At 58.4% G+C, this 57,671-nt stretch carries 37 protein-coding genes, 3 rRNA genes and 4 pseudogenes (2 of these 44 running past the window's edge); 20 read left to right on the top strand and 24 right to left on the bottom strand.

Annotated features, from left to right (window positions below):
* The 12 genes and pseudogenes from drmC to BBJ41_RS40385 form a co-directional block, all read right to left on the bottom strand.
* Positions 1-396, bottom strand: partial view of a DISARM system phospholipase D-like protein DrmC gene (drmC, locus tag BBJ41_RS12625; protein WP_069746671.1) — the 5' portion only. Its footprint begins 366 nt before the window's first position; only the first 396 of its 762 coding nucleotides appear in the window; its start codon is at positions 394-396; its stop codon lies beyond the left edge, outside the window.
* A gap of 1 nt (position 397) precedes the next feature.
* Positions 398-2,254 (bottom strand): DUF1998 domain-containing protein, encoded by a 1,857-nt coding sequence (drmB, locus tag BBJ41_RS12620; protein ID WP_069746670.1) that lies wholly within the window; start codon positions 2,252-2,254, stop codon positions 398-400.
* 2 nt (positions 2,255-2,256) lie between these two features.
* Positions 2,257-6,239: pseudogene (gene drmA / locus BBJ41_RS12615) on the bottom strand (DISARM system helicase DrmA).
* A 142-nt stretch (positions 6,240-6,381) separates the two neighbouring features.
* Entirely contained in the window at positions 6,382-7,374 is a 993-nt protein-coding gene (locus tag BBJ41_RS12610; protein WP_007182917.1) for an IS5-like element ISBmu23 family transposase, read from the bottom strand.
* A gap of 87 nt (positions 7,375-7,461) precedes the next feature.
* Positions 7,462-8,391 carry a restriction endonuclease gene (locus BBJ41_RS41870; RefSeq protein ID WP_250637465.1) on the bottom strand — a complete coding sequence of 310 codons (930 nt, stop codon included), beginning with the start codon at positions 8,389-8,391 and terminating at the stop codon, positions 7,462-7,464.
* Positions 8,392-8,431: 40 nt separating this feature from the next.
* Positions 8,432-8,536 (bottom strand): annotated as a pseudogene (locus BBJ41_RS41865) (hypothetical protein); the annotation flags it as partial.
* Positions 8,537-8,748: 212 nt separating this feature from the next.
* Entirely contained in the window at positions 8,749-13,080 is a 4,332-nt protein-coding gene (locus BBJ41_RS12600; RefSeq protein ID WP_069746669.1) for an Eco57I restriction-modification methylase domain-containing protein, read from the bottom strand.
* Positions 13,077-16,212, bottom strand: a pseudogene (drmD, locus tag BBJ41_RS12595) (DISARM system SNF2-like helicase DrmD). The gene BBJ41_RS12600 and the pseudogene drmD overlap by 4 nt, the downstream one beginning before the upstream one ends.
* Before the next feature lie 12 nt (positions 16,213-16,224).
* Positions 16,225-16,683, bottom strand: coding sequence for a very short patch repair endonuclease (locus BBJ41_RS38995; RefSeq protein ID WP_083281863.1), 459 nt, complete (start codon positions 16,681-16,683; stop codon positions 16,225-16,227).
* A gap of 17 nt (positions 16,684-16,700) precedes the next feature.
* Positions 16,701-17,746, bottom strand: a pseudogene (locus tag BBJ41_RS38990) (DNA cytosine methyltransferase).
* 65 nt (positions 17,747-17,811) lie between these two features.
* Positions 17,812-18,024, bottom strand: a complete 213-nt coding sequence (locus BBJ41_RS12585; RefSeq protein WP_069747681.1) for a helix-turn-helix domain-containing protein — start codon at positions 18,022-18,024, stop codon at positions 17,812-17,814.
* Positions 18,025-18,201: 177 nt separating this feature from the next.
* A complete protein-coding gene (locus tag BBJ41_RS40385) occupies positions 18,202-18,570 on the bottom strand; it encodes a hypothetical protein (RefSeq protein WP_156814782.1) in 369 nt (122 codons plus the stop codon).
* 227 nt (positions 18,571-18,797) lie between these two features.
* On the opposite strand from BBJ41_RS40385, the gene BBJ41_RS12580 reads away from it, so the two are divergent.
* From BBJ41_RS12580 to BBJ41_RS12550, 7 genes are all read left to right on the top strand, one after another.
* Positions 18,798-19,163, top strand: a complete 366-nt coding sequence (locus BBJ41_RS12580) for a helix-turn-helix domain-containing protein (protein WP_069746667.1) — start codon at positions 18,798-18,800, stop codon at positions 19,161-19,163.
* A gap of 278 nt (positions 19,164-19,441) precedes the next feature.
* Positions 19,442-20,071: a TnsA endonuclease N-terminal domain-containing protein gene (locus BBJ41_RS12575; protein ID WP_236872024.1), complete on the top strand. Its 630-nt coding sequence runs from the start codon at positions 19,442-19,444 to the stop codon at positions 20,069-20,071.
* Between the two features lie 13 nt (positions 20,072-20,084).
* The gene (locus BBJ41_RS40380) at positions 20,085-22,046 is read left to right on the top strand and encodes a DDE-type integrase/transposase/recombinase (protein WP_156814781.1); all 1,962 of its coding nucleotides are present in this window, start codon (positions 20,085-20,087) and stop codon (positions 22,044-22,046) included.
* Positions 22,036-22,980 (top strand): TniB family NTP-binding protein, encoded by a 945-nt coding sequence (locus BBJ41_RS38985; RefSeq protein WP_236872023.1) that lies wholly within the window; start codon positions 22,036-22,038, stop codon positions 22,978-22,980. The genes BBJ41_RS40380 and BBJ41_RS38985 overlap by 11 nt, the downstream gene beginning before the upstream one ends.
* Positions 22,977-24,485: a TniQ family protein gene (locus BBJ41_RS38980; RefSeq protein ID WP_083281859.1), complete on the top strand. Its 1,509-nt coding sequence runs from the start codon at positions 22,977-22,979 to the stop codon at positions 24,483-24,485. Before BBJ41_RS38985 ends, BBJ41_RS38980 begins: the two co-directional genes overlap by 4 nt.
* 326 nt (positions 24,486-24,811) lie before the next feature.
* Complete coding sequence (locus BBJ41_RS40375; protein ID WP_156814780.1) at positions 24,812-26,188, top strand: hypothetical protein; 1,377 nt, start codon at positions 24,812-24,814, stop codon at positions 26,186-26,188.
* Positions 26,189-26,316: 128 nt separating this feature from the next.
* A complete protein-coding gene (locus BBJ41_RS12550; protein WP_069747679.1) occupies positions 26,317-26,793 on the top strand; it encodes a 3'-5' exonuclease family protein in 477 nt (158 codons plus the stop codon).
* Positions 26,794-26,809: 16 nt separating this feature from the next.
* Here the strand turns inward: BBJ41_RS12550 and BBJ41_RS12545 are convergent, their stop codons facing one another.
* Positions 26,810-27,277, bottom strand: a complete 468-nt coding sequence (locus tag BBJ41_RS12545; RefSeq protein ID WP_069746663.1) for an HAD domain-containing protein — start codon at positions 27,275-27,277, stop codon at positions 26,810-26,812.
* A 312-nt stretch (positions 27,278-27,589) separates the two neighbouring features.
* Here BBJ41_RS12545 and BBJ41_RS12540 point away from each other — a divergent pair, with 312 nt between their 5' ends.
* The 4 genes from BBJ41_RS12540 to BBJ41_RS12525 all read left to right on the top strand — a co-directional run bounded on the left by BBJ41_RS12540 (position 27,590) and on the right by BBJ41_RS12525 (position 32,124).
* Complete coding sequence (locus tag BBJ41_RS12540) at positions 27,590-28,318, top strand: hypothetical protein (protein ID WP_069746662.1); 729 nt, start codon at positions 27,590-27,592, stop codon at positions 28,316-28,318.
* 80 nt (positions 28,319-28,398) lie between these two features.
* A complete protein-coding gene (locus BBJ41_RS40370; RefSeq protein ID WP_156814779.1) occupies positions 28,399-29,025 on the top strand; it encodes a hypothetical protein in 627 nt (208 codons plus the stop codon).
* A gap of 142 nt (positions 29,026-29,167) precedes the next feature.
* Positions 29,168-30,937 carry a hypothetical protein gene (locus BBJ41_RS12530; RefSeq protein ID WP_069746660.1) on the top strand — a complete coding sequence of 590 codons (1,770 nt, stop codon included), beginning with the start codon at positions 29,168-29,170 and terminating at the stop codon, positions 30,935-30,937.
* Positions 30,938-31,032: 95 nt separating this feature from the next.
* Positions 31,033-32,124 (top strand): IS5 family transposase, encoded by a 1,092-nt coding sequence (locus tag BBJ41_RS12525; protein WP_069746659.1) that lies wholly within the window; start codon positions 31,033-31,035, stop codon positions 32,122-32,124.
* A gap of 220 nt (positions 32,125-32,344) precedes the next feature.
* Here the strand turns inward: BBJ41_RS12525 and BBJ41_RS12520 are convergent, their stop codons facing one another.
* The 5 genes from BBJ41_RS12520 to BBJ41_RS12500 form a co-directional block, all read right to left on the bottom strand.
* Complete coding sequence (locus tag BBJ41_RS12520) at positions 32,345-33,247, bottom strand: plasmid partitioning protein RepB C-terminal domain-containing protein (protein ID WP_069747678.1); 903 nt, start codon at positions 33,245-33,247, stop codon at positions 32,345-32,347.
* A complete protein-coding gene (locus BBJ41_RS12515) occupies positions 33,244-34,146 on the bottom strand; it encodes a ParB/RepB/Spo0J family partition protein (RefSeq protein ID WP_025992349.1) in 903 nt (300 codons plus the stop codon). Before BBJ41_RS12515 ends, BBJ41_RS12520 begins: the two co-directional genes overlap by 4 nt.
* A complete protein-coding gene (locus BBJ41_RS12510) occupies positions 34,143-35,759 on the bottom strand; it encodes a recombinase family protein (RefSeq protein ID WP_069747677.1) in 1,617 nt (538 codons plus the stop codon). The genes BBJ41_RS12515 and BBJ41_RS12510 overlap by 4 nt, the downstream gene beginning before the upstream one ends.
* A gap of 922 nt (positions 35,760-36,681) precedes the next feature.
* The gene (locus BBJ41_RS12505; protein ID WP_236872022.1) at positions 36,682-37,911 is read right to left on the bottom strand and encodes a type I restriction enzyme subunit R domain-containing protein; all 1,230 of its coding nucleotides are present in this window, start codon (positions 37,909-37,911) and stop codon (positions 36,682-36,684) included.
* 41 nt (positions 37,912-37,952) lie between these two features.
* A complete protein-coding gene (locus tag BBJ41_RS12500) occupies positions 37,953-38,480 on the bottom strand; it encodes an HsdM family class I SAM-dependent methyltransferase (protein ID WP_236872021.1) in 528 nt (175 codons plus the stop codon).
* A gap of 33 nt (positions 38,481-38,513) precedes the next feature.
* Here BBJ41_RS12500 and BBJ41_RS42005 point away from each other — a divergent pair, with 33 nt between their 5' ends.
* Positions 38,514-38,768, top strand: a complete 255-nt coding sequence (locus BBJ41_RS42005) for a SymE family type I addiction module toxin (protein WP_083281858.1) — start codon at positions 38,514-38,516, stop codon at positions 38,766-38,768.
* Between the two features lie 247 nt (positions 38,769-39,015).
* Here the strand turns inward: BBJ41_RS42005 and rrf are convergent.
* The 4 genes from rrf to BBJ41_RS12480 form a co-directional block, all read right to left on the bottom strand.
* Positions 39,016-39,128: ribosomal RNA gene (rrf, locus tag BBJ41_RS12495) — 5S ribosomal RNA — on the bottom strand.
* Positions 39,129-39,250: 122 nt separating this feature from the next.
* Positions 39,251-43,345 (bottom strand): 23S ribosomal RNA (locus tag BBJ41_RS41385).
* A 398-nt stretch (positions 43,346-43,743) separates the two neighbouring features.
* Positions 43,744-45,275 (bottom strand): 16S ribosomal RNA (locus tag BBJ41_RS12485).
* The 16S, 23S and 5S rRNA genes sit together here, the layout of an rRNA operon.
* A gap of 611 nt (positions 45,276-45,886) precedes the next feature.
* Positions 45,887-46,663, bottom strand: a complete 777-nt coding sequence (locus tag BBJ41_RS12480) for an enoyl-CoA hydratase (RefSeq protein WP_069746658.1) — start codon at positions 46,661-46,663, stop codon at positions 45,887-45,889.
* Positions 46,664-46,792: 129 nt separating this feature from the next.
* Here BBJ41_RS12480 and paaN point away from each other — a divergent pair, with 129 nt between their 5' ends.
* The 5 genes from paaN (at position 46,793) to paaK (ending at position 52,417) form a co-directional block, all read left to right on the top strand.
* Positions 46,793-48,499, top strand: coding sequence for a phenylacetic acid degradation protein PaaN (gene paaN / locus BBJ41_RS12475; protein WP_069746657.1), 1,707 nt, complete (start codon positions 46,793-46,795; stop codon positions 48,497-48,499).
* Between the two features lie 87 nt (positions 48,500-48,586).
* Positions 48,587-49,789 carry a 3-oxoadipyl-CoA thiolase gene (pcaF, locus tag BBJ41_RS12470; protein WP_069746656.1) on the top strand — a complete coding sequence of 401 codons (1,203 nt, stop codon included), beginning with the start codon at positions 48,587-48,589 and terminating at the stop codon, positions 49,787-49,789.
* 45 nt (positions 49,790-49,834) lie between these two features.
* The gene (paaG, locus tag BBJ41_RS12465; RefSeq protein ID WP_069746655.1) at positions 49,835-50,626 is read left to right on the top strand and encodes a 2-(1,2-epoxy-1,2-dihydrophenyl)acetyl-CoA isomerase PaaG; all 792 of its coding nucleotides are present in this window, start codon (positions 49,835-49,837) and stop codon (positions 50,624-50,626) included.
* 1 nt (position 50,627) lies between these two features.
* The gene (gene paaI / locus BBJ41_RS12460; RefSeq protein WP_069746654.1) at positions 50,628-51,080 is read left to right on the top strand and encodes a hydroxyphenylacetyl-CoA thioesterase PaaI; all 453 of its coding nucleotides are present in this window, start codon (positions 50,628-50,630) and stop codon (positions 51,078-51,080) included.
* A gap of 38 nt (positions 51,081-51,118) precedes the next feature.
* Positions 51,119-52,417 carry a phenylacetate--CoA ligase PaaK gene (gene paaK / locus BBJ41_RS12455; protein ID WP_069746653.1) on the top strand — a complete coding sequence of 433 codons (1,299 nt, stop codon included), beginning with the start codon at positions 51,119-51,121 and terminating at the stop codon, positions 52,415-52,417.
* 235 nt (positions 52,418-52,652) lie between these two features.
* Here paaK and mltA read toward each other — a convergent pair whose 3' ends face one another.
* Entirely contained in the window at positions 52,653-53,888 is a 1,236-nt protein-coding gene (gene mltA / locus BBJ41_RS12450; RefSeq protein ID WP_069747676.1) for a murein transglycosylase A, read from the bottom strand.
* 78 nt (positions 53,889-53,966) lie between these two features.
* Positions 53,967-54,341: a Co2+/Mg2+ efflux protein ApaG gene (apaG, locus tag BBJ41_RS12445; protein WP_006477037.1), complete on the bottom strand. Its 375-nt coding sequence runs from the start codon at positions 54,339-54,341 to the stop codon at positions 53,967-53,969.
* 182 nt (positions 54,342-54,523) lie between these two features.
* On the opposite strand from apaG, the gene rpe reads away from it, so the two are divergent.
* The 3 genes from rpe to trpE all read left to right on the top strand — a co-directional run.
* Positions 54,524-55,210 (top strand): ribulose-phosphate 3-epimerase, encoded by a 687-nt coding sequence (gene rpe, locus BBJ41_RS12440; protein ID WP_011883156.1) that lies wholly within the window; start codon positions 54,524-54,526, stop codon positions 55,208-55,210.
* Between the two features lie 4 nt (positions 55,211-55,214).
* Positions 55,215-55,970, top strand: coding sequence for a phosphoglycolate phosphatase (locus tag BBJ41_RS12435; protein WP_069746652.1), 756 nt, complete (start codon positions 55,215-55,217; stop codon positions 55,968-55,970).
* 357 nt (positions 55,971-56,327) lie between these two features.
* Positions 56,328-57,671 carry the 5' portion of an anthranilate synthase component I gene (trpE, locus tag BBJ41_RS12430; RefSeq protein ID WP_069746651.1) on the top strand. It continues 150 nt past the right edge of the window, so the window shows 1,344 of its 1,494 coding nt (coding positions 1-1,344); the start codon lies at positions 56,328-56,330; its stop codon lies beyond the right edge, outside the window.

Genomic DNA, 57,671 nt, shown 5'->3' with positions numbered 1-57,671 from the left:
CGAGACGTCGTAGGCCACGAAACTGGTAACGAACAAGCTTTGCCTGGCCGCACCGATGACTTGCAGTAGCGCCTGCTCCGTTCGACGAGCGGAGACGAATGGCGTCGTCGGCCCCGTCCACACGAGTTCGATAGATTGTCGCTTCGACACGTTCTCGGACGCATGGCTGGCTGCCAACAGCATAGAGGCCAACTCACCGGAATCGATCGAGGTAGCCTGCCAAACCTCGACGAGTCGGTCGACGATAGTCTTGGCCGTGGCTGTGCCGACAACATCCGACAGGGAGACGTTCGCCTTCTCGCTCCCCATCTTCCGAATCCTGCCCGCCAGCGCGCGAACCTTCTCCGGCGACACGAGACAGACCACGGCGGTGACAGCTTCCAGCAACATCTCCATGTCACAGCCCCGCGAAGAACGCAGCATTCCCTCGATCGAGGGTCTGTACTAGCAACGATCTGTCGAGGTAACGATTACCTCGCTCACACGACGTCTCGGCGACCAGACTGCATGCATGACAAGCTGCCGCGTGCAGCGAGCGGTCTTTGTCCGGATCATGTTCGGAGCAAAGCGGATCGGACGAACAGACCTTCGATCGGCTCAGCGCCTGACGAAGCAATCGACCGAGGTTTTCTGGTTTGCCAAGATCGACAAGCCCACCCAACGTTCCATCGGAATCAGCTGCTGCCGTGTAGATGAGGATGCCTGCCTGAGGGTTCGCACTCGTCACATCGGCGTAAATGCGTTCGCGGATACTCGCCGCGTTGTAACCGCACTCCAACGCCAGTTCGCGGATGAGCAGGTGCGAGAGCGTGTGGAGCATGGCATACCGGATGCCGGGGTAGCCCTCGTCAGGGTCAAGGCGACGCGAATTGCGCCATCCGCGATGACCACCCGTAAGCATGCAATTTACTTGTTTGACGCCATCGAGCGCCTCCCACTCTTGGAGCACACCTTCGTCGAACTGGATAAAGATGCCCTCGCCGTGAACTTGATTCGCAGGAACCCAATCCGGCTTGCGACGCGCAAGGCTTGCCATTTGTGGGCGCTCGTTCGGATCACTCGCCTCTTCCGGCGCCTCGACACGAGTAAAGCCCAATAAGGCGTTGACCTCGCGAAGCCTTTCCAGCAAAAGCACTCTACGGACCTGCTTTTCGAAGCCGGGTGGTGTAGACACCTTCTTGCTCATGAAGTGTGGGTAATCGACCGGCGGATTGGCGGCCGTCAGCACTTCCCACTCAGGCCCCTTGATGTCGGCCTCACCGACGACCTCCTGTCCACCGCCGTTGCGATAGGCCTCAATGGCCGACCAGATGTCTGATGCCGAGTGTTTTTCGATACCCGGAAGCCCACCCGTAACCTTAAGCGTTTGCACCACGATGGGCACCATGGCCTCAGACGTGACACTCTGAAAGACCGCCCAGCCGTCCTGAATCAACTGGCCGAGCGGATCTTCGGCCTGCGGAATTGCAAGCGCTGACAGGGTAATCGGGAACCAACTGTTCGTCGAACCTAGCAAGACTGCCCGCGCCTCCTCATCGCACTCCTCGTCGAAATGATCGAGATGTGGATGCCTACCTCGGCAGCTCGGCAAGTTTTCCTTCCCTGCCTTGCCGAAGGCATTCGCCATACTGCGCGATGCCCCGCAGGTATCACACTTTACCCACAGGTTCTCGGTCTGCAGTGACGCCCCGCTCTCGAAGAACCTCAGCGTTCCCTTACATGAGCTGTTGCCGCCGTGTACGAAATAGTGCCAGGGGAAGTCATCTAGGTGGCCGCCTCGACAGGCCAAAAGAAAACGGGCCGGGACGGCATCGGCATCCTTCGCGGGCTGACTATCCTTGGAGCCACGGCATCCCTTGTGGACGAAACGGGTTCGCTCCGGCCGGAAGCGGTTTTCCTTGATTTCGAACAGGCCAGCATCGAAAGGTGACAGCAGGCCACACTTCACGCAGCGCATCCAGCGCGGGAACGGTCGAACAGGGACGCCGATGTTTGCTTCGGCCGACCATGGATCGACAAGTTCGCTCTTCTGGAACGGTGGCATGCGCAGGCTCTCCACCTGCGGCCCAAGAACCTTACGGACGGCGGCGAGCAGGCGTGGCTCGGGAATGGGCTGGCACCTGTCTTTCTCCCATTGGTCGATGCCCAGTGTCACCACCGAAAGGCTCGGCAAATCGATCAGCGCGCCGGGTCCGTATGTCCAGAGCAGTTGGCTAGGGCGGACTTCCCCCACGGGTGTTCTATTGGTAGTCATGGTCAGTCTTCGTCCTTTGGCACCGGACGCGGCTTCCACCCGTGGTCGTCCGAGATATGTCCCGTGTTCATGATCAGGCGCACGCCTGGCTCCACTTCTCGCATCGACATCGGAACCGTCCAGTTGTCCCACGCATGGATACCCGGTGATTTAACCAGCCCGACCATCGTCGCGGCCTGCGCGCCACGCTTTTCATAAGCCAGCGTGCGACCGGGCACACTCACTTCCTTCGCCCATTCGTCCGCGCGCTCCTTCAGCTCACGCTCGGCCAGATGCTTGATGGTGGACGCCTCGCTGACGTTCCAAGCTCGCCGCACCAGTACGTCGATGGCTTCGGTGATCTCTGGCTTGTCGGATTTGTCCAGTTCGCCCGCTCCAACGTTCGGGTTGAAGGCGTCGTTTTCCAAGCGCATCAGGGAGAGGAGCGCACCGGTTAGGCCACGATCCATCGCACGCGGCGAGAAAGGCGTCACCGACTGAGCTTCCACGTGCTTATAGAAGGTCGCGTGGTAATGCTCGAAGGTCTCGTAATGCGAGAGGTCGCGCGGACGCGCCCACGTAAGTACTGTGCAAACCAAACCGGGGAAAGAACGACCCACACGGCTGGTAGCTTGAATGTATTCCGCCGTACCCTTGGGCTGACCGTTAACTGCCATAAGGCCTAAGCGATTCACGTCCACACCGACCGAAAGCATGTTGGTCGCGAGAACTATGTCGATCGCCCGGGTGTCGCCCTCGTTCCATTTCGTCACGTACTTCCCGTTGGCAGCGTCGAACGCGACCTTGAACTTGACCTCCAAATCGTCGAGGTACTTCGGGATGTCCTGACTGGAAACTCGAGACGTCAGCTCGCGGATGTTGTTGACGCTACGCTGTGCGAGTGCTGGCCGTTCGACCATGCTCATTCGCACGCGGTAGGAACGTGTTTGCACGTCGTCCTCGGCCAAGCGCCGCATTCCGCCCAGCTCGCGCAACGAGTTGAAATAGCCGACCATCGTCATGTACGGGTCGGCTGGCTCGCCGAAGCGATCGAACAAGGCCTGGGCTGCGGTGAGGAAGGCGGTGTAGACGCGAATCAGCATCGCTGGCCGCGAGCTACCGGGCGAACACACGCCGAGGTAACGCCGTCCGGGCCGCACTTCGATCGGGCGCTGCACCGAGAAGTAGTTGTCCTCCACGTCCAAGCCGTGCGGCGGGAACACCGACACTCGCCGCATGAACACGTTGTTCACCTGCTCCTTGGCTTTGCGTACGGTCGCCGTGGATGCGACGATCTTCGGCTTGACCGTCTTGCCATCAAGTGTCCAGCCACACAGTTCGTCGACAGACGATTCGTACAAACCGACCATCGTGCCCAATGGACCACTGATGAGATGGAACTCGTCCTGGATGATCAGATCGGGGGGCGAATCGGACTTACGGGCTTCACCACCGCCGCAGGTAATCCCTTGGCCGCGCGGTGACCCGTATTACATTCACAGCCAGGCCACATCAAGCCGTGACGCTCGCATTCCTGGCTCACGCGACCGAACAGCGTGCGCACCTGACCGCGCCACGCCATCATGGCGAACTTATCCACGGTGGCGATCATCATCGTCGGCGGGCGGTGGTAGATCTCCTCGTCCACCGTCAGCACCGGAATACCGGGGTGTGGCGACTTGCTGGACTTGCCGCGCGAGAATTCGCAGCGTCCCTTTTTGTCGCCGCAATAGACAAGCGTGCGCCCGTGATTTTTGTCGACCTCAATGTCACGCCCCGGGGCGATGTCAGAGCCACACCACGGACAGCTAGTCAGTTGCGCAGGCGATGCCGCCCCAGCATGGTATTTTCCAGGGTTACGGATATCTTCGATGGCGCGATGGCTGTCCTCGGTCGTGCCTGGCGTCACCTTATTGCCAACCCACAGGCCGATCGTGAAGGACTCGTGGCCCAACGCGGAATCACCGTTAGTCAGCGCCTCGCGCCGCAGTACCTCCATCGCGCAGATCAGCGCGGTGGCGCGCTGGAACTGCTGCAAGGTCAACAAGCGCAGCGTGTAGCGCATGATCACGGCCAGACCGCGCGAACCGTCGTAGCCGCCGAGCTTGCCTTGCAGACGGCGGATCGCCATCGTGAACGCCGCCACGCCCAGATAGGCTTCAGTTTTGCCGCCGCCGGTGGGAAACCATAGCAAATCGGCATGAGCTTCCATCGGCTGCACACGATCCACGTGCATAGGGTCGGCCAGCGAGGGAATCGACAGCAGCAGGAATGCCAACTGGAACGGACGCCAACTCCGGTTCTTTGGCTGGTCGAATCTATCGACCGTCACGTCACGCCCACGCCGCACTTCAAGCGCGTACTGACTGCGAACGCGCTGAATGGCCATTGCCCGGTTAGCAAAGCGGAAAGCCGCCAGAGCTTTTTCGTCGCGCTTGAGGGTGTCGATGCCCTGCTGCAATCGGGTCTGGATTTCCTGACATCGATCCAGTGCCTCGCCGGCCTGCGCGTCGTACCCCACTACATCTTCGCCGATGCGCTTGCGCTGTTCGCCAATCCATGCCGCGTAATCCTCTGTCAGCACGCTCAAGGCATCAACCAACTCGGTGACACCTAGCGTGGCAAGCCGCTCCATGTCGAGCAGACCGCTCGCTACCATCTCCTTCATCGCCGGACGATCGGCAGGATCAAGGCCCGGCGTCTCCGTGACCTGCACTTCGCACTGCGGGAGGACTGTAGTGCGCACTTCGGTGGCCAATGTCACGTCGTCCGCGATCTCCGCGTGGACGGCAACACCATGCCCGACAGCGAACTCCACGCGGTTTCGATAGATCATCTCAAGCGATTCGCGTTCAGTGTCCATACCGTCGGTGTCCAATACGGGACGGCGGCGGAAGATGGCGCGCTTGGACGCATCGGCTTCCGCACGCACGATCAGTTCCGGCTGGAACAGCCATGCGGTGTCGCGGTTTGTGTCAGGCTCCTCCTGTGCGTTGATCAGGAACAGCGTCACCAAACGGTCTCCGTTAGCGTTCTTGGCACGAATGGAGCCCTGTATCCGCACTGACGGGCGATTCGAGTCCGGTGCCTGATGGGAGATCACGCCTTCGGTGAGTGGCAGCACGATCTTTCCACCGCAGGGGATACGTTGCCAGACCTTGGCTTTCTGCCCATTGGACCGCGTCTGCTCGTGCTCGTCGTTGGGCACACGTTCGTAGCTACCCCAGCACGCTTCGACCTCGATGCGCTCTGCGTCGCTATCGACGCAGAACGTCATGCCGAAGCTGCTAGGCACCAGCGACTGGTTGCTAGCTGCGTCGATCTCGTCCGATGCATCCGATTCGGGTTCCACCCGTCCGGTGGCCGTACCGAACTCTGCACCGGGTTCGTGCTGGCCGGGGACGATGGGGTCAGTGGGTTCCCCCATCTCGTCCCCCGCCAGCGGCCCCTCCAACCCTTCGATGCCGCCCTGAGCATCGTCGCGTGGTGCCAGCTTGCCGACCAGATAACGGTCGCGCACACTCATGTCCACAATGCGCTCGTGCGGGCCGCCCGCAGGGCCGAGCAGGTCATCCACTACGGCCAATTGAAGCAGTTCGCGGATGTATGCCCGATCCTCAATCACCGGCACCCCGCCCTCAGTCTGATGTAGTACCGTGGACAAAACCGAGATGAATTCCTCCCACTGGATGCGACCAACGCTCCCCGACGACGGCGGGGCCAGCGAGACGCTAGCGACCGGCACGGAAGTGTCGGCGACCGACACCCGATCGAAGAACAACGTGGTCGTCTCAAGGTCGGAACGAACCCGCAACACGCGCCCTGCACGAACGATCTCGTCGGCGAGGTTCAGCACCAGCACCCAATCGTCCTCAACAATGCCCGGGTATAGTGAGCGATCACCCTTCAAGACCAGGGTGTAGGGCAACAACCTACCATCGGTCTTGAGGCCAAGATCAATGGCAACCCACGCATTGGTAGCTCTTTCAACAGTGCTCGGCTCCATGACTTTCCTTAGGGAAACGCTGATCAATGAGCCTGTCGTCCGCATAACGGACGAGGCAGGTTGCAATTTTCAGATTGACGTAGGAATTTGACGACATGCGAGGTGAGTTTCGCTCGTATTCGGGCCTCACTTCCCGCGTTTTTCACACACATGACGGATTGCTCCCATGAGTCGACAACAGCTGATTTTTCGCGATCACCAGGTTCGCCAGCGCGAACAGACTGAACAGCTGTGCCGTGTTCCTGGCTAGACCCTTGTAGCGCACCTTGCGATGACGAAACAGGTTCTTCACGACATGAAACGGATGCTCGACCCGGGCGCGGATCTGCGCCTTGGTTCGCTCGACCGCGATCACGAGGTCCTTCAGCGGACCTTCCTGCATCGCCCTGATCTTTCCGCGCTTGAGCGCCACGTGCCACTTCACCGTCTTGCCCTTCATCTCCTCGCGCTTGTCCACGCCGGTGTAGCCCGCATCGCCAAACGCTTCCTGCTCATGACCGTGCAGCAGGGCGTGGGCCTGCGATACGTCCGGCTCGTTGGCCGCCGTGGTGACCACGCTATGCACCAGACCCGAGTCGGCGTCGACGCCGACATGGGCCTTCATGCCGAAATACCAGTCGTTGCCCTTCTTCGTCTGATGCATCTCCGGGTCACGGCTCTTCCCGGCGTTCTTCGTGGACGGCGCAGCCTCGAAGATCGTCGCATCCACCAGCGTGCCTTCCTTCATCATCAGCCCGCGCTCGCACAACTCGATGCCGATCTCGTCGAACAGCTTTCGCGTCAGTGCGTGCTCGACCAGCAGGCGCCGGAATTTCAACAGCGTGGTGGCGTCCGGCACGTTCTCGCGCGCCAGGTCGATGCCCGCGAAGGCGCGCATCGCGATGCTGTCGTAGAGCGCATCTTCAAGCCCTTCGTCCGACAACCCGTACCACTGCTGCAGCAAGTAGATCCGCAGCATCCGTTCCAGGCCAATCGGCGGCCGGCCACGCTCGCCCTTCGGGTAATACGGCCCGATCACCGACAGCAGCCGCGACCAAGGGACGACCTTCTCCATCTCGGCCAGAAAGCGTTGACGCTTGGTCACCCGCTTCTTGCCCGCACTTTCCGCTTCCGCAAAACCGATCTGCCGCTGCATCGTCGTGGGTCCGTTCCGTGAGCTTCTTTCTACAACGCCCTTGGCCTCGTCAGCGATGACCGCCAAGCCGAATTGATCAGTGTTTCCTTAGACTTTGAATTCATTCTTGAGAAGGGCTACAACCTTCTCCTTTGTATTGAAGCCGTTCTTGATGAGAATTTCGGTGATGTCCCGACCTGATATAAAAATAATCGGATGACGATCTTCTCGGACTTCCTCATATGCCTGACGCGCAACGACCGAGGTCGTGACCAACACACCAAATTGCCTATGTCGAATCCTGGATATGAGCCGCGACACCTCTTTCACACCTACCGAATTCGGTGCCCCTCCGTTCATGGGGGGTCTGTAACATTTCGCCTCAAGGGAGAATTCTGCATACACCGGATCTTCTCCCAAGCCAAGTAGATAGCGACCGACAGCGTCTCTGCCACCATCTATGGTTCCGCGAGTAATCTCATCGACAATCACTCGCGCATCTGTCATCTGATAGATGCGTGCCGCAAACGCTTCAAATGCAATTGGAGATTCTTTGAAGTGTTCCCATACGCTGTGTAGAAGGCTAGCTTTAATTGGCGTATCCGGCGACTGCTCTTCAAGAGTTCGGATGATCGTCGTTGGTTCAGCCGCGAGAGGCAGATACTTCCCAGATGCCACCCAATCGGCCCACGCTTTTGGGGCGTTGGACGTAATGAAATTTCCAAACACGAGATCATTGATCCAATTTCTGCTTACAACAGGAACGTCCAAAATCGTAAACACTGAGCGGTAGTTCTGAAAGCGTTGACCCGCTGATGATTTCCATACGGCAACCAAGTCTTCCGTCGCTGAGAGACCAGGGAATCCCGGGACCGCAAGGCCCTTGTACTGAACGGAGCGTGCGCCAGTCGAAGTTGCATGCTTCTTGAATACTAAAAATGGTGCAACTCCTGATCGAGGCTCCCCTTCTGCATGTAGACGAGCAAATGCATGGCGCAGCACTCTGTTCCCCCCCCGCACGAGTGTCGTGCAGTTCATGGCCAGGAGTCTTGTTGTCTCCGTAGTAGACAAACTGCCCGGTGCTCAGATCAAGCGTATCCGGCCAGTCGCGATCTTCTCCGGTCGTGAAAAGAATCACCCAATTCTTCCGCTCTCCGCGCCCGGATACACGAAATCCCCCCATATTTCCTGAGCCTGGAAGCAACTTTGCGATAGGTTCTCCCGAAAGTTGACCATCGGAACTGCTCTCATACACCGCGTCGACGATCAAATCCGCCGTCGCTAATGCATGGAATGGAAAGACTCTTGTCACCTGGTTCTCACTCAAATTCTGGGATCGACGGTCATCTCAGACGTCGACGTATCTTGGGGTTGGGTGGTGATGCTTTCCCGCTATCATTGCCCCCGATGGCCGAGCTGTACGCGGTAGCGTGCGCCGCGCCGCTCATCTTGGCGCTCGACCCTACCGCCCGAGATCAAATCGGTGATCGCGGCGTTCCATTGGCCGTCCGTGATGCCGGTAGCAGCAAGGACCGCGACCTTGGCATGCCAGCCATCATTCGCGGTCAGGAAATCGAGGATCGCCGTGGTTGGCGTAACACCGTTGGCGCTGACCGTAACTCCTGATTCGAAGTCAAGCGATGATTGAGCCGTTGCTACGCTAACCACGCGACCGCCGTTCGGGGCACGACTCGAAGCACGCGGCGTGGCACCGGCATGCAGTCCATGGGAAACTTCTTCCTGGTAACGCTCACGGTTCAACTCCGACAGCCGTCGAAGCACTTCGACGCGCGCAGTCTCGGAGATGGTGAAGCGTACACGGTCGTTTTCCGACAGATACGGTACTTCGTGGAAACTGTGCTCAAGGTCGATGTCGTCCCAGCCATAGGCGCGCGCTACTGCGACGTCCATTTCGCGCTGCAATGAGCGCAGCCGTTCGACACCGGGGGCGCGTTCGGTGTCGGTATGGAAGCGGTTGTAGAGCTTGGTCAAGCCGATGCGATCGGCCCGCATGACTTCGATGCGCGCTCGATGAAATCGATCTCTCAAGTCATCAAACTGTTCGTTTGATTTGTCAATAAAACGGTTAGGGAAAGCAAATGTCTCAAATGCATTTCCCGGCGAATATTTGAGCCGTGTTTCCAGTTTGGATGAGTACTGCCGTGCCCAGACTTCATGCAACGATGACTGACAGATGGTGAGTAGCCCAACATTTTTGAAAACATCAAGGTTGGCGGACATGATCGAAGTGTTTGGGATTTCCGCGAACCCGAGGTGCTTCGTCACTTCGCTACAGACCAGTACAGTCTCCTGCCTCGGTTTGATTGAGTCCCATCCCACCGGGTGCTTCTCGAACTTTTGCCCCCAACCAATAGCATGATACAGGGCAGGTCGCTTTTCTGCGAACTGCCACCAATAGTCTCGATAGACTTTCCGGTTATTGGTTTGACGCTCCGCCTTTACCGTCTCTTCAAGCCTCTGCCAAGGTAGTTTGTATTCCTTAGCTCGATTTTCCGGCCAGTCCCAGAAATTGATCACCCATCGGCTCGGGCGCTGCTCGGGATTTGAATTGAGGTCATCACCGTTGATATACGGAAAAATGACTTCCGCGTTCCGCGGATCGGCATCCAGCATCCTGTGCGCCTCATCTGACGACAGAACGAAACCCATACCGAGCACAATCGAGCCTTGATACACGATGCCTTCATTCGCTTTCAGACGTTTGGGACTCCACTCCTCACGATCGGACAAGAAGGCCGAGATAAAGGGCGCTGGCCGCCCAAGAAGCGAGCGTTCGCCCTGCCACTCGCCCTTGTGAACATGCACCCGACTGGTGACAACCGCCGCCTTTCCGGGCCAGGGTTCATTCGGATAGGCGGCATAGATCACTGCACCTGCGCCGACCATCGCCTCCAGCCCGACCTGCCGCGTGTCACCTTCGGCGATGGTATTGACCGCAAGCAACCCAAAGCCACCTCCCTCACGCAGCAGACCCCATACTCGCAGGAAGAAATAGGCGACCAGATCGGCGGAGCCACGTCGCCCTTCAGCGATGTGTGCGACCAGCCAATCTCGGAAGGCCGTACCCACGACACCAGTGATACGCTGTCCGCCCAAAAAGGGCGGATTACCGACCATGCCATCGAAACCGCCGCGATCACGCGCGAATACCTCGGGGAATTCCAGCGGCCAATGGAAAGGCCGACGTGCGGGTTTGTCGCTAGGCTGATCGGTCGAGAGCGCAATAACCGCTCTCCGGTGCATTGAGACGAGAACGTCATGGTCGCCGCCGATGACCTGTCCTGCTTGGCTGGTCAAAGACACTAGCGCATTCTCTAGCCCCGCACGGCTACCGACCGATGCGAACACTTCCCCGATGAACGCGTCGGCGATGCTTTCCGGCACTTCGAGTCTGCGGCGTGCATCGGCGTCTAGATGTGCCATCGCCTCCACATCGCGGATATTGCGGATGGGTATTTCGCGCAATTGTTGTCGCAGTGTAACGGCCTCGCACACGGCCTGTTCGACGCTTTGGCCAAACAATCTTAGCTGGCCTTGGCCCCTCGGGTTGATCGAAAGCTGGGTGAGCTGATCCAGCCGATGGATGCCGAGCAGGCTGTCTCCGCAGCGCAGGTTGTGGTCGAGGAAGCCGAAGGGCCGGCCCTTGGCCAGCGTCACCAGCCAAATGGAGAGCTTAGCAAGTTCTACAGCCAGCGGATTTAGATCAACGCCGTAGAGGCAGCGTTCGGCGATGAGGCGGCGAGCGACAATGGTGCGCACCTCTGTGTCGCGCGGCAGCTGCTCGACATTGGCATTGGTGTTCACTACGCGCCCGTCGATGCCGATCGTGTGCCCCCGTGCCTCGGCCAGCGCCCATGCCGCCGCCAGCCGGTCAGCCAGCCAACGGCAGGCTTGCACGAGGAACGCACCCGAACCCATCGCCGGGTCGCAGATCTTCAGATCAAGCAGTTCGGCCGGCGATTTCAGCACCCAGTCCGCGTGCAGCATGCCCTGCGCCGGCCCGCTGTAGGCAATGGGCGTGAGCGTTTCTGCAACGATTGCTTCAGTGAGCGACTTCGGCGTGTAGTGAGTACCAGTCTCGCGGCGATCGGAGCCGGTTGTGACGATGAAGGCTCCAGCGGGATAGACCAGCGGGTATCCCCAAGGGTCAGTGCGCACCAGATGAGCGAAAGGTCTGATGCGGTCGCGCAGCGCCGTGTCTCCATGGCAGGCCGTCAGCACGCGATCGGCGAGCGCATCGTCCACGGGACGCGACAGATCGTTGTGCACGCGACCGACGGAACTGCCGGAACGCTCCCGAAGCAGGTCGGCTAGCCGCTCGGCACCGTCCAGCCGCGCAGATTCGAGTTCGGCCAGCGTGACCCACGGCGACTGGGCGCTCTTGGTGGCTTCGAGTTCCAGCGTGACTTTGGCGGTGCGCTTGACGGTGCGCTCCAGCAAACCTTCATAGACGTAGCCGATCTGCTCAACGTCCAGCGCGCGATAAGAAAGCGTGCGCCCCTGGAATTGCTGGATGGCTTCGAGCAACAGCAAGACAGTGCGGTTGTCAATTGGCAGCGGCTTGGCGACGTCGATGCGCCAGTCCGAGCCACGGTCGCGGCCTTCGAGAAAGGGAAAGCGGTCCGGATCGAAAAGGGAGCCGCCCAGTGCAGGCAGGCGCAGGTTTTCGTGCTCAATGCCGCCGTACACGGCCCGAAAGACAGCCAGCAGGCGCGACCACGCATCCCAGCGGCGCTCAAGAATCTCGTCGGATTCGGCACGCAACTGCATCCGCAAGGTCGAGAGCGCGTAGTTGGCTTCGTAGCGTTCGTCGCCCAAGAGTAGAAGGCCGCGTTCTTCTGCGGAAAGCAGGAACACCAACCGCATCATCACCGTCAGCGCGGCTTCGTAGAGTTCAGCTTCCTTCACACCGCGCAGCAACTCGCGGCCGCGGTCCTGGTCGGCCTTGTCGAGCGACTGGATGAGCACTTCGACCGCACGCCGCACCTGCTCGCCCAAGGCGTCGGTCACTTCGTCCTGGAACTTCAGCGAGCGATCGAAGAGCGCGGGCAGCCGCTCCGATTCATCCACGAAGAAGCGCCGAATGCCCAAGAGATGGACAAAGGCCTGGAGGGTGACGGGTTCCTGCGCCCAGATGCGCGCATACCAACTGGCGAAGGTGGTGACCGCGCCTACCGGCGCATCGACCAGCATCCAGCATTCGCCATTGGTCAGCAGGCCGAGACGGCAACCCGTAGCGCGGCAGAGTGCAACCATCCGCTCCGCCGGGCTACTGGCCCAGCCGTCCAGCTTCTGGGTCGCATCGAAATCGACGTCTTGCCCGTAGGCGTGGACGAGCATCAGTGGCTGGTCCCCATTGCCGACGACGGCGAAGTCCGGCGACAGGCTCAAACAGTGTTCAGGCAGAGTGACGGTCAGGTGCGCGGCACACCAGTCCTTACGTTTGAGCACGTCGCCGCGGCCGTCCTCATCAAGTTCCAATCCGTGAGACAAGACCTCGTCAATCCACGCCGCGTGCAGCTCGACGAAGCGGAAATCGTCGGATTCCAGTGCCTCCCGCCACTCGTCGTAGGCTTGGCGCACCCGCCTGAGCTTGGTCGCATCAAGTTCTTCCAGCCCTTGCGGGAACGCTTCCTTCAAAACGGGAACGGCAAGGAACGGGCCGGAAATCTCGATGAGCGTGAGCCATTCGTGCTGCGTGCTCATACAGCACCTCCGGCGGATTCGGGTACGACGAAGATCACAGCAACCGGGAAAGTGCGGTCGTCGAGCTTCGCGTAGCGGGAGTCAATGGCGTGCGTCTCCATCCGGCGTTCGTCGGGGATGCGCGCGAGGCGAGCTTCCAGCGCGGCGTTGTCGCGCCGGAGTTGCATGCGTTCGTCCTCGGTGAAGAGCGAGAGCTGTTCGGGCTGTGCGCCTTTCTTCAACTCGGACTGGATCGCCTTTTCCAATTCGTCGAGCACCGTACCGATGTCGTCGATTTCTTGCTGCATGCGGGTCTGAAGCGTGTTTGTCAGGTAACGGAGACGTTCTTTGGAACGCGCATCAACGGCCTTCAGGATAGCTTCCTGCTGACGGTCAAAGCGAACGCGGAGCACGTCGAACAGGGGCAAGGCCGCCTTGATTGGCTTCGCTTCGTCCAACCACTGCTGGACGCGGGTGACGCCTTCTTCGCGGCGGAAGGATTGGTCGCGCAGATAGCCACCTGATGCCGTCAGTTCCTCGTGCAGCCGATGATGGTTACCGCCCGTAACGACCAATCGCGAGACGACAACCACGGCCGGGCCATCGATGAGCGCGTCTGGCATCGTGCGGACGGTGACACGGTGCAGTTTCTTCACATCGTCTTGCGCCCAGACCTCGGCACGCAGCAGGCGCAAACACATCTGCACCAAGCGATGGTTCAGGTGGACAAGCACGACATCGTCGCGGCCACTGGCGACGGCATGATCGAAGGTGATAGGCCGAATCTTCTGGGTGTGCGGATGGCGCAGCCCTTCCAGACAACGCGCCCACGAGCCAGACAGCGCGGGCATCTGGAAGACGCTACCCAAAGGTGCGTCCTTCAGCTCAAAGGGTCCCAGTGGCGGGCGGCCCGCCAGCGCGAGGCCGGTCTTCACGGCCATCAGGACGTGGTCGGGCGTGAGGTGGAAGTCCTGCTTGGTGGTGAGCAGACGCTCGTGCAGCTTGGCGATACGCTCCTTTAACTCGCGTTCGGCGCGCACGAAATTCTTGGCGCGAGCGATCCGCGCCTCAGCCAAACGCGTGTCCAAGTCCTTCAGAGATCCTTCGATGAGGCCGGACATCTGCGGCGCGATGACCGGATTCACACTGCCCATATCCGCACGCATTGAGTCCAGTTTCCGCAAGGCCCGCAGGATGTCCTCTCTGTGGCCACCAACCGATGCGCCACTCGCGCCGCCACCATCGACCGGATGCCAGATCAGCACTTCCTTCTCGCGCTGCCCATGGCGGTCGATACGCCCGTTGCGCTGCTCCATCACGTTGGGGTTGTATGGAATCTCAAGGTGGATGAGTCGACTACAGTGGTTTTGCAAGTCAATGCCTTCGGACGCTGCGTCGGTGGCAAGCAGGATGCGCACCGGGGATTCCTGCGGTGATGCCTGGAACGCCGCCTTGATAGGTTCGCGCTCGTCTTGGGAAAGGCCACCGTGAAGCAGGCCGAGACGCTCGCCGCTGAAGCCGTGGCTGGCTAGGATTTGATGCAGCCACTGGTGCGTGGTGCGATACTCGGTGAACAGGATCACCCGGCGATCGCTCCACGAGCCATCCGGCTTGAGGTTCTCAGTAAGCCAGTCGAGGATGGCCTGGGCCTTGGAGTCGGCCTGATTCTTGGCTCGCTGTGCCCATACCCTCAAATCGTCCAGCATCGCACGCTGCTCCGCCGTCAGTGGCGGCGAACGGCGCGTAGCCTCCTCGATAGCTTCGGCATGGGCATTCTCGACTTCCTGATCGTCCGCGTAGTCCTCGTCAGCTTTGAGGATGGCCTTGTGCAGGATGCGCTCTGCCATGATGTCTTGCTTCGCGGGTCGTGCTTCGGATAGCGATGCGATGTGCTTTTCGAGCGTGGAAGCGAATGCCGCCGGCGACGAGAGCAAGCGCTTCTTGAGGAGTCGATTGATGAAGGCCGTGCCGAAACCATTACCCGCCTTCTCAGCATCCTTTTCGCGACTGGCGCAGTAGTCATCGAGTTTGCGGTGAATCTCTCGCTCTTCGGTCGAGTACGGAACCGTGAGCGCCTGCAAAGTGCGCCGGGCATACAAGGGGTTGCCTTCCGCATCGACCAGATCGCTCTTCAAGCGGCGAATCATCACCTGACTCAACTGCTTTTCGTCAGGGAGGATGTTACGGGCAAAACGTTGGTCGTCGAGTAACTCCAGCAACGAGGTGAACGACTCCGTGTAGCCGTTGTGTGGCGTGGCGGTCAAGAACAACCGATGCTGGAAATGCGGACCGATGGCGCGAATGAGGCGCGTCCGCTGGCTCTCCAAAGCATAGTGAGCCCCTGCGGCCGGAGCAACGTTATGCGCCTCGTCCACGACCAGCAGATCGAACTTGCGTGGATAACTGACATGCGGCGGAATCACGTCACGCATGGCGCGCAACCCTTCTCCGCTCTTTGCCCAATCCATCGACGTGATGAGACGAGGATGCGATGTCCACGGATTGGCATGGATACCACGCTCGCGCCGCAGTTGCTTGATGTAGTCGGTATCCACAACTCGAAAATCGAGACCGAATTTCTCCAACATCTCGATGCGCCACTTCTCCTGCAAAGACGCGGGGCAGATGATCAATACAGTGCGGGCACGATGCCGCAGAAGAAGTTCCTGAATGACCAGACCAGCTTCGATTGTCTTGCCAAGACCGACATCATCGGCAATGAGCAGATTGACGCGCGCCATGTCGATCGCACGTACCAGCGGATCGAGTTGGAAGTCCTCGATACTGACGCCGCTGCGAAACGGAGCCTGGAGAAACCCCCGATCGGCGTTCGTTGCTGCCCCCCCATCGCACAGCATCAAGAAAGGCGTCGAGCGTACCCGAATCGTCCTGTCCCGTGATCAAGGGAAGGCCCGCGCGCTCGATGACTTGAGCGCCCGGCTCGATTTCCCAAATGACTTCCAGCTCTTCACCAAGCCCATCCTCGTCGATCGAGGAAAGCGTTACGCAGTGTTGAGGTGCTGAATGGTCCGAATCCAGCCGAGCTGCATCAACATCCGCTACGACCCATTGGCGGCGACGCACTTCGACCAGTTGCCCTGGCTCCGGCCGAGCCCGGTATGCCAGTGCTTGCCGCTCCCCTTGGATACTCATGTGGCCACCTTTTCAATTCTTATCGTTTACACCGTACGACGCGGTCCTACGCTTACCGTCGATTATGGCGACCGCATTTGCCACGACCTTCGCCGCATCAATCGGTGATTCGTGCGACCAAAATCGGAGCACCGTCCAACCGAGGGATCGCAGCCGTTCGTTCGTGTCCGCATCCCGTTGTTGATTCGCCTCAATCTTCTGCCGCCAAAACTCCGCGTTCCGTTTCGGCCATGTGGCATGTTCTGGACAACCATGCCAAAAACAGCCATCCACGAAAATTGCAATTCTCCGCCCCGGGAACGCAATATCGGCAACACGGCGGGGTTTCTTTAAGACCTCACAATCGACCCGATACCGTAAACCGATCCTATATAGCTCTCGCCGCAATGCGACCTCAGCACCCGTTGCCTTTTGCCGAACCTTCGCCATTCGACGACTGGTTTCAGCCGACGGTGGATCGCGGAGGGACATGTGCTCAGCCTCAATTATTAGTCGGCAAGCGAGATCGAAGCCAGGTGATTCTTGATACTCCGTGCGATAGCACGACCTAGGTTTACCGGCACGGCATTTCCGATCAGACGCCCCAATACCGTGAAACTAACTTCACCGTCTCTCGGGACGAATGCATAGTCGCGTGGGAAGCTCTGTAGTATTGCTGCCTCCCTCAGTGAAATCGCGCGATCCTGCTCGGGGTGACCAAATCGCCCATTTCCGAAGCCATAGCACTGAGTCGTCATAGTAGGGGCCGGTTTGTCCCACTCCATTCGACCGTAGACACCCGGGTACGTACGTCCGCTCTTGGCGCGATGACAATCAGCGACAAGGTCTTTTGGCCAATCGCGCCACGTCCCCCGGGCTTCGACGCCTTAATCCGTTTCAGATTCTTTTCCGATAGCGTCGACGAGACGTGCAACTTATCCCTAGGAGCACTCTCGCCAGCGGACAAAGAACGTAGTCGACCAATGGCTTGGCGCACTGTCTTCGGCGTTTTGTGTGTTGGCGCGATCATTTCGATATCGCCGTGCTTTGATGCGAGCAGCACCATGCGTCGCCTCATTTGCGGCACCCCATAGCGTGAGCTATCGACCACATCGAACCACACTTTGTAACCCAATCGCGTCAGCGCATCGACGAAATCATGGAAAACAGCATGTTTGGCAACCGTCGGGACATTTTCCATCGTGATGACATCAGGCTCAGTACCCTGCGCAAGGCGAGCAAACTCGTACAGCAAACCCCACTTGCCATCTTTACCATCAAGCTCATAACGCTGTGCATAGCTCGAGAAAGGTTGACATGGCGCGCATCCGGCAAGGATCCTCAACTCCGCATTACCAAACAATGTCCCCAGCTCTTCGGCAGCTACCGTGCTGATGTTCCGCTCGACGAACTTGGCCTGATTGTTAGCCTCGTAAGGAAAGCGGCACGCCGGGTCTAGATCGATACCTGCGGCCACCGGCAAATCTTCCAAAACGAAGCCATGCGTCAGCCCGCCAGCCCCACAGAACAAGTCGACACACGAAATACTCGCCACTTCAAACCTCCTCGTTACATCTCAGGCAACCTACGGCGCAATTGAAACCGAATACAGTCAATGCTTTATTCCTTAGCCCGGCTATCGGGCTCCGCCGCACCACCGCACCTCACCCATCCATCAATTTCATCGGTCTTGAACTTCCACAGCCGGCCGATCCGATGAGCAGGCATGCTCCGTTTGTTGATCCATGTGTAGACGGTGTCCTTGCTCACGCCGAGATACTCCGCAATATCCTCGACCGACAACCAGCGATTTGACATGACGTCGATTTCCATCAAAAAGCCGAGAACCGGCCAATCATGTAATGATCTCATGGATTGACCGAAGCAAATCAGGTTTTGTTGGGTTCAACCCGGTTAGGCAAGGTTTAAAAGGGAAGGCTTGCCCAGACACGTCACGCGCGCTACCGTGAAGCTGTGTACTGCCGCCTAGTCGTCTCAGCAGTCGCCGATTCACAAGTCATTCAACCCTATATTTGCTCCCTCGGACGCAGCCAGTTGCGCTCGCTTCGCCATCACGATCCCGTGTTGGCGCAACTTCCACGCAGAATGCTGACGGTCGCCGCTTCCCTTGGCCGCCAGCCTGTTCGGGCTGAAACTCTCAACCACGCACTCAAAGTCGCTAGCTTGGCTGGTGCGGTCACCGGCGCGACAGACGGTATAGCAACGGCGTTTGCAAAAGAAAACTCGTGGCAGGTCCATGCCGAGAACGGTCCGCAACGCCCATGCGGAGGCACGGCGATGGATTTTTCTTCTCGATGACCAGACGTGATAGCCCACGGCTCTCACATCGAGGCGATGAAATTTGATCAATTGGGACACACAATTTCTAATCCTGAGATCTCAATGCGTCGAATCGATAAAAAAACATATTTGAATTTACGCCGATCACGACTAAAAAAAACATCTTAATTTTATTCCTCACATTTCCTCCAAAACCACTTATTGACCTTCACCCTCCACGATCTTATTCTGCAAAAATTCGAGAAAACCTTGTCGTTGAATTTCACGTGACAGACTTTGGAAAATTTGTCCGAGCTCGCCGCAAAATGCTCAAACTCACGCAGACCGAACTCGCACGCCGACTCGGCGTGGACGACGCGTATGTCAGTGCGATCGAACGCGGAGTTCGTACGCCCGGCGACGTGGTCTTCATCGATCAGTTGGGACGGGCTCTAGCACTCGATGTCAGTGGTCGGCTCGCACTGGAGGAGGTCGCAGAAAGCTCCAAGCGTCTGCTGCGCTTATCCGACCCGCTACCGCTATACAAGTATCGGGTCATAGCTGCTCTGGTTGGAGACCAAGCCCTGACGGAGGCAGACATGGAGACGATCGCAAAAGTACATGCAGCGATCGTTCAGATTCGGAACGCCACGGCATCAACCGTGAGCATCGATAGTGGAGGAGCTATGTAAAAGCAAAAGCGCCACATAACCAGAAGGCTAGTAGCGCTTTTGGGATTAGAACGACAAAGATTTGTACCACCGCAAGTACGAGTCTCCATCGATCTGATCTCGGCGTCAAGCCCTTCTGCTGCCCATCGATTTGCGCGCCTGCCTAGGATTCGACAAACTCTGGTCGAATCTAGGGTTCCACTCGCCACTCTTCGGGACGAATTCGACAACGAACAGTTGTTGAAGGGGCGCGCTTTCTCAATCGCGAGCGTCTATTGCAGACGCGAGGGAGCAAACTCGTGCCCGAATCATCATCGATTTCGTCACCATCACGCCGGCCGCGCCGCATTGTGACCGTTTCTGGTCGCGGTGCTCGCGGGATATTCCCGAGCCGGAAATCAGCCAAACCCGCGCAGTACGAAAGCCTCATTGAGGAGATGGTGCTGCGATTCCTGGAGGTCGCCCCTTCAGTCAAGTCGATCGCAACTCAGCCACAAGTATTTGAATATTTCGACGACGCACACCGGCGACGCTACACGCCGGACCTGAAGATCGAAGTGGACGCCGGAACGGTATTTCTTGAGGTGAAAGACAACAAGTCGCTCACCAAGCACTCGCAAGCCGTCGCTCGAGTTTCAGCTGCAGCCAAATACCTCCGGCAACGTGGCATCCGCTTCCACCTTGTTTTGCGAAGCGATCTCATCGCAAACGACCTTCAGCGCCAACTCGAACTAATCCTCAAAGCACGCCCAATGCCTGGCAGGTATCGGCCGAACATCGACGCGACCCTCTGGGATCCCGAGCACGGAACTCATCCGTCGGCTGAGGTGCAGCAGCAATGGGAACTCGCCAAGCGTGAATGCGATGCTCTGCTCCACCGGATCATGAGGCGCGACCCAGACGACCTTCTACCTGTCTCGATTCGCTAAATGGAGATTCACCATGGCTAACTTCATCAAGGATCAAATCATCTTCCGAGGCGAAGGTTCGTTCCGCCTCGTCCGCGTACAGGGTGACATCGCGCAGTTGGAAAACACGGTTACGGGAGAATTCACCAACCACCGCGAGGATGATCTCCTGGAAGAGTATTTACGAGGGTATCTTCGTACAGCGAATAGCAAACAGTATCAACGCCCACCGAAACGCACTACTTTCAGGAGCGCGTTGGAGGCCAGCACACCCGCAGGCGAGGTGGGAAATTTCGAAACTCGTCGACGAATCAACTATCTAGCGATGCTGGATCGAATGGACGCATTCGCGGGTCGTCGATCCGAACTACGTAAAGCCATTCGAAAAGTCTCGGTAGATCTCGCCGATCCCAAGCCACCTCATGAGACCACCATATATCGGTGGCGTCGCCGTTTCCGCATCGCGAAGTTCGATATTCGAGTCCTCTTCGATCGAGCGGAACATCGAGGGGGAAAAGCGAAATCAAGGCTAGATCCGATCGTGGAGGGCATCATCCAAGAAAAAATAGAGACAGCCTTTCTTAATAGCAAAACGGGAACCGCAGAAGAAGTTCACAACGCGGTGTTTCTTGAGATCCAGCGGCAAAACACCTTACGAATCGAGACCGAGTGGCTCAAGGTACCAGGCCTCAGGACCGTTCAACGACGTATCCACGACATCGCTGCCTACGACCGAGACGCGGCCCGCTTTGGTATACGCGAGGCTCGACGCCGATTCGCTGATCAGCACCACGCCCGACGAGTATCGCGAATCCTCGAGATCGTCGAAATAGATCATTCCCCGATAGATCTCCTGTACGCAGATGCGAACGGTAATGCCATCGATCGACCGATGTTCACGGTCGTCATCGACCGGTTTTCGAGATGCGTTCTTGGCTTCTGCATCAGTTCCGCTGGACATGGGGTTCATGCCGTATTCGAAGCGCTGCGGCACGCCATGATGCCCAAGACTTACTTGAGAGAACGCTTCCCGGAGTTGAACCTCGAATGGCCATGCCACGGTTGGCCTGAACGCCTACTCATGGACAACGGGCGAGAAATGCATGCAGAGGCAGTCGTTGACGCGATGAATAACTTGGGGGTGGTCTGCGAGTACGCGGCATCCCGTGATCCGAACGACAAACCATTTGTTGAGCGCTTTCTCAAAACGTTCAACTACTCCTTCATCCACAAACTTCCTGGCACAACCCTCGCCAAGATTCATCAACGCATCGGCTTCAAGGCGGAAGACGAAGCATGTATCACGTTCACGAAACTCATTGAGATGGTCCATATCTGGATCACGCAGGTCTATCATCATCGACCTCACAAAGGCCTAGACGGCCGCGCGCCAATCGATGCTTGGAAAGAAAGTGCCGCTACGCATCCCCCATTGTTGAAATGCAATGCTGACGATCTCAGCATTGAGCTTGGCGAACATGCCGAATGCGCGCTACAGCACTACGGCATTGATCTCAACACATTCCGTTACGCCTCTCCGGAGTTACTCGCTTTGCGGGGCATGATGCCGGCCAAATCAAAGGTGCACGTCAAGGCACCGTACGAAAACGCTGGCGTGATTTACGTATGGAATCCGATCGAAAACCAGTACTTCCGTGCCATCAACACCGACGACCGCTACGACAACCTTACGGTCGAACAAGCCAAGACGCTGAAGAGCCAGTACAAGAGCTCCGACGCGCACAGACGAACCAGGGCAAATGGTGAAGAAACGATCCGGGAGATGAGTAACGATGCAATGCGTTCGAAGACTCTCAAAGAACGCAAGCGCGGAGCACGCCAAGCTCATACTACGTCGAAGTCAATCAATCGCGATCAGCATCCTACGCCTGTCTCACAAATTGATGTCCAGAAATATACATTTACTTCGGACTCCGATGAATTCATCGAATTTGAGGTTGAGACCATCAATACCGAGGTTCATCATGAAAAATAATATCCTGTGCACTGCGACTGTCCAGAGGATCAGAACAAATTTCATCCATTTTCCCCACGTGCAGCGAATATTGACATCACTGGATCGAATATACAACTACCACTGCATCAACGAGGAAGCCGACCACATCATGCTAGTCGGCGAATCCGGTGTTGGAAAGTCAACTCTGCTCGCGATGTATGCGAACAAGCATCCTCCCATTGAACATGAAGAATTCACCGAGGTGCCTGTACTGTACGCGGCGCTCGGTCCTACCCCAACGCCCAAAACCCTTGCACACACGCTCCTGAAGGCGTTGGGTGATCAGAAGTGGTATATGGGACGAGAGGTCGAGCTGTCCGCCAGACTGGTATTTCTCATAAAGCAATGTCATGTACGGCTCGTGATCATCGATGAAGCCAATCATCTGATCGACAGAGGGGGGGAGAAAACGCTGCACACCGCTGCCGATTGGATCAAAAGATTGGTTGATGCGACACGGGTGTCGTTCGTGCTGGCCGGAATACCCAGAACTGCGCGCTTGCTCGACACTAACGATCAACTGCGTGATCGGTTCCGAGAGGTCATTGAAATCGAACGCCTGTCTATAGACCCCAAGCCCGCGGCGCTCGAATTTTGTTCGGCGCTTAGGACTTTCAAGCGATATCTTAAAGATCTACCAACGATCGACATCTCCAGCCCCGATGTGACTAGTTTGTTTGCTTTTGCGACGGACGGACGACTGCGTGACATCAGACGGCTACTCGTTCGCGCTGTCGAGTTAGCATACGAGCAACCCAGTCCCAAATTGACAGATCTGATTTTGGCAGAATCATTCAGGCAGGTCATCTATCCACGTGCGCCAGACGACCGCAACCCATTCCACCAAACATTCAACAAAACGCCACTCGCGCGAATCGGCGAGCCGTTTGCATCTGACAAGGGGACGAAATGAGCGGCAATAATATTTCTGGCCTGCCCTTATTCCGTCCTAAAATGCTCACTGACGAGTGGATCGAAACCTATCTTTACCGCGTCATTAGAGAAAATGGAATTCGTCAGCCGCTATTGACCGATCTTGAGCGCTATCGTCCTACACTTCCTGCCACTGTGTCGAGCAAACCTGACGGGTACCCAATCTGGGACGACTGCGCTCTACCACGATGGAGCGTGATCACTCGCCGCAAGAAAATCCGATATTGCCCGGCCTGCCTGACAGAGTCGAGGCATATTCGATCGCGCTGGCGGCTTAAATTGTTTGAGGTTTGTACGATTCACCACATTCGACTAAAAGACGATCTCGCCGAACCTGTGATGACGAGGGGCTATAGGGAGGATGGGCGATATCTTGTAACGGATGTGACGGACGAACAGCTTTGGGCGGGTTCGGTGTGCCCGATGCCAAGCGAACGACGGCATGTCGAGCAATTGTGGGCAGGATTCGAACGCTCGATCATAGATAATGACATTCCTGCTGCTCTTGAGAAGCTCCCTTGCATCCTGTTTCTGGTGGCACTGTTCGATGCCATTGCAAGAACAACCGCCGATTCAGGATACTTACCGATTGGTGTTCCGCGCTCGACAACTTTGGCTAAGGTTGCCGAACAATTCCAATATCAGACGACGCCGAACATCGACGGAATTCGAACACTCCTCGATAAGATCGCGGTGATCGAACATCGCCATATCGTGCTTGCATGCCTGCGTCGCATGCTGGGTGATGAGGCAGATCGGCCAACATGCTTATCCAATCTTCCCATTGCCGACCTGAGAATGCGGCTACTTGATGACGGTCGGCAATGGCCTGACGCACCGACGCGCGGTCTTGTTCATCCTCCGCATGCAGTACCCGAAGGGTACGTGAGCTTCGAGAAAGCAGCATTGCTCATTGGGTGCACCGCTGGCTTTCTACAGTACCTCATCAATAATGATACGTACCCAGACGCTATATTTGTACAGCGCGGCCAAGCGCACTACACCTTTCTTCCTCAGCAAGAAGTAGAAGCATGCCGCAGATGGTATGCGTCCCTCATCACACGCGAACACGTGATGAGCGAGTTTCATATCGACAAAATAGGCTGCTCCGCACTGGTGTCCGTTGGTTTGTTAGGTCAGGTTCAGATCGGCTCCTTTACCTTCTTTCAACGGAGTAGCCTCATCAATATATGTCGGCTGCTCGAGGACGTCTCTCGGCCGTTTGACGCTATGGACGCTCAACTGTATCCCCTGTTTTGTACATCAATCATTGGTACACAGATCTCGCATACTGATTTGATAGGCCTACTAATGAAAGTCTTCGATGGCAAGCTCTCACTCTTGCGTCACCTCACAAACCCTGGTCTATCCGCTTATTTTGTTGAACAACATGCACTGAATCGAGTGCACCAACTCCGGAAGCTTGAGCTAGCACGACGCCGGTATCAGACTGCGGCACGTTACCAGTTGTCACTGTTGACATAATGGGTCACGAACCAAGTCAAAGCATGAGTTGGCGCCCCCGAGGGAGTGCCTTGTTCGCAGGGCATTTCCTTGTGCGCCCCTTCGCCCACGTGGATGAGAGCTTTCTTGGCTATCGCCTGCGGGTCGCATTTGTTAACGGACTGTCCAACCCTGACTGGCTCACGTGCATTGAAAACAGCTTGCCGAAGACACACGGTATCGCCCGTTGGTGTCCATATTGCCTCGCTGATCCGCACGCGTACTGGCGAGAGGATTGGTACACCGGGCCGGCTGCATGCTTCGCTCATCAATGCTGGCTTGCTTCTGCGTGCAGTGTGTGCCGCCGAATGCTGCACTGGAAGCAGGTTCGCTTCGCAACTTGCTCATGCGGCGCATCTTTGTACTGCGCAAACGTTGAACCGTTCTCGGTTGAAGTCCTGAATCTGCTCGGCGAACAGACGGATTCAAATTCTGTCTTGCTGTCTCCAGCGGAACGCTGGAACCTCGCCCGTTTCCTCGGGGCACTATCCCAGTTTGGGCTTCAGGGTAAGCCATTGAAGAAGGCCTCACGTCAAACAGAAAACGTCGATCAACTCCTGGTGACGGTTGGCGCACCGTTGATTGCTGATCAGTCTGATTGTTTTGAATTGCTTGATCGCCTTCGTGCTCCTCAGGCCAGCGTGAAAAACGTCCCCTTACTGTCGGAAGTTTTTCCGAATTTGTTAGCTATACTTCGCAAACAGTTAGATGAAGCTCAACGCGGTTGGATGCTGAACGTGCTGGACAAGTACATTACGAGTTCATCGCACCGTGGACTTACAGTGCTTTGGGAACGAAAAGGCACTGCCTGTCGGGCGAGTAAGGACCTGCGTTGTCTGCAGAACATACGCAACCCAGCCATCGCCAACATGCTGGAGCAAACCGGCGAAACCATACCCGTCAGGCGAACTCGCGCTGGACGAAAGAAGTTTGCGATCAGTGACGAAGATCTGCAACGCCTCCGGGATACCCAACGTTCGTTGGTCCCGCTGAAAACAGCCGCCCGCTACGCAGGAATGTCTACCAGACGCGTCCAAGCACTGGCGCAAGTAGGGTTAATTGCTTCAAACGGGGCCAGAATCGACACGAGATCCATCGATCGTCTGCTCAGCAATATCGTGGAGGCTCGTGCCCGAGACGTACCGACGGTCGGCGATCCGGTCAGCTTAGCCGAAGCCCTGCGTCTGTATGTTCCTGTTGAAGCGTCAGCTGCATTCTTCAACCATCTAACGAACGGCGTGGTACGACTTGTCGTCGAGTCGGACAAGGTGCCGGCGTTGCGGCAGATTTTTGCCGACCGTGGCCACGTGATCTCCGCCGTACAGACGCCGGTCGAATCGTGCTCCCAGATATCCGTTGTTGAAGCTGCCCGTCGACTCGGTGTCAAACAGGAAGTGATGTACCACCTGAGCAACATAGGGCTCGTCAGGACTCGAATGGGCAAACTGCGGCGCCGGGTAGCGCAAATCGTCGACGCTGATGAATTGAAGAAGTTTTCCCGACAATTTCTTCCGCTGTCCACGGTTGCAAGAGCGATGGGGATCTCCGCCCGCCAAGCCCCTAGCTGGGCAAGGGAGCATGGCATTGAGATCGTCACAGGACCATCAGTCGATGGCGGACGACAGTATTGGATCCGCAAACCCGTCGACTGGGACGCATCTGCCGGCACAGAACCGGACGATTAACGAACTGTCGTTCAAAGATGCTCCTAGTTGTGCTATGAAGCCAAGCGACGACCGCTATGCGACTTGCCTTCATGATCCGGAAGTGTCGGACCTTGATCAACCGAATGCGCAAGGCGAGCGAGACAACGATGCGAATTTTCCTCGATACAGAATTCACCGACTTCATCGACTGCGACCTAATCAGCATCGCATTGGTCGCCGAGGACGGCCGCGAGTTTTATGGTGAACGCAACGACTTCGATCGACGAACCTGCAGCCCATTCGTCCATGAAGCGGTGTTGCCACAGCTAGGTCAATACCCTGATCGCGTGTTCTCTCGCGAAAGCCTCCGGTCGGCGCTCCTCGAGTGGCTCCGACAGTTCGAGAGTGGCATCTTCTGTATGGACTTCCCTGGAGACTGGGATCTTCTTGTAGACGCGCTCAATGGTGTACCGAATGGCTGGCGAGGGCTGCTAGTACGTGATCAGACAGACCAAGTCCGATTGGAGTCCTACTACAAGCAATTTCGTGGCCGACACCACGCGCTACACGATGCCCGCGCTCTGCGCTACGCAATGCAAGATGAAACTCCACCTGCGGATCCTACGAAATCGAGCTCGGACTGACATCGATCGTGATCGCCTAGGAGACGAACTCATCAATCCGTTGGAGTACGGCGGGATCGTCTATCCCGCGGGCCGGATCACATACGACGAGGCGGGATTGCAGTTCCGGGGCGGAAACAAATTCCTTGGGGGCATCGTCCAGGATCAGGATATCGGCCAACATCAGTCGGCGCCGCCGTATATAGTCCACTATCCGTAACGAGCGACTCTCAATGCGCCGATTCGTGAGATAAATTTTGGTAGCCGCGCTCAGCTCGCGCAGATACTCATCTTGCAAGCGTTTGAGGTCAAACATATAGATCCAGGTACTATGGATTGCGATGTCGACCGCTTTCCCGCTAACTCGTTCGGCGAGTTTGGTCTGCAGTGAACAAACTCCCTGGCCAACCACCACTGGTCCGTTGGGCCCGTATTCGAGGTCGCCCACAAAATTTGGATGTAGGACCCCATCGATGTCGAGGAATATCGTAGCCCTCTTGCTCATTACGGAACTCACCCTTAGGGAACAATAAGAGCACGCCGGAGCATCAATAGCGCCGTTGGAAGCATGCTCCTTCCAGCGCTATTCTATGCTATGTGATTGCTCTCGTTGAGTTAGATAGTTCAACAACGACAACAACGACGATGATTGTTTAAAAAATTGACGCAAGCCGTCGGCCGATCGCGTTTTCATGGCGTCTCGACCTCAAGTTTGTCGTCAGCACGCCGTTATGCACTCACCTCGTGCGACACAACCCTACGTCACGTCAGACGGTATGATTAACGGCTATTGATCTTCAATCGATTAGGCACATTCATGGACGCGCATACGAAATTTCTTACACCGGATGCTGTCCGGGCCACTTTCGAAATCGTTCAACAAGCAATCCACTCCAGTCGCCCCAAAAGAGTTTTGACTTCCGTCGAAGTGAGCGCCGACAAGGCGATTGCTCTCTTCCTCTTTTGCGCAGGTTTCGGATTCGCCTTACTGCTCTGCCTTTTTGCGATTCACCACTTCTGGCCCATCCCAGTTCTGGCAACTCTGGCAATTGTCGTTGCAGTCGGTACGGAAATTGCCGGTCTTTTGTCGCTAATCGCAATTGTGGTACAAGCCATTCCCATGTTAAACCGTATCCGCAAAAGACCTGCTGGACCAATACTTGAGTTGGCCAGCGTTGATATTGATCGACTGCTGCCACATTGCAATGATCTTATGCGCTTTTCCTTGCCGGAATTGGCCTACGTTCGCGAACATATCTCTCACCAGCGTGACGCGTTCGACAATCGACGTGGGCGGTTGATCGGTCAACTTGACAAAGTTGGGACGTTTCCAGCGCTCGCGACTCTTGGAATTAGCGTCGTCAAACTGATGCAGGATCAACACATTGCCCTAAACAACTCAATCGTCTGGACGATCGCGGGGTCCCTTGCGGCGTTCTATCTCCTCAGCCTTCTGCTTGCCGATACAAGTGACAAGCTCACACAAGCGATCGGGCTGCTGAATTTCGTTATCGATAATCATCCGGAGAAAGGGGACGACGAGTAGCATTGGTACGTCAACGCGCACTCTTAGACGATGGATCTTCACGGCTGCTCTCATACGCCATGTGCCGCATACAAAACTTCATGCAACCATCCAATGTTCGTTCGTACCTCAAGGCTCAATTGGCCCCATTCAATCGCTCATTTTTTTGGTCTGCAATCGTGCCAATAGAGGGATTGAGGGTTGCATTTTGGTGGGCGGCACCAACTACGGTCGCCGTGTTATTTATCACACACTTCAAAAATCGACTACCCGCCAGTTATCTGGAAGCCGCTATTTCTGATGGAATAGGTCCGCACATATGGAACGTGGTGGGTATGCTCGGATTAGCGCTTTTCGGTCTAGCAGTGCTGTTTCCGAAGATCGAATTCATTGCTACCGGGGCATATCAAGTTTTGATCAACACTTATGGGATGGGGGGTTTGGCCATCGGCCTGTTGATTGGAAAGATTGGGGCTCAGCTGCCGTCTTCACTGTCAAAACTCGAGCTGTGGAAGGCTTGGCTCGTAGGCACGGGCATCGGTCTACTTATGTTCGAACTGTTCGTGCTCAATTTTTCACTTTGGTGCTTCGCAAGCTTGATGCGATCAACAAAGGAGGATGACGGATTTCTACGCCGTGCCGCAAGCATCGATCTGCGGCTACGCCTATTCGCGTTCATCTTGCTGTCTATACTGCCTCCTGTTGTGTTTCTTGTCCGCGGACACTAGATCTCGGAGCAGCCAGCATTACCACCGGGTCAGCACAGCGCTCGTTCGACACGCACCCCGGCCTAATCGGACATAGATAGCCGGTCGCAATCGATCACACAACGACGACCATCGGATTGAGACCAGCGCTATAGGAGACCATATGCCAGACCGCCTACTCATAACACAAAACGCACAATTTTACTTCCCGAAAGCAGAGTTGACAGATGACTCGATAGGCACCCTGTTAGACGCTGCATCTCAAAATATCGAAAAGAATAGCAATTTTCTGATCAATGAATTTAGGCAAGAACGCATTGTACCCAATACAGATTTCACGTACACGTATTCTGCAAGAGCATTTCCTTCGTCCCGTCCCGTCTATTTTTTGACTGAGGACTTCCAAGATACAATATATGCGTACATCGTCATAATTGAAATTGGAAAATACCTATCAATCTTCAAAAAGAGTTGCGCCAATATATCCGACAAAATCGACGAACATTTCAATGCGATCGACCACTCGCTTCTAACATCAACCTTTGATGACGACGAAGTTGAGTTTCAAAAAATTGCACTGCGCAATATGACGATATCAGAGCGCGCGATGCGAGCAAGATCATATGAAGCTGCCGATTTAAAAGGCCTACTCTCGACGCATGCCGCCGGACGATCAATTCCCTATTTTCTGAAAATTCGCCAAGGCTCAAACTTAAAAACTATTTCCGCGAACTCCGGTCGAGTAGTCGAGGCCTCCGAACGAAAGAGGCTTGATGAAATCGCGCTTTGGGCAAAAGGCCAAGTTCACCTCATTGAAAATCCAAATACAAACAAGGCGTTTTTGGACTCCTTCGCAAAATTAGTCGATCTTAGCGAGGTACTAGCAGTCACCGAGCCTTCGGCCATTTTGATCGAGAGCGCGATGCTACACGACAGAATAATTAGAGAAAACATCCCTGCTTCCTACAAAACACGAAAGAAAAAATTGCTTTCACTAAACAAGGGTCGACTTGATCGAATCTTCAAAATTTTGGAGAAGGTGTATGAAGTCGACAAAGACCTGAAGGTAGTGGGTCACGAAAATACTTCAAGGCTCAGAAAAAACGAGAAATCAATCACATTGCTATCCATCCCCCTTCAGAGAATAAAGCTTACAGAGAACGGGAAGGATGTCTCTCTTCAGAAATACATCATTAAGAACGGATTCTTTAGTATTTGCTTCAACGATCCCAAGTACATGTATTTCATGGGGCGATGCTTTGAAGACTCATCCGGAATTTCGGAAATCGATAGCATACTAGACATTTTGATTGCCAAACCCGAGATCGCAAATGTGACTAGCGAAAAGGGGGAAATCCAATCAACCTCAACTGCATTCGATGCCGATTCAATGTTTAGTATAGCAGAGACCATTCACGCTCATGATGATTACATTTTTTGTGATGACCTGGGTAACGAATGGGCTGATCATATTACTCTGAACAGTGCAGATTCATGCATTTGCTTTATCCACTCGAAACACGGGGACGTTAGCCGATCCGCAAGCAAGCTTCATGACGTTGTGGGCCAAGGCATAAAAAATCTTGGGAACATGTATTTCTCAAAGGAACAATTCACAAAAAAGGTCGACGAAAAATTCTCCAAGAATTATTCCCAAGATTCGGTACAGAGCGAAATTGGCCGAACCAGAAAAGGCGATTGCTCCGCGATCGATGACTACGTTAAACATCTCTTACAAGACTATAAGCTTCACCGAAAAGCCATCCTATCATGCTCGTTTATATCGAAATCCGCCATTGAGATTGAATTTAATAAAATAAAAGCCAAGCAGACTGTTACTGGCAATATCATACAACTGCTGTGGATTCTGTCGTCTTTCGCGCATGCCGCGAAGGATATGAATGTCATCCCCATCATTTACTGCCGGGAATAAAATGCGCACGCCGACCACCTCGTCTAGCAGGTCGTTGAAATACCTCGCCCCATCCTGCAGGATGTAGTCACCCGAGATCAAGGAAGCGAAGGCAGATGCGAGGCGCGGACAGCTACAACGAATCATTGTTCAGCACGGTGAGGCTGGAGGAATTTGTGCCGCAGACACATCCGCTGCGTCAGATCCGGACATGGTTGAACGAAGCGCTATCGAAGATGGACGCGAAGTTCTCGGCGATGTACGAGGCGGACGTCAAGGGCGGTCGCCCGAGCATCGCGCCGGAGAAGCTGATGCGGGCGATGCTGCTGCAGGTGCTGTACAGCATCCGCAGCGAGCGGCAACTGGTTGAACAGATCTCGTACAACCTGCTGTTTCGATGGTTCGTGGGCCTGTCGATTGAGGATGCGGTGTGGAATCACTCGGTCTTCAGTAAGAACCGTGACCGGCTGCTCGAATTCGATGCGGTGACGGAGTTGTTCAACGCGACGGTGGAAACGGCGCAGAAACGGGGCCTGCTGTCAGGCGAGCACTTCAGCGTCGATGGCACGCTGATTCAGGCCTGGGCTAGCCACAAGAGCCTCCGCCGCAAGGACGGCAGCGACGACGACCGGCCGCCGGGCAACTGGCACGGCGAGACGCGCAGCAACGAAACCCACGAATCGAAGAGCGACGGCGACAGCCGTTTGTATCGAAAGAGCAATGTGGCGCCGGCTCTGCCGAGCTATCTCGGCCATGTGCTGACTGACAATCGGCACGGTCTGGTGGTCAATGTGCAAGCCAGCCGGGCGAATGGTCGGGCTGAACGCAACGTTGCGGCCGAGATGTTGCGGGACGTAGCACTAGCCGATCGACGCATCACGGTCGGCGCCGACAAGGGTTACGACACGCGGGGGTTCATCAAGGCCTGCCGGGACGCGAACGTGACGCCGCACGTGGCGCGGAATACGAAACGCAGCGGCGGTAGCGCGATCGACAAACGCACCACCCGGCATCTGGGCTACGCGTTGAGCCAGCGCAAACGGAAATGCATCGAGCAGTGCTTCGGCTGGGGCAAGACGATCGGGCCGCTGCGACAGGTCATGGTTCGCGGCCTGGAGAAAGTAGACCAACTGCTGACGCTGACGATGGCGGCCTACAACCTGACGCGGTTGAGATCGTTGGCCGCGTTGCGCCCGCAGAGCGCCTGATGCACCGGAATGGGCGCCGGGAAGCGCTCAACGTTGACCCATTCGCATTGAAATCGGCGCTTGAACTGAAATCGAACGCTTCTCGGTGATCACCGCGAACGGCGAAAGGGAAAATGCGTCAGGCTGAGAGGTATTTCAACGGCCTGCTACTGGAGGGCATCGGTGCGCAAACTGATCAGTAGGTAGATTTTCGAATCAATGCTCCCCCCACGACCCGAGTTCAGGCGGTGGGATCGAGGGCGGGCTGCTCTAACGCAATCGTATCGACGACGGACTGGAGTTCGCATAGCAAGTCCGCCTGTTGGGCTTGCAAGTACTGGCGCACCGGCTCGTTCTCAAGCAGCCTCGCAAGGTAACCCTTTGCCAGCACGAGGTTGAGCACGTCCTGTCCATAAGTCTCCTCGACCACCTTGTACTGTCCCTGCAGATTGCTCATCTCCCGTTCCATCTTCGCCATTTGTTCGGGGCTCACGCCGGCAAGCTTCCTCGGTTTCTTCCCTTCGATCAACCGAGAAGCCGGTGTCGCAACGAGCAACGCTTCAGCGTACGAGACAGACAGGTTGTTTGCTGCCACCATGAGCTCGACACATTCGACTTGCCGTGTCGGCTTCATCTTCCGCAGAGCTCGCGCGAGCTCCGGCGAAAACTGCCGGTCCTTCAGCAGTTCAGTCGCTTCAGCACAAATCCCATCCAGCAATGCCATCCTCTTGATGATCTGCGACACATCTACGGACAGCGCCTTCGCGAGCCGCTCCGGGGACACTCCTCGTTCAACGGCTCGACGAATCATGAAGTGCTCCTGGATGGTCGATAGTCGATTGACGCGGTTGTTGTACGTGTAGCTCTCATCGTCCGTCGCAACTAAGCAGGACACGGTGCTGAACTGGAGCTCCTGCAATGCGATCAAGCGGAGATGTCCATCAAGCAGAACGTGGTTGCCCGATGCCTGATCGACCGGCGTCACTGAAAGCGGCTCGATCAGCCCCACCTCTTCGATGGAGCTTCTGATCTGCTTAAACTTTCGCGAGTTCATCATGCCGGCCGGCGTGCGCCGTGATGGCAGGATGCTCGTAATCGGAACGGAGAGTGGTTCAGGAATGAACCCAAGTGCTACGCCGGTCATGCTGGACTCCCGCTCGGCCATACACGTTCCGCCAGATACTTCGGCAAAGTCGCCAGTTCCTCAGCGCGCAGCAGATTGACGAAGTTCTCGTCGGCAAATAGCTGCCTGAGGGCACCGACAATGAACAGTAACCGCTGCTGCGTAAACTCTGCCTTGCGCACCATCGTTTTCTGTCGCTCAACTTCATGCTGATACGTTCGGACGAGGCTCGATGTGGTCACGTCCATCACCTTGCGCGTCATGTTTCGATTCGCCGTGCGGCCGAGCGCTTTCCTCCGCTCGATGACGCGCCGAGCGTCCATCAACTGGCGCCCGCGCAATCTTCCCGATTCATATGCCTCCTGCAGTGCCGCCTGGATCGCCTCATCGTCGTCGCCAGCACCGACGATCGAAAGAGCCGCGTTCAGCGGAATTCGGCCTTTCTCCACTGCGATCACGAGGCGCTCTTCACCTTGATGCAGCAGCGTCAGGATCCCCTGCACGTAGTGCTGCGTGAGCCCTGTCTTCTCGGCGATCGCCTTCGGTGCGTAGCCGCGCTCCTGCAGTTCGCGTATGCCGGCGAGCAACTCGAGCGGTCGGCACTGCCGTCTCGCGATGTTCTCCGTCAAGCTCATGATGAACGCGTCTTCGTCGCTCACGCTCACCACCAGCGCTGGTATCGTCGTTTCACCGAGCGATCGGAATGCCTTAAGTCGTCCCTCCCCACACACGAGGAGATACTTCTCCACGCCGCTTGCCGTTGCCCGCGGCGTCACCAAGATCGGTTTCTTCAGGCCGATTGTCTTGATGTTGGTTACGATTTCCTCGAAGACGCGGCCATTACGCTCGCGAGGGTTGATCACTTCGATCTGGCTGATGGGGATCATCCGAACCTCACCAGGCTGCTCACGCTGAGTCATGCTGCTCTCCTTCTCAGCCGAGCACGCTGTGCCATACCGTATAGGTAGTCGAGCGTGTCAAAGCGATAACTCTCGAACTCGATCGGATTCCAGTCCGCGAGGCTGATACGAGGCTGCCAAAAATCGATGTGCGGCAGCAGGTAGTAGTCGAGCGCCGTCGAGTTGCTCTGGTCCAACCTGACTGCGACGGTGATATCCGGCAGCAGGCTCGTGTCGAACCGGACCTTCCAATGGTTACGGCCGCTGCCGCGCACCTGACACCGTGACAGCACGATGCAGGCAGTGAACTCCCGATTCACGGTCAGCAGGTCCGTCGCCGGATCACGCGATACCGATCCGCCGAGATCCGCGATCTTCTTTTCGGTCTCGGCAACGATCTCTGGGTGCAGTTGCCGAATGAAGCGATTCGTTTCGATATAACGATAGTCACGTCCTGGCGTGAAGCCAACCGTCTGATACGCACGAATCAAGCTACCGAAGCGATACACATAAACCGAGGTGGACGGCATGCCCTCCGTTTCGTCGATCACGACGCCCGATAGAAAGCCTCTGCTTCGGTACAGGTTTCGCAGACGCTCGATAAGCTCCTCGCTCGAGTAGCGCCGGGCGCGCGCCCGCATGATGCCCTGCGCGGTATAGAACGTTTCGCTCGGCACGATGGGTTCGAACGCACCCTCCTTGCGTATCCACATCTCCGACGGATTCGTGACACGAGATTTCTTCAGCTTGAACGACACACGGTTGTAGACGTTGTTGCCGATGTACTTTTCGTTGGTCAGCACCTCTCGAATAGTCGCCCGAGTCCAGGGTCGCCCAAGGTCCGTCTGAACGTTCATGCCGTTCAGGCGTGCGGCGATCTCGTGCTCATTGAGTGACTCATTGATGAACCAACTGTAGATGAGGTTGACGATACGCACCTCGCTGTCCGGGCCCGGCATCAGAATGACGCGGTCCGTCTGCAGGCACTTGTGTTGACCGCGCTGCAATTCCCCCTTCATGAGGCCATGTTCGTCCACGAGGATCCGGCGTAACGCATAGCCTGCAGGCCCGCCTTGCCGGAAACCGAGCTCGATCAACCTACATTGGCCAGCGAAGACCTTCGCTGACAACTCGCGGCTGTACTCACCGGCCATCGCGCGCTTCACGCCTTTGACGATCGTCGAAACTGGCGAGCCGTCGTTCTCGAACTGCTCAGCGCAATAGGCGACCTGGATGCCAGCGCGCCGGCAGATGTACTCGTAATAGGCACTTTCGTCTGCATCCTGGAATCGTCCCCAACGGCTTACGTCATAGACGAGGATCACCTGGAAATCGGCCATGCCGGTTTCCACGTCCCGGATCAGCTGCTGCAGCGCTTGGCGCCCATCGATTCGCAAACCACTTTTACCCTCGTCGGCGTAGGTCCGCACGATCTCGAGATCGCGACGAGCAGCGTAGTCGCGAATGCGATCACGCTGATTCTCCGTCGAGTATTGCTGGTGCTCCGTCGACATCCGAACGTATTCAGCAGCCCGCATTCTGCAGACCTGCTCGTCAACGGATTCGCATGTGCAATCGAGGTCCACGATCCAGCTCCCACTGGCAACCGCCCCTCGCTGCGCCATCCCCGACATCAACTGGGGATTTGTATCGGCGAACGCGTCGCGCCTTGCAATGACGTCGAATGCGAGCGAGTACACAGCCAAGGTAGCAGGCCATAGACCCTTGTCGTACACGTCATCTCTTTGCAATCACGCCGGAGCAGGCCTCGGCTCAGATAGCACGGCGATGTGCACCGTCCACGCGTTCATTTTTGCAACGCCGGCCTCAACCGCGTTACGCAGGACATAAAACCCAGATGCCAGTGGGCGATGGGCCGGCCACACGTCCAGCCCCGTGAATCACTCATACATCTGAGCTATCAATAAAAAAGACCCATAATCTTCTCAGCTTATGGGTCCGCTTTTCTCAGGTTATGAGGCTATCTACCGTAGGGCGACTTAGTTGATGAGACGCCGTACACTAAAAAATCAAAGACTTACGAAGACGCCCGCCACAAGCACTTTGTGGCGACGACGGAGTTGTTGCGACTGGTCTACTTCCGCGCCGAAGTAGTAGCGTTTGGGTGCGACCCCAATAACCCGTGAGCTCTCTGAGCGGCTCGTGCGATCCTCGGAAGGTCCAGGCCCAGAAAAAGCTCAAGAGCGGTTCCTAGAGCGGGAAAATCTGCGAGGGTGGGACGCCGCGTCCCGCGAGCTGGCTTCAACTGACCCTGGCCCCGAACACTGCCGACCCCACTGCGATTCCTCTGTGGAGCACGGCCATGAAATCGGATCGGATCTGTGCCGCCTGCGGCGCACCCTTCACTCCGCTCTTACATATCCCGCATCAACGCTTCTGCTCTGCCAAGGCGTGCCAGCGTGCTCGCCGGCGTGCGTGGCAGCACCAGCGCATGCGAGTCGATCCCGATTATCGCGAGAATCAGATCCGCGCCCAGGCCAGCTGGCGGGCCCGACATCCTGACTACTGGCGGCACTACCGCGAGACGCACCCGGCCTATCGCGATCGCAATTGCGCGATGCAGCGACGACGAAACGCGCGGCGCACTGCTGGTGCTGTTGCAAACATGTCGATGCTGCGGTTGAACTGTTTGACCAGTTCCAGAAAGTCTTCCACCTTATCCAGCCGGGTTGCCGGGTCGAGGAAGGCTTCGGCGTCAGCCTTGTAGGCTTCACGATGACTTACAGGGTCATTCTTGCGCGGCAGGAGCTTGAGAATACGCTCCAGCGTCGCTTGCAGTTTGGGCAGCTCGCTCTCCACGCCCTCCCATACCTGGGTGGGTTTCACCTCGCCGCCGTAGATTTTGAGGGCGTGGTCGAGGTGCTCCACCACACCGTGATAGTCCACGATGTAGCCAGCGTTCTTACCTACCATAGTGCGGTTCACGCGGGCTATGGCTTGCAGCAGGGTGTGCTCCTTGAGCGGTTTGTCCAAGTACATAGTGCCAACAATCGGCGCGTCCCAACCAGTGAGCAGCATGTCGGACACGATGACGAGCCCGACGTTGTTGGCGTGTACCTTGCCGTCCCTGCCCTTGGCTTCATCGCCATAGGGCAGCGGAAACAGCTTGCTGACGAAGTTGGCAATCTGCTCAGACGGCATCGCGACCGGCACCTTGCCGGCCTTGACTTCCTCGCGCACGCGTTCTTCGATGGAGCGTACCCTGTCGGCGTCAACACCCTTCTCGGCAGCGGCTTCTTTCTCAGACGCACCGGTGCGCGAAGCCGTGATGTTGGCCAGGGACACCACCACCCGGCTCTCGAAAGTGGGCAGCAGTTGCTTGTCGCGCTCCTTCATGATGGCATCGAGCAAGTCTTTGTAACGCACGGCCATCTCGCGCCCGTCGCACACCAGCATACCCTTGAGGCCCTTGGCCTGCACGTTGGTCAGGAAGTGCTCGACTAGGTGGTGCACTACCTTCTCCGTTCGGTCACCGGCCTTCCGCCAGCTCGCGAGCAGTTCCTTCTTCAGAGCGTGCTGCCGTACCTCGGGCTCGTTGATGAACTGGTCTTTAAACGCCTGATCGAGGTTGGCATCGGGCGCCAGCGCCACCCAGGCGTCCTGGTACTTGATGGGCAACGTGGCCCCGTCGGCCACTGCCTCGTGCAACCGGTACTCGTCAATGTATTCCCCTCCACCAAATTCGGCCAGAGTGTGTTTGTCATCGTTCAGCAGCGGCGTTCCAGTAAAAGCGATGAACTTGGCATTCGGCAGGCTGGCCCGCATAAAGGCAGCCAGAAAGTCGTACTGACTACGGTGCGCCTCGTCTAGCCATCCAATTGGGCGAGGGCTTCGTCCAGCCGGTGGTGGCTGACGCCCATGCGGCCGTCGGCCTTCACACTGGCGAGCATATGCTGCGCGAAAGCCAAGTCCGCGTAGCCGCGGGGCGGAATGCCATAGCCAAAGCGGCCGAATGGGTCGCTGACCTGCTTGTAGTTGGGCGCCTTGGGCTTCTTTTCGCCTTCTTTCTCGGCCTCACTGGCCAACTCCAGCGGTGCCCACCACGCCTTTGACGAGAACGGCGGATTGGCAGTCACTCGGTCAAAGGTTTTCAGGTAATCACCGTCTAGGTGCTTGGGGTCGACCAGTGTGTCGCCGCGCTCAATGTCAGCGCGCATGTTGTGCAGGTACAGGTTGAGCTTGGCGATAGCCCAGGTGCCCAAGTTCTTTTCCTGGCCGTAAAGCAGCACGTTGGGCTTGCCACCCAGCAACTCGCCGCCCGGTAGCCCCGCGATATGGTGGGCGCTTTCCACTAACATGCCACCGCTGCCGCAGGTGGGGTCGTAAACGCTCATGCCTGGCCGCGGGTCGAGTAGTCTCACCACCAGTTGCACCACGCCCTTAACGCCAATCATAAGTCACGTCCCCCGGTAACGGAACGCTTCGTCACCGTCCAAGAGTCAGCACGCCATCATTCCTTGTCTAGGGTCCTCCGTGCTATCAGAGCGCACCGGAAACTGAACACGACGTATTACCCGTGGATCAAATTGGCTGGAGTATGGCTTGAGGACGCGGGATTCGAGGCTGGAGAACGCGTCCGGATTACCGTCGAGGACAAGCGACTCATCATCACGCCGATGTGATCAGCGCATTGTCGATGGTGAGCGTCGCAAGTCACTATCCGTCTGGAAGCTCGGTACCCGATGCTCCATACCGTTAGTAACTGTGACAAGCGGCGATCGTTCTGAAACTGCAGCGGGCCGGTTACTCAGGTCCGCTGCCGTGTAGCTATTCGGCACGAGGTGTGATCTATGCCGGGCACACCACACATTTCCGCCGCCGAAATGCAAAAACCCCCGCCTTGTCGGGCGGGGGTTCTTGGCTTAGGGAGCCTGACGATTACCTACTTTCACACGGGAATCCGCACTATCATCGGCGTAGAGTCGTTTCACGGTCCTGTTCGGGATGGGAAGGGGTGGGACCGACTCGCTATGGTCATCAGGCAAAGAGGGTTGTCACGTTGCTTCGCAACGCAACCAATCGGGAAGAAGCAGTAATTTTTGAGGTTGTGCGTATCAGCACATACGCGGTCATTCAACCGCTGTCTGTAAAACAGACTTGTTATAGGATCAAGCCTTACGGGCAATTAGTATCAGTTAGCTGAACGCATTACTGCGCTTACACACCTGACCTATCAACGTCCTGGTCTCGAACGACCCTTCAAGGGGATCTAGTCCCCAGGGATATCTCATCTTAAGGCGAGTTTCCCGCTTAGATGCTTTCAGCGGTTATCTCTTCCGAACATAGCTACCCGGCGATGCCACTGGCGTGACAACCGGTACACCAGAGGTTCGTCCACTCCGGTCCTCTCGTACTAGGAGCAGCCCCCTTCAAATATCCAACGCCCACGGCAGATAGGGACCAAACTGTCTCACGACGTTTTAAACCCAGCTCACGTACCTCTTTAAATGGCGAACAGCCATACCCTTGGGACCGGCTACAGCCCCAGGATGAGATGAGCCGACATCGAGGTGCCAAACACCGCCGTCGATATGAACTCTTGGGCGGTATCAGCCTGTTATCCCCAGAGTACCTTTTATCCGTTGAGCGATGGCCCTTCCATACAGAACCACCGGATCACTATGACCTGCTTTCGCACCTGCTCGACTTGTCGGTCTCGCAGTTAAGCACGCTTATGCCATTGCACTATCAGCACGATTTCCGACCGTACCTAGCGTACCTTCGTACTCCTCCGTTACGCTTTGGGAGGAGACCGCCCCAGTCAAACTGCCTACCATGCACTGTCCCCGACCCGGATCACGGGCCAAGGTTAGAACCTCAAACAAACCAGGGTGGTATTTCAAGGACGGCTCCACCGAAACTAGCGTTCCGGTTTCATAGCCTCCCACCTATCCTACACAGATCGGTTCAAAGTCCAATGCAAAGCTACAGTAAAGGTTCATGGGGTCTTTCCGTCTAGCCGCGGGTAGATTGCATCATCACAAACACTTCAACTTCGCTGAGTCTCGGGAGGAGACAGTGTGGCCATCGTTACGCCATTCGTGCAGGTCGGAACTTACCCGACAAGGAATTTCGCTACCTTAGGACCGTTATAGTTACGGCCGCCGTTTACCGGGACTTCAATCAAGAGCTTGCACCCCATCATTTAATCTTCCGGCACCGGGCAGGCGTCACACCCTATACGTCCACTTTCGTGTTTGCAGAGTGCTGTGTTTTTATTAAACAGTCGCAGCCACCAGTTTATTGCAACCCCTTCACCCTTTGCCCGCAGGGGCATCAAGCTACAAGGGCGTACCTTATCCCGAAGTTACGGTACCAATTTGCCGAGTTCCTTCTCCCGAGTTCTCTCAAGCGCCTTAGAATACTCATCTCGCCCACCTGTGTCGGTTTGCGGTACGGTCATCATTAGACTGAAGCTTAGAGGCTTTTCTTGGAACCACTTCCAATTGCTTCGCTCCCTAAGGAAACGCTGATCAATGAGCCTGTCGTCCGCATAACGGACGAGGCAGGTTGCAATTTTCAGATTGACGTAGGAATTTGACGACATGCGAGGTGAGTTTCGCTCGTATTCGGGCCTCACTTCCCGCGTTTTTCACACACATGACGGATTGCTCCCATGAGTCGACAACAGCTGATTTTTCGCGATCACCAGGTTCGCCAGCGCGAACAGACTGAACAGCTGTGCCGTGTTCCTGGCTAGACCCTTGTAGCGCACCTTGCGATGACGAAACAGGTTCTTCACGACATGAAACGGATGCTCGACCCGGGCGCGGATCTGCGCCTTGGTTCGCTCGACCGCGATCACGAGGTCCTTCAGCGGACCTTCCTGCATCGCCCTGATCTTTCCGCGCTTGAGCGCCACGTGCCACTTCACCGTCTTGCCCTTCATCTCCTCGCGCTTGTCCACGCCGGTGTAGCCCGCATCGCCAAACGCTTCCTGCTCATGACCGTGCAGCAGGGCGTGGGCCTGCGATACGTCCGGCTCGTTGGCCGCCGTGGTGACCACGCTATGCACCAGACCCGAGTCGGCGTCGACGCCGACATGGGCCTTCATGCCGAAATACCAGTCGTTGCCCTTCTTCGTCTGATGCATCTCCGGGTCACGGCTCTTCCCGGCGTTCTTCGTGGACGGCGCAGCCTCGAAGATCGTCGCATCCACCAGCGTGCCTTCCTTCATCATCAGCCCGCGCTCGCACAACTCGATGCCGATCTCGTCGAACAGCTTTCGCGTCAGTGCGTGCTCGACCAGCAGGCGCCGGAATTTCAACAGCGTGGTGGCGTCCGGCACGTTCTCGCGCGCCAGGTCGATGCCCGCGAAGGCGCGCATCGCGATGCTGTCGTAGAGCGCATCTTCAAGCCCTTCGTCCGACAACCCGTACCACTGCTGCAGCAAGTAGATCCGCAGCATCCGTTCCAGGCCAATCGGCGGCCGGCCACGCTCGCCCTTCGGGTAATACGGCCCGATCACCGACAGCAGCCGCGACCAAGGGACGACCTTCTCCATCTCGGCCAGAAAGCGTTGACGCTTGGTCACCCGCTTCTTGCCCGCACTTTCCGCTTCCGCAAAACCGATCTGCCGCTGCATCGTCGTGGGTCCGTTCCGTGAGCTTCTTTCTACAACGCCCTTGGCCTCGTCAGCGATGACCGCCAAGCCGAATTGATCAGTGTTTCCCTAAGGAGCTCGCGCCACACCCTTGAATCCTGCGCCCGGATTTGCCTAAGCGCCTTCTCCAATGCAGCGACCGGGACTTCCAACACCCGGACAACCTTCCGCGATCCGTCCCCCCATCGCATCTAACAATGGTGCAGGAATATTGACCTGCTTCCCATCAGCTACGCATTTCTGCCTCGCCTTAGGGGCCGACTCACCCTACGCCGATGAACGTTGCGTAGGAAACCTTGGGCTTACGGCGAGGGGCCTTTCACCCCCTTTATCGCTACTCATGTCAGCATTCGCACTTCTGATACCTCCAGCATCCCTTCCGAGACACCTTCGCAGGCTTACAGAACGCTCTCCTACCATGCGAGCATAGCTCGCATCCGCAGCTTCGGTATATAGCTTAGCCCCGTTACATCTTCCGCGCAGGACGACTCGATCAGTGAGCTATTACGCTTTCTTTAAAGGGTGGCTGCTTCTAAGCCAACCTCCTGACTGTTTTAGCCTTCCCACTTCGTTTCCCACTTAGCTATATTTGGGGACCTTAGCTGGCGGTCTGGGTTGTTTCCCTCTTGACACCGGACGTTAGCACCCGATGTCTGTCTCCCGTGATTGCACTCTTCGGTATTCGGAGTTTGCTATGGCGGGGTAATCTGCAATAGACCCCCCAACCATGACAGTGCTCTACCCCCGAAGGTGAGACACGAGGCACTACCTAAATAGTTTTCGGAGAGAACCAGCTATTTCCAAGTTTGTTTAGCCTTTCACCCCTATCCACAGCTCATCCCCTAACTTTTCAACGTTAGTGGGTTCGGACCTCCAGTACGTGTTACCGCACCTTCATCCTGGCCATGGATAGATCACTTGGTTTCGGGTCTACGCCCAGCAACTGAACGCCCTATTCGGACTCGCTTTCGCTACGCCTGCCCTATACGGTTAAGCTTGCTACTGAACGTAAGTCGCTGACCCATTATACAAAAGGTACGCCGTCACCCCTTACGAGGCTCCGACTGTTTGTATGCATGCGGTTTCAGGATCTATTTCACTCCCCTCCCGGGGTTCTTTTCGCCTTTCCCTCACGGTACTGGTTCACTATCGGTCGATCACGAGTATTTAGCCTTGGAGGATGGTCCCCCCATCTTCAGACAGGATTTCACGTGTCCCGCCCTACTTGTCGCACACCTAGTTCTTTCATACTGTTTTCGCCTACGGGGCTATCACCCGCTATGGCCGCACTTTCCAAAGCGTTCGGCTAACAATACAAATAAAGAGTGCAAGGCTCATCCCATTTCGCTCGCCACTACTTTGGGAATCTCGGTTGATTTCTTTTCCTGCGGTTACTTAGATGTTTCAGTTCACCGCGTTCGCTTCTCATGGCCTATGTATTCAGCCATGGATACTCCAAAAGGAGTGGGTTTCCCCATTCGGACATCTACGGATCAAAGCTCGTTTGCCAGCTCCCCGTAGCTTTTCGCAGGCTACCGCGTCCTTCATCGCCTGTGATCGCCAAGGCATCCACCACATGCACTTGTTCGCTTGACCCTATAACGAGTCTGTCTCTCCGACAGGTCGTTACAGGTTGAGTTTTCGCGTTGTGCCGTATTCCAATTGAGTCAAACTTAGAGTTCGAATCATCTTGAGATACATCGATACAATCACAACCCGGATAACTTCCACGTCCATCTCAAGACGCTTCCGCTATCCAAATTACTTACTTCTTCCAGATTGTTAAAGAACGACAGCCGATACTTACTACGTATCACTCTGACTGGCTCAATCGCCAATGAAAAAGACTCGAACCAAACTTCATTCGAATATTTGTCATTGAGGATTATTGAAAGCGGCCGGCATTATAACCGGTTTAACCGCAAACAGATAGAGTTTCTGTCTAAACCAACAGCCGATAAGCGTGAGCGCTCAATTTTGCGAGATAGCTCTGGAAAGGAGGTGATCCAGCCGCACCTTCCGATACGGCTACCTTGTTACGACTTCACCCCAGTCATGAATCCTACCGTGGTGACCGTCCTCCTTGCGGTTAGACTAGCCACTTCTGGTAAAACCCACTCCCATGGTGTGACGGGCGGTGTGTACAAGACCCGGGAACGTATTCACCGCGGCATGCTGATCCGCGATTACTAGCGATTCCAGCTTCATGCACTCGAGTTGCAGAGTGCAATCCGGACTACGATCGGTTTTCTGGGATTAGCTCCCCCTCGCGGGTTGGCAACCCTCTGTTCCGACCATTGTATGACGTGTGAAGCCCTACCCATAAGGGCCATGAGGACTTGACGTCATCCCCACCTTCCTCCGGTTTGTCACCGGCAGTCTCCTTAGAGTGCTCTTGCGTAGCAACTAAGGACAAGGGTTGCGCTCGTTGCGGGACTTAACCCAACATCTCACGACACGAGCTGACGACAGCCATGCAGCACCTGTGTATCGGTTCTCTTTCGAGCACTCCCACCTCTCAGCAGGATTCCGACCATGTCAAGGGTAGGTAAGGTTTTTCGCGTTGCATCGAATTAATCCACATCATCCACCGCTTGTGCGGGTCCCCGTCAATTCCTTTGAGTTTTAATCTTGCGACCGTACTCCCCAGGCGGTCAACTTCACGCGTTAGCTACGTTACTAAGGAAATGAATCCCCAACAACTAGTTGACATCGTTTAGGGCGTGGACTACCAGGGTATCTAATCCTGTTTGCTCCCCACGCTTTCGTGCATGAGCGTCAGTATTGGCCCAGGGGGCTGCCTTCGCCATCGGTATTCCTCCACATCTCTACGCATTTCACTGCTACACGTGGAATTCTACCCCCTCTGCCATACTCTAGCCTGCCAGTCACCAATGCAGTTCCCAGGTTGAGCCCGGGGATTTCACATCGGTCTTAGCAAACCGCCTGCGCACGCTTTACGCCCAGTAATTCCGATTAACGCTCGCACCCTACGTATTACCGCGGCTGCTGGCACGTAGTTAGCCGGTGCTTATTCTTCCGGTACCGTCATCCCCCGGCTATATTAGAACCAAGGATTTCTTTCCGGACAAAAGTGCTTTACAACCCGAAGGCCTTCTTCACACACGCGGCATTGCTGGATCAGGCTTTCGCCCATTGTCCAAAATTCCCCACTGCTGCCTCCCGTAGGAGTCTGGGCCGTGTCTCAGTCCCAGTGTGGCTGGTCGTCCTCTCAGACCAGCTACTGATCGTCGCCTTGGTAGGCCTTTACCCCACCAACTAGCTAATCAGCCATCGGCCAACCCTATAGCGCGAGGCCCGAAGGTCCCCCGCTTTCATCCGTAGATCGTATGCGGTATTAATCCGGCTTTCGCCGGGCTATCCCCCACTACAGGACATGTTCCGATGTATTACTCACCCGTTCGCCACTCGCCACCAGGTGCAAGCACCCGTGCTGCCGTTCGACTTGCATGTGTAAGGCATGCCGCCAGCGTTCAATCTGAGCCAGGATCAAACTCTTCAGTTCAAACCTGTTACTGTTTTCGGTTCTGTTAAGAACCGGTCGCTCACTCAAAGCTGACAGGTATATGAATTGCTTCATAAACCTGACTTACTTTAGTGTGAGACTCTTGATACTTTCGCTTTCTGATCCGAAGATCAGCTCGCTTCCATCAAGCGCCCACACTTATCGGCTGTTAATTTTTAAAGAGCATTTCTGCGAGAAACCGTTTGTTTCTCAGCAGCGCTGCGTTTTCAGCAGCAGAGAAGCGAGATTATGAACCGTGTTTCGCAGTTCGTCAACAACTTTTTAACTACTTCGTTGCGACTGCGGGGCCCATCTTCCTGCGCCAGCTGTGCGCCGAACCTGCTGCGCACCACCGACTTTGCTTCCCTCTTCCGCGCCGCGTTTCCGTTAGCGCGAAAGAGGCGTGATTCTATGCACCGCGCACCATCCGCGCAAGCCCCTTTGTGAAAATATTTTGAAAAAGCCTCCGTGCGCTGCCGCGCACTGAGGCTTGAGGGTCGACGCGCCCGGTGCCGCAGCTGGCCTACGAGCCACCGGCAGCACTTCGCCTATATATAGAGCGACGTTACTTGCAGTTCGCCGCCCGGGCGGTCATACCGCCTACAGTCCAATCAGCGATGCTTGAACGCCGGCTTCCGTTTCTCGACGAATGCCGCCATCCCTTCCTTCTGGTCTTCTGTCGCGAACAGCGAATGGAACAGACGGCGCTCGAAGTGAACACCTTCGGCCAGCGTCGTCTCATACGCGCGATTCACAGACTCCTTGACCATCATGACCGCCGGCAGCGAAAACTCAGCGATCGTCGCAGCGGCGGCAATCGCCTCGTCGAGCAACTTGTCGGCCGGCAGCACGCGCGACACGAGCCCGGCACGCTCCGCTTCGGCGGCATCCATGAAGCGCGCGGTCAGGCACATGTCCATCGCCTTCGCCTTCGACACTGCGCGCGGCAGACGCTGCGTACCGCCCGCGCCCGGCATGATGCCCAGCTTGATCTCCGGCTGGCCGAACTTGGCCGTGTCCGCCGCGAAGATGATGTCGCACATCATCGCGAGTTCGCAGCCGCCGCCCAGCGCAAAACCAGACACCGCAGCAATGATCGGCTTGCGGATCTCGCGAACCGTCTCCCAGTTGCGCGTGATGTAGTCGCCGCGATAAACGTCCATATAGGAGTAGGTCGCCATCATGCCGATGTCCGCGCCGGCCGCGAACGCCTTCTCACTCCCCGTCACGACGATCGCGCCAATGTCGTCGTCCGCATCGAACGCCTTCAGTGCGTCGCCCAACTCATCCATCAGCGCATCGTTCAGCGCATTCAGCGCCTTCGGACGGTTCAGCGTAACCAGCCCGACACGCCCCCGGGTCTCCACCAGGATGTTCTCGTAAGCCATCTATTTCTCCTCGATCAATGAAATGAGAAACGCCTCGCACATGCGAATAGTTTGATGCTACCATTCTCCGACCAACCGGTCGGTTAATTAATCGATCCAACCCCTCTCAACGTCCATCAGGCCGCCGCCATGACCCATGCACTGTTCACGAAGCACGAAGACACGCTGAAGCACGCACTCGCCGCCATCGAGAGCCGCGGGTACTGGAGCCCGTTCGCCGAAATGCCGAGCCCCAAAGTGTACGGGGAAAGCGCGAGCGCCGATGGCGAAGCCGCGTTCAAATCGCACCTCGACAAGACGTTCTCGCTCGACCAGCCGGCGTCCGGTGAAACGGTCGGCGCAGAGCAATCGCCGTACGGCATCGCGCTAGGCATCCGGTATCCGAAGTCGGCGCCCGACGCGCTGATCGGCGCTGCAGCCGCCGCGCAACGCTCGTGGCGCGAAGCCGGCCCGAGCGCGTGGATCGGCGTCAGCCTCGAAATCCTCGCGCGCCTGAATCGCGCGAGCTTCGAGATCGCCTACAGCGTGATGCACACCACCGGGCAGGCATTCATGATGGCGTTCCAGGCCGGCGGCCCGCACGCGCAGGATCGCGCACTCGAGGCGGTCGCCTATGCATGGGACGAACTGCGCCGCATCCCGGCCGACGCACACTGGGAAAAACCGCAAGGCAAGAACCCGCCGCTCGCGATGCACAAGCGCTATACGATCGTCCCCCGCGGCACGGGGCTCGTGCTCGGCTGCTGCACGTTCCCGACGTGGAACGGCTACCCGGGCCTGTTCGCCGATCTGGCAACCGGTAACACAGTGATCGTCAAACCGCACCCGGGTGCGATCCTGCCGCTCGCGATCACGGTACGGATCGCCCGCGACGTGCTGCGCGAAGCCGGCTTCGATCCCAACGTCGTCACGCTCCTCGCAACCGAGCCCAACGACGGTGCACTCGTTCAGGACCTCGCGCTGCGCCCCGAGATCAAGCTGATCGACTTCACGGGCAGCACGCAAAACGGCACGTGGCTCGAACGCCATGCCCATCAGGCACAGGTCTATACCGAGAAGGCCGGCGTCAACCAGATCGTGATCGACTCGACCGACGACCTGAAGGCCGCGGCCAAGAACATCGCGTTCTCGCTGGCGCTGTACTCCGGCCAAATGTGCACGGCACCGCAAAACATCTACGTGCCGCGCGACGGCATCCGGACGGCGGACGGCCATGCGAGCTTCGACGAAGTCGCACAGGCGATCGCGGTTGCCGTGCAAAAACTCACCGGCGACCCGGCACGCTCGGTCGAACTGATCGGCGCAATCCAGAACGACGGCGTGACCGCACGTATCGACGACGCCCGCAAGCTCGGCCGCGTGCTCGCCGACAGCCTGACCCTCCAGCACCCCGCGTTCCCCGATGCCCGCGTGCGCACGCCGCTCGTGCTGCAACTCGACGTGGCCGATCGCGAGAAATTCACGCAGGAGTGGTTCGGCCCGATCTCGTTCGTGATCGCGACCGACTCGACCGCGCAATCGCTCGATCTCGCCGGTGAAATCGCAGCCGAACATGGCGCGCTGACCCTCTCCGTCTACAGCACCGACGACGCAATCGTCGACGCAGCACACGACGCAGCGGTGCGCGGCGGCGTCGCGCTGTCGATCAACCTGACGGGCGGCGTGTTCGTCAACCAGTCGGCCGCGTTCTCCGATTTCCATGGCACGGGTGCCAACCCTGCCGCCAACGCGGCGCTGGCCGACCCGGCGTTCGTCGCCAACCGGTTCCGCGTGGTGCAAAGTCGTGTCCATGTTGCCCCGAAGGCGGTACCTGCGGAAGCAGGCCAAACGGCATAACCCGAATGGCCGACGTGCAAACGCCGCCACGTTCTCTACCATGAACGAATCCGCCACCCGGCGGGTTCGTTGCTCACCGATACGCCCATGACAGACGCCTACATCTGCGACGCGATTCGCACCCCCATCGGCCGCTACGGCGGCGCCCTGAAAGACGTCCGCGCCGACGACCTCGGTGCGGTGCCGCTCAAGGCGCTGATCGAGCGCAACCGCGAGGTCGACTGGACGGCGGTCGACGACGTGATCTACGGCTGCGCGAACCAGGCCGGCGAGGACAACCGCAACGTCGCGCGTATGTCGGCGCTGCTCGCGGGCCTGCCGACCGCCGTGCCAGGCACCACGCTGAACCGCCTGTGCGGCTCCGGGATGGACGCGGTCGGCACGGCAGCACGCGCAATCAAGGCGGGCGAGGCACGGCTGATGATCGCGGGCGGCGTCGAGAGCATGACGCGCGCACCGTTCGTGATGGGCAAGGCCACGAGCGCATTCGCGCGCCAGGCCGACATCTTCGATACGACGATCGGCTGGCGTTTCATCAATCCGCTGATGAAACAGCTGTACGGCGTCGACTCGATGCCCGAAACGGCCGAGAACGTCGCAGTCGACTACAACATCAGCCGCGCCGACCAGGACCTGTTCGCACTGCGCAGCCAGCAGAAGGCCGCACGCGCGCAGCAGGACGGCACGCTGGCCGCGGAAATCGTCCCGGTCACGATTGCGCAGAAGAAAGGCGATCCGTTGATCGTGTCGCTCGACGAACATCCGCGCGAAACGTCGCTCGAAGCGCTCGCGAAACTGAAGGGCGTCGTGCGCCCGGACGGCTCGGTGACGGCCGGCAACGCGTCGGGCGTCAACGACGGCGCGTGCGCGCTGCTGCTCGCCAACGCTGAGGCAGCCGACCAGTACGGCCTGCGCCGCCGCGCACGCGTCGTCGGCATGGCAACCGCCGGCGTCGAACCGCGCGTGATGGGCATCGGCCCTGCGCCGGCCACGCAGAAACTGCTGCGCCAGCTCGGCATGACCATCGACCAGTTCGACGTGATCGAGCTGAACGAGGCGTTCGCGTCGCAAGGTCTCGCGGTGCTGCGCATGCTCGGCGTCGCCGACGACGATCCGCGCGTGAACCCGAACGGCGGCGCGATCGCGCTCGGTCATCCGCTCGGTGCGTCGGGCGCGCGGCTCGTGACCTCGGCGCTCTATCAGCTTGAACGTACGGGTGGCCGCTTTGCGCTGTGCACGATGTGCATCGGCGTCGGCCAAGGCATCGCGATCGCGATCGAACGCGTGTAACCGACGCGCCGCGCGCCTATAACGAAGTCATGAAGGAGACACTGCATGTCCTATCAGGCGATTCAGCTGGATATCGATCAGGCCGCGCGCGTGGCCACGATCACCCTCAACCGCCCCGACAAGCTGAACAGCTTCACGCGGGCGATGCATCGCGAACTGCAGGCGGCACTCGATGAAGTCGAAGCGGCCGGCGCGCGCGCGCTGATCCTGACGGGTGCGGGGCGCGGCTTCTGCGCGGGCCAGGACCTGGCCGACCTCGACTTCACGCCGGGCGCGTCCACCGACCTCGGCACGCTGATCGACGAGCATTTCAATCCGCTGATCCGCCGTCTGCAGCGTCTGCCGATTCCGGTGATCGCCGCCGTCAACGGCACGGCGGCCGGCGCCGGCGCGAATCTCGCGCTTGCCTGCGACCTCGTGTTCGCCGCGCGCTCGAGCAGCTTCATCCAGGCCTTCGTCAAGATCGGGCTCGTACCCGATTCGGGCGGCACGTGGTTCCTGCCACAACGCGTCGGCATGGCACGCGCGCTGGGGCTCGCACTGACCGGCGACAAACTCGGCGCCGAGCAGGCCGAGCAATGGGGCCTGATCTGGCGCGCTGTCGACGACGACGCACTCGTCGCATCAGTCCGCCAGCTTGCAACCCAACTCGCGCAGCAACCGACGCTCGCGATCGCGTCGATCAAGCAATCGATGCGCGACAGCGTCACGAACACGCTCGACCAGCAGCTCGACCTGGAACGCGACCTGCAACGCAAGCTCGGCCAGTCGCACGATTATGCGGAAGGCGTGAAGGCATTCATCGAGAAGCGCGCGCCGCGCTTCGAGGGGCGTTGACATGACCGCCACCACCGATACGCTCGATCCCGATTCGCTTGCGCGTGCGACCGCGCGCGCCATGTACGACGCAGACGCATGCAGCCGTGCATTCGGCATGGAAATCGCCGAAGTGCGTGCCGGTTACGCACGCCTGCACATGCGCGTGCGGCCCGAATTCCTGAACGGCCATCAGACCTGCCACGGCGGGATCATCTTCACGCTCGCCGATTCGACGTTCGCGTTCGCCTGCAACTCGTACAACGTGAACACGGTCGCGGCCGGCTGCTCGATCGAATTCCTGCGCCCCGCGCACGGCGGCGACGTGCTGACGGCCGAGGCAATCGAACAGGCGCGCGTCGGCCGCCAGGGCATCTACGACATCCGCATCACGAACCAGACAGGCGAAACGGTCGCGATGTTTCGCGGCAAATCCGCCCAGATCAAGGGCACGGTCATCCCCGAAGACCGCTGACGCCGACGGCTCGTACATAACAAACACTGGAGACATGCATGACTACCCCGCTACCGCTCGAGCCGATCGAGACCGCCTCACGCGACGAGCTGACCGCGCTGCAACTCGAGCGCCTCAAGTGGTCGCTCCGGCATGCTTACGACCACTCCCCCGTCTATCGTCGCAAGTTCGACGACGCGGGCGTCCATCCTGACGACCTCAAGACGCTCGCCGACCTGTCGCGCTTCCCGTTCACGACCAAGGGCGACCTGCGCGACAGCTATCCGTTCGGGATGTTCGCGGTGCCGCAGGACCAGATCTCGCGCATCCATGCGTCGTCCGGCACCACCGGCAAGCCGACGGTGGTCGGCTATACGGCAGGCGACATCGACACGTGGGCGAATCTCGTCGCGCGCTCGATCCGCGCAGCCGGCGCCCGCCGCGGCGACAAGGTGCACGTCAGCTACGGCTACGGCCTGTTCACGGGCGGGCTCGGCGCGCACTACGGCGCCGAACGCGCAGGGTTGACCGTGATCCCGTTCGGCGGCGGCCAGACCGAGAAGCAGGTACAGCTGATCCAGGATTTCCGGCCCGACATCATCATGGTGACGCCGAGCTACATGCTGTCGATCGCCGACGAAATCGAGCGTCAGGGCCTCGATCCCGTGCAGAGCTCGCTGCGCATCGGCATCTTCGGCGCGGAACCCTGGACCAACGACATGCGCGTCGCAATCGAGCAGCGGATGGGCATCGACGCGGTCGACATCTACGGACTGTCCGAAGTGATGGGCCCCGGCGTCGCATCCGAATGCGTCGAGACCAAGGACGGCCCGACCATCTGGGAAGACCACTTCTATCCCGAAATCATCGATCCCGAAACCGGCGAAGTGCTTCCGGACGGCCAACTCGGCGAGCTCGTATTCACATCGCTGACGAAGGAAGCGTTACCGATCATCCGCTACCGGACACGCGACCTCACGCGCCTGTTGCCCGGCACCGCTCGCACGATGCGGCGGATGGAAAAGATCACCGGCCGCTCGGACGACATGATGATCGTGCGCGGCGTCAACGTGTTCCCGACGCAAATCGAGGAACAGTTGCTCAAGCAGCGCGCGCTCGCACCGCACTATCAGATCGTGCTGACGAAGGAAGGCCCGCTCGACGTGCTGACGCTGAACGTCGAGCCCTGCCCCGAAACCGCGCCGGATACGGCCGCGATCCACGCGGCCAAACAGGCGCTCGCGTACGACATCAAGTCGCTGATCGGCGTGACGGCCGTGATCAACGTGCTGCCCGTGAACGGGATCGAGCGCTCGGTCGGCAAGGCGCGTCGCGTCGTCGACAAGCGCAAGGGCTGACGCCCGCCGCTATCCGTCAGCCGTGTGGTGCAGCAATTCCGCCGCACAAAAAGAAACAGCCCGATCGGCCAAAGCCTATCGGGCTGTTTTGCTCCGCGACGTCGTTCAACGCGAAAGCCGCATCACACGAACTGAAATCACGCGGGCGCACTGCGATCAGATCGACATGCCCCACGCGCATCGTCGCGCCCGCGTATGCCGTGCCTCATCTGCTCGCAGCCCGCGCCACCTCGCGTCACGAATTCGGGAACAGCAGCCACATCCGGCCGACCTGCTTCATCCGGCCGGCCTGGTCGCCTGCGTCGTCGCCGAGCCCCCAGAAATAGTCGGCCCGCACGCCGCCCTTGATCGCGGAACCCGTATCCTGCGCGAACACGAGCCGGTTCATCGGCGTATTCGTCAGCGGGCGCGTGGTCTGCAAAAACACGGGTGTGCCGAGCGGGATCGACGTCGGATCGACGGCGATCGAACGCTCCGGCGTGAGCGGCACGCCGAGCGCGCCGATCGGGCCGTCCGCGCCGCCGTGCGGCGCATCTTCCTTGGTCGGCATGTCGCGGAAGAACACGAACCGCGGATTCGTGTCGAGCAACGCGTCGACGCGGTTCGGGTTCGCCTTCGCCCACGCCTTGATGCCCTGCATCGTCGCCTGTGCGGGCGTCAGCTCGCCGCGATCGAGCAACCACTTGCCGATCGAGCGGTACGGCTGGTTGTTGGTGCCGCCGAAGCCGACCCGCATCACCGAACCGTCGTCGAGCAACACGCGCCCCGAGCCCTGCACCTGCAGGAAGAACGCCTCGATCGGATCGTCGACCCATACGAGTTCGTTGCCGTTCAGGACGCCTGCGCGTTCGAGCTGTGCCCGTACCGGCAGCGCGGCGCCCGCACGATACCCGGCCGGCCAGCGATAGAGCGCGTACTGATACGGGCCGCGGCGCACACGTGAACCGTGCAGCAACGGTTCGTAATAGCCAGTGACGAGCCCGTCGAGCGTGCCGTCGGTGTTCGCGAGCTGGAACGGCGTGAAATACGTCTCGAAGAACGTGCGCGCACTGCTGACGTCGAGCTCGTCGAGCCGGTCGGCGGCCGCGCAGGCGCGTTGCCAGGCCGGCTGGCGCGCGAGCCGCACGCAGTTCTGCCGCAGCGCGGCCGTCGCGCCGATCAGCGCATCGTCCTGCCAGCCCGGCACCTGTTGCCATGCGACCGGCGTGAGCCGCTTCGCGGCAATCTGCCCCGGCACGATCGCCGCGCCGGTGGGCGGCTTGAGCGCCGAGGTCCGCGTCGGCGCGCCGCCGCATGCGGCCAGCAACGCCGCAGCCGCAGCCGCTGCAACCCAGCCGGCCACTCGGGGCCCAAACCACGTACTACAATGTCCGTTCTTGATGGAAACCGCCATGTCAGATTTTCTCGACCAATATCCGATGCTCATCTTCGCGCTCGAAGCCTTCGTAGCGCTTGCCCTGCTGATCTTCATCGTCGTGTGGACGTCGTCGGGCAGAAAGAAACACGCCCGCAACAACGATCGCCAGCCGCGCTGACGCGCCCCGCACGCTCAATGCAGCGTGCGCGGCATGTGCAACGCGAACTCGTCGACCGGCGCCTCGAAACGCTCGCCGTCCTCCGCCACGCAGAAGTACGCGCCGCGCATCGTGCCGACCGGCGTCGCGATCACGGCCCAGCTCGTGTATTCGAAGTGCTCGCCCGGCTGCAGCAGCGGCTGGTGCCCGACGACGCCGAGCCCCTTCACTTCCTGCACGTGGCTCTCGCTGTCCGTGATGATCCAGTGACGCGCGATCAGCTGCGCCGCGACTTGTCCCGTGTTGCGGATCGTCAGCGTGTACGCGAATGCATATTGACGGTGATCGGGGTCGGATTGTTCCGGCAAGTAGCTGGTTTTCACCGAAACGGTGAACTGATACTGACTCATGGTGTTTCCACTGGAGGGTGACTGTCCGTGCCGGCGTGGGCGACGGGGCTGCGGGCGCGCCGCTTTGGTTCGGCATTCTGCTTGATGCGGAATCGGGCTGCAACCGACCGGCCCGCCGCCGCGCGCCGATCGCCGGGCGGTAGAATGTCGGTTTTGCGCCGCAACGTCCCCGTACCCCTGCCATGACCCAATTCCGCATCGCTCCCAGCATCCTGTCGGCCGATTTCGCACGGCTCGGCGAAGAAGTCCGCAACGTGGTCGCCGCCGGCGCCGACTGGATCCACTTCGACGTGATGGACAACCATTATGTGCCGAACCTGACGATCGGTCCGCTCGTGTGCGAGGCGATCCGCCCGCACGTGCAGGTGCCGATCGACGTGCACCTGATGGTGCGCCCGGTCGACCGGATCGTGCCCGATTTCGCGAAGGCCGGTGCAAACCTGATCAGCTTCCACCCGGAAGGCTCCGACCACATCGACCGCACGCTGTCGCTGATCCGCGATCACGGCTGCAAGGCCGGCCTCGTGTTCAATCCGGCCACGCCGCTGAACTACCTCGATCACGTGATGGACCGCCTCGATTTTGTGCTGCTGATGTCGGTGAACCCCGGCTTCGGCGGCCAGTCGTTCATTCCGGAAACGCTGAACAAGCTGCGCGAAGCACGCGCGCGCATCGACGCCTACACCGAGCGCACGGGCCGCGAGATCCTGCTCGAGGTCGATGGCGGCGTGAAAACCGACAACATCGCGGAAATCGCGGCAGCCGGCGCCGATACCTTCGTCGCGGGTTCGGCGATCTTCGGCAAACCCGACTACCGCAAGGTGATCGACGAGATGCGCGCCGCGCTCGCAACCGTCGAACGGAGCTGACACCGTGGCCGAATCGTCGCTCGCCGGGCACGCGCCGGCAGGGGCCGCCGCCCCGATCCGCTTCGCCGCGCCGCGCATCGACGCCGCGCTGATCGATCTCGACGGCACGATGGTCGACACGGCCGACGATTTCACGGCCGGCCTGAACGGGATGCTCGCGCAACTCGACGCGCCGGCCACGTCGCGCGACGAGGTGATCGGCTACGTCGGCAAGGGCTCCGAACACCTGATCCAGAGCGTGCTGAAGCCGCGCTTCACGGCCGACGAAGCGCGCGCGCGCTTCGACGACGCGCTGGCGATCTACCAGACCGAATACGCGAAGATCAACGGCCGCCATACGCGCCTCTATCCTGAAGTGGCGGCCGGCCTCGACGCGCTGCGCGCAGCCGGCATCCGGCTCGCATGCGTGACGAACAAGCCGCACCGCTTCGCGGTCGAGCTGCTCGAGCAATACGGGCTGACCGGTTGCTTCGGCATCGTGCTCGGCGGCGACAGCGTCGCGCGCAAGAAACCCGATCCGCTGCCGATGCTGACGGCCTGCGACGCGCTCGGCGTCGCGCCGGACGCGGCAGTCGCGATCGGCGACTCGGAAAACGACGCGCTGGCAGGCCGCGCGGCCGGAATGGCGACGCTGACGGTGCCGTACGGCTACAACCACGGCAAAGCTATACAAACGATAAATTCGGATGGTATAGTCGATTCGTTGCTGGTCGCAGCTCGCGCGATCACCGCGCACAACGCCGGCCGGCCAACCATCTGATTATTTCTTCCATCCGCATGTTTCTGAATAAAAAACGGAGTCTGAGCAGCATCGACCGGGGAGCCTGGCCCTGGCGTCGCTGGTCGCGCTAACCTCTTCGATGAGGTACGCTGAAGCACGTCTTCAGCGCCGTTTTTTATCTCGCTGCGCATCCGCGCGCCGATCGTCGCACCACCTCGAGTTCTACCGCGTCCGAACGCTTGCGTTCAGGGCCGGCCGCAGGCTCGCGACGTTCACGCCCGGAGTGCCGGCCGGCAACAGGCACTTCTCGATCGACCGCCCTTTCGCCGACGGCTACCCGCGCAACGTCAAGTGATCCCTGGCGCACGCGCCGCTCGTCCCGAACAGGACCGGAACATGACCGAACTCGAATTCCAATCGCTCGCGAACGAAGGCTACAACCGCATCCCGCTGATCGCGGAAGCCCTCGCCGATCTCGAAACGCCGCTGTCCCTCTACCTGAAGCTGGCCCAGCCCGAACGCGCGGGCGCCAACTCGTTCCTGCTCGAATCGGTGGTCGGCGGCGAACGCTTCGGCCGCTATTCGTTCATCGGGCTGCCCGCACGCACGCTCGTGCGCACCCGCAACGGCGTGTCGGAAGTCGTGCGCGACGGGCAAGTCGTCGAGACGCACGACACCGACCCGTTCCAGTTCATCGAATCGTTCCAGGCGCGCTTCAAGGTGGCGCAGCGCCCGGGCCTGCCGCGTTTCTGCGGCGGCCTCGCCGGCTATTTCGGCTACGACGCGGTGCGCTACATCGAGAAGAAGCTCGCGAACACCGCGCCGCGCGACGATCTCGGCCTGCCCGACATCCAGCTGCTGCTGACCGAGGAAGTCGCCGTGATCGACAACCTCGCCGGCAAGCTGTACCTGATCATCTACGCGGACCCGGGCCAGCCGGAAGCCTACGCGAAGGCCAAACAGCGCCTGCGCGAACTGAAGCAGCGCCTGCGCACGACCGTGCAGCCGCCCGTCACGTCGGCGAGCGTGCGCACCGAGACGTTCCGCGAATTCAAGAAAGAAGACTATCTGGCCGCCGTGCGCCAGGCGAAGGAATACATCGCGGCCGGCGAGCTGATGCAGATCCAGGTCGGCCAGCGGCTGACGAAGCCGTACCGCGACAATCCGCTGTCGCTGTACCGCGCGCTGCGTTCGCTGAATCCGTCGCCGTACATGTACTACTACAACTTCGGCGATTTCCACGTGGTCGGCGCATCGCCGGAAATCCTCGTGCGCCAGGAAAAGCGCGGCGAAGACCAGATCGTCACGATCCGCCCGCTCGCCGGCACGCGCCCGCGCGGCAACACGCCCGAGCGCGACGCGGAACTCGCGACCGAGCTGCTCAACGATCCGAAGGAGATCGCCGAGCACGTGATGCTGATCGATCTCGCGCGCAACGACGTCGGCCGCATCGCCGAAATCGGCTCGGTGCAGGTGACCGACAAGATGGTCATCGAGAAGTACTCGCACGTGCAGCACATCGTCAGCTCGGTCGAAGGCAAGCTGAAGCCCGGCATGACGAACTACGACGTACTGCGCGCGACGTTCCCGGCCGGCACGCTGTCCGGCGCGCCGAAGGTGCGCGCGATGGAGCTGATCGACGAGCTCGAGCCGATCAAGCGCGGGCTGTACGGCGGCGCGGTCGGCTACCTGTCGTTCTCGGGCGAGATGGATCTCGCGATCGCGATCCGCACCGGCCTG

Source organism: Burkholderia stabilis, from assembly GCF_001742165.1.
Taxonomy (GTDB): Bacteria; Pseudomonadota; Gammaproteobacteria; order Burkholderiales; family Burkholderiaceae; genus Burkholderia; species Burkholderia stabilis.
Note: the sequence above shows the minus strand (reverse complement) of the source record. Positions and strands in the feature narration are given on the sequence as shown.

What these genes read in the sequence shown, in the direction of transcription:
- BBJ41_RS12530 (WP_069746660.1), top strand. Translation starts at nt 29,168, where the DNA reads ATGCCAGACCGCCTACTCATAACACAAAACGCACAATTTTACTTCCCG.
- BBJ41_RS12550 (WP_069747679.1), top strand. Translation starts at nt 26,317, where the DNA reads ATGCGAATTTTCCTCGATACAGAATTCACCGACTTCATCGACTGCGAC.
- drmB (WP_069746670.1), bottom strand. Translation starts at nt 2,254, where the DNA reads ATGACTACCAATAGAACACCCGTGGGGGAAGTCCGCCCTAGCCAACTG.
- mltA (WP_069747676.1), bottom strand. Translation starts at nt 53,888, where the DNA reads ATGAAGATCAGCAGGGCAAGCGCTACGAAGGCTTCGAGCGCGAAGATG.
- rpe (WP_011883156.1), top strand. Translation starts at nt 54,524, where the DNA reads ATGACCCAATTCCGCATCGCTCCCAGCATCCTGTCGGCCGATTTCGCA.
- BBJ41_RS12610 (WP_007182917.1), bottom strand. Translation starts at nt 7,374, where the DNA reads ATGCAGCGGCAGATCGGTTTTGCGGAAGCGGAAAGTGCGGGCAAGAAG.
- BBJ41_RS12520 (WP_069747678.1), bottom strand. Translation starts at nt 33,247, where the DNA reads ATGACCGGCGTAGCACTTGGGTTCATTCCTGAACCACTCTCCGTTCCG.
- BBJ41_RS12545 (WP_069746663.1), bottom strand. Translation starts at nt 27,277, where the DNA reads ATGAGCAAGAGGGCTACGATATTCCTCGACATCGATGGGGTCCTACAT.
- BBJ41_RS12540 (WP_069746662.1), top strand. Translation starts at nt 27,590, where the DNA reads ATGGACGCGCATACGAAATTTCTTACACCGGATGCTGTCCGGGCCACT.
- BBJ41_RS38985 (WP_236872023.1), top strand. Translation starts at nt 22,036, where the DNA reads ATGAAAAATAATATCCTGTGCACTGCGACTGTCCAGAGGATCAGAACA.
- BBJ41_RS41870 (WP_250637465.1), bottom strand. Translation starts at nt 8,391, where the DNA reads ATGAACTGCACGACACTCGTGCGGGGGGGGAACAGAGTGCTGCGCCAT.
- BBJ41_RS12505 (WP_236872022.1), bottom strand. Translation starts at nt 37,911, where the DNA reads ATGCGGGCCAGCCTGCCGAATGCCAAGTTCATCGCTTTTACTGGAACG.
- BBJ41_RS40370 (WP_156814779.1), top strand. Translation starts at nt 28,399, where the DNA reads ATGCAACCATCCAATGTTCGTTCGTACCTCAAGGCTCAATTGGCCCCA.
- paaK (WP_069746653.1), top strand. Translation starts at nt 51,119, where the DNA reads ATGACTACCCCGCTACCGCTCGAGCCGATCGAGACCGCCTCACGCGAC.
- BBJ41_RS12515 (WP_025992349.1), bottom strand. Translation starts at nt 34,146, where the DNA reads ATGACTCAGCGTGAGCAGCCTGGTGAGGTTCGGATGATCCCCATCAGC.
- BBJ41_RS38995 (WP_083281863.1), bottom strand. Translation starts at nt 16,683, where the DNA reads ATGTCCCTCCGCGATCCACCGTCGGCTGAAACCAGTCGTCGAATGGCG.
- BBJ41_RS40380 (WP_156814781.1), top strand. Translation starts at nt 20,085, where the DNA reads ATGGCTAACTTCATCAAGGATCAAATCATCTTCCGAGGCGAAGGTTCG.
- paaI (WP_069746654.1), top strand. Translation starts at nt 50,628, where the DNA reads ATGACCGCCACCACCGATACGCTCGATCCCGATTCGCTTGCGCGTGCG.
- apaG (WP_006477037.1), bottom strand. Translation starts at nt 54,341, where the DNA reads ATGAGTCAGTATCAGTTCACCGTTTCGGTGAAAACCAGCTACTTGCCG.
- BBJ41_RS12580 (WP_069746667.1), top strand. Translation starts at nt 18,798, where the DNA reads ATGCTCAAACTCACGCAGACCGAACTCGCACGCCGACTCGGCGTGGAC.
- paaG (WP_069746655.1), top strand. Translation starts at nt 49,835, where the DNA reads ATGTCCTATCAGGCGATTCAGCTGGATATCGATCAGGCCGCGCGCGTG.
- BBJ41_RS40375 (WP_156814780.1), top strand. Translation starts at nt 24,812, where the DNA reads ATGCTGCACTGGAAGCAGGTTCGCTTCGCAACTTGCTCATGCGGCGCA.
- BBJ41_RS12600 (WP_069746669.1), bottom strand. Translation starts at nt 13,080, where the DNA reads ATGAGCACGCAGCACGAATGGCTCACGCTCATCGAGATTTCCGGCCCG.
- BBJ41_RS12585 (WP_069747681.1), bottom strand. Translation starts at nt 18,024, where the DNA reads ATGGAAATCGACGTCATGTCAAATCGCTGGTTGTCGGTCGAGGATATT.
- BBJ41_RS38980 (WP_083281859.1), top strand. Translation starts at nt 22,977, where the DNA reads ATGAGCGGCAATAATATTTCTGGCCTGCCCTTATTCCGTCCTAAAATG.
- BBJ41_RS12500 (WP_236872021.1), bottom strand. Translation starts at nt 38,480, where the DNA reads ATGAGCGTTTACGACCCCACCTGCGGCAGCGGTGGCATGTTAGTGGAA.
- BBJ41_RS12510 (WP_069747677.1), bottom strand. Translation starts at nt 35,759, where the DNA reads ATGTCGGGGATGGCGCAGCGAGGGGCGGTTGCCAGTGGGAGCTGGATC.
- paaN (WP_069746657.1), top strand. Translation starts at nt 46,793, where the DNA reads ATGACCCATGCACTGTTCACGAAGCACGAAGACACGCTGAAGCACGCA.
- BBJ41_RS12525 (WP_069746659.1), top strand. Translation starts at nt 31,033, where the DNA reads ATGCGAGGCGCGGACAGCTACAACGAATCATTGTTCAGCACGGTGAGG.
- pcaF (WP_069746656.1), top strand. Translation starts at nt 48,587, where the DNA reads ATGACAGACGCCTACATCTGCGACGCGATTCGCACCCCCATCGGCCGC.
- BBJ41_RS12480 (WP_069746658.1), bottom strand. Translation starts at nt 46,663, where the DNA reads ATGGCTTACGAGAACATCCTGGTGGAGACCCGGGGGCGTGTCGGGCTG.